The sequence below is a fragment of the Paraburkholderia susongensis genome (assembly GCF_900177725.1).
GTDB lineage: Bacteria > Pseudomonadota > Gammaproteobacteria > Burkholderiales > Burkholderiaceae > Paraburkholderia > Paraburkholderia susongensis.
This window is the reverse complement of sequence record NZ_FXAT01000010.1, coordinates 166038-223708: the sequence shown is the minus strand read 5'-3', so window position 1 is coordinate 223708 and position 57671 is coordinate 166038. Positions and strand designations below refer to the sequence as shown.

Annotated in this window: 52 protein-coding genes (1 of these 52 only partly in view); 33 read left to right on the top strand and 19 right to left on the bottom strand. The window is 64.8% G+C overall.

The genetic code is table 11. The features are described 5' to 3' along the window. Positions 1-173: 173 nt before the first annotated feature. Complete coding sequence (locus B9Z01_RS25955) at positions 174-494, bottom strand: hypothetical protein (protein ID WP_085488364.1); 321 nt, start codon at positions 492-494, stop codon at positions 174-176. A 232-nt stretch (positions 495-726) separates the two neighbouring features. On the opposite strand from B9Z01_RS25955, the gene B9Z01_RS25950 reads away from it, so the two are divergent. The 3 genes from B9Z01_RS25950 (at position 727) to ltaE (ending at position 3247) form a co-directional block, all read left to right on the top strand. Then, entirely contained in the window at positions 727-1038 is a 312-nt protein-coding gene (locus B9Z01_RS25950; RefSeq protein ID WP_085488362.1) for a cupin domain-containing protein, read from the top strand. A gap of 157 nt (positions 1039-1195) precedes the next feature. Further along, a complete protein-coding gene (locus tag B9Z01_RS25945) occupies positions 1196-1957 on the top strand; it encodes a peptidoglycan DD-metalloendopeptidase family protein (RefSeq protein ID WP_085488360.1) in 762 nt (253 codons plus the stop codon). Between the two features lie 282 nt (positions 1958-2239). Then, the gene (ltaE, locus tag B9Z01_RS25940; RefSeq protein ID WP_085488358.1) at positions 2240-3247 is read left to right on the top strand and encodes a low-specificity L-threonine aldolase; all 1008 of its coding nucleotides are present in this window, start codon (positions 2240-2242) and stop codon (positions 3245-3247) included. Positions 3248-3368: 121 nt separating this feature from the next. Here ltaE and B9Z01_RS25935 read toward each other — a convergent pair whose 3' ends face one another. Continuing rightward, complete coding sequence (locus B9Z01_RS25935) at positions 3369-4739, bottom strand: MFS transporter (protein ID WP_208626216.1); 1371 nt, start codon at positions 4737-4739, stop codon at positions 3369-3371. Positions 4740-5528: 789 nt separating this feature from the next. Here B9Z01_RS25935 and B9Z01_RS25930 point away from each other — a divergent pair. After that, the gene (locus tag B9Z01_RS25930; RefSeq protein WP_085488354.1) at positions 5529-7982 is read left to right on the top strand and encodes a glycogen/starch/alpha-glucan phosphorylase; all 2454 of its coding nucleotides are present in this window, start codon (positions 5529-5531) and stop codon (positions 7980-7982) included. 162 nt (positions 7983-8144) lie between these two features. Here the strand turns inward: B9Z01_RS25930 and B9Z01_RS25925 are convergent, their stop codons facing one another. Continuing rightward, positions 8145-8537, bottom strand: coding sequence for a DUF6232 family protein (locus B9Z01_RS25925; RefSeq protein WP_085488352.1), 393 nt, complete (start codon positions 8535-8537; stop codon positions 8145-8147). Positions 8538-8821: 284 nt separating this feature from the next. Between B9Z01_RS25925 and gltS the strand changes: the two genes are divergently transcribed. From gltS to B9Z01_RS25865, 12 genes are all read left to right on the top strand, one after another. Then, a complete protein-coding gene (gene gltS / locus B9Z01_RS25920; protein ID WP_085488350.1) occupies positions 8822-10024 on the top strand; it encodes a sodium/glutamate symporter in 1203 nt (400 codons plus the stop codon). 100 nt (positions 10025-10124) lie between these two features. Further along, positions 10125-11105 (top strand): LysR family transcriptional regulator, encoded by a 981-nt coding sequence (locus B9Z01_RS25915; RefSeq protein WP_085488428.1) that lies wholly within the window; start codon positions 10125-10127, stop codon positions 11103-11105. 94 nt (positions 11106-11199) lie between these two features. Continuing rightward, on the top strand, positions 11200-12810 hold the full coding sequence (locus B9Z01_RS25910) for an ABC transporter substrate-binding protein (protein ID WP_085488348.1): 1611 nt from the start codon (positions 11200-11202) through the stop codon (positions 12808-12810). Beyond that, positions 12807-13859 (top strand): ABC transporter permease, encoded by a 1053-nt coding sequence (locus B9Z01_RS25905; RefSeq protein ID WP_085488346.1) that lies wholly within the window; start codon positions 12807-12809, stop codon positions 13857-13859. Before B9Z01_RS25910 ends, B9Z01_RS25905 begins: the two co-directional genes overlap by 4 nt. Then, complete coding sequence (locus B9Z01_RS25900) at positions 13856-14704, top strand: ABC transporter permease (RefSeq protein WP_085488344.1); 849 nt, start codon at positions 13856-13858, stop codon at positions 14702-14704. Before B9Z01_RS25905 ends, B9Z01_RS25900 begins: the two co-directional genes overlap by 4 nt. 14 nt (positions 14705-14718) lie before the next feature. Beyond that, positions 14719-15777, top strand: coding sequence for an ABC transporter ATP-binding protein (locus tag B9Z01_RS25895; RefSeq protein ID WP_085488343.1), 1059 nt, complete (start codon positions 14719-14721; stop codon positions 15775-15777). Continuing rightward, the gene (locus B9Z01_RS25890; protein ID WP_085488341.1) at positions 15767-16618 is read left to right on the top strand and encodes an ATP-binding cassette domain-containing protein; all 852 of its coding nucleotides are present in this window, start codon (positions 15767-15769) and stop codon (positions 16616-16618) included. Before B9Z01_RS25895 ends, B9Z01_RS25890 begins: the two co-directional genes overlap by 11 nt. Before the next feature lie 50 nt (positions 16619-16668). Then, positions 16669-17733: a sugar phosphate isomerase/epimerase family protein gene (locus B9Z01_RS25885; protein WP_244196160.1), complete on the top strand. Its 1065-nt coding sequence runs from the start codon at positions 16669-16671 to the stop codon at positions 17731-17733. After that, entirely contained in the window at positions 17723-18922 is a 1200-nt protein-coding gene (locus tag B9Z01_RS25880) for an amidohydrolase family protein (RefSeq protein ID WP_085488337.1), read from the top strand. The genes B9Z01_RS25885 and B9Z01_RS25880 overlap by 11 nt, the downstream gene beginning before the upstream one ends. 72 nt (positions 18923-18994) lie before the next feature. Further along, positions 18995-19276, top strand: a complete 282-nt coding sequence (locus tag B9Z01_RS25875) for a YciI family protein (RefSeq protein WP_085488335.1) — start codon at positions 18995-18997, stop codon at positions 19274-19276. Between the two features lie 323 nt (positions 19277-19599). Then, positions 19600-20670 (top strand): porin, encoded by a 1071-nt coding sequence (locus B9Z01_RS25870; protein ID WP_143809064.1) that lies wholly within the window; start codon positions 19600-19602, stop codon positions 20668-20670. A gap of 80 nt (positions 20671-20750) precedes the next feature. Then, positions 20751-21503, top strand: coding sequence for an aspartate/glutamate racemase family protein (locus B9Z01_RS25865; RefSeq protein WP_085488331.1), 753 nt, complete (start codon positions 20751-20753; stop codon positions 21501-21503). A gap of 80 nt (positions 21504-21583) precedes the next feature. Here the strand turns inward: B9Z01_RS25865 and B9Z01_RS25860 are convergent, their stop codons facing one another. Next, positions 21584-21826, bottom strand: coding sequence for a hypothetical protein (locus B9Z01_RS25860; RefSeq protein WP_085488329.1), 243 nt, complete (start codon positions 21824-21826; stop codon positions 21584-21586). Positions 21827-22110: 284 nt separating this feature from the next. Here B9Z01_RS25860 and B9Z01_RS25855 point away from each other — a divergent pair, with 284 nt between their 5' ends. Further along, positions 22111-22971: a class I SAM-dependent methyltransferase gene (locus B9Z01_RS25855; RefSeq protein ID WP_085488327.1), complete on the top strand. Its 861-nt coding sequence runs from the start codon at positions 22111-22113 to the stop codon at positions 22969-22971. Between the two features lie 24 nt (positions 22972-22995). Here B9Z01_RS25855 and B9Z01_RS25850 read toward each other — a convergent pair whose 3' ends face one another. Then, on the bottom strand, positions 22996-23496 hold the full coding sequence (locus B9Z01_RS25850; RefSeq protein ID WP_143809063.1) for a hypothetical protein: 501 nt from the start codon (positions 23494-23496) through the stop codon (positions 22996-22998). A gap of 195 nt (positions 23497-23691) precedes the next feature. Here B9Z01_RS25850 and B9Z01_RS25845 point away from each other — a divergent pair, with 195 nt between their 5' ends. From B9Z01_RS25845 to B9Z01_RS25820, 6 genes are all read left to right on the top strand, one after another. Next, positions 23692-24153, top strand: a complete 462-nt coding sequence (locus B9Z01_RS25845; RefSeq protein WP_085488323.1) for a hypothetical protein — start codon at positions 23692-23694, stop codon at positions 24151-24153. Positions 24154-24747: 594 nt separating this feature from the next. Beyond that, on the top strand, positions 24748-25518 hold the full coding sequence (locus B9Z01_RS25840; protein ID WP_085488321.1) for a response regulator transcription factor: 771 nt from the start codon (positions 24748-24750) through the stop codon (positions 25516-25518). A 740-nt stretch (positions 25519-26258) separates the two neighbouring features. Further along, positions 26259-29039: a winged helix-turn-helix domain-containing protein gene (locus B9Z01_RS25835; RefSeq protein WP_085488319.1), complete on the top strand. Its 2781-nt coding sequence runs from the start codon at positions 26259-26261 to the stop codon at positions 29037-29039. 167 nt (positions 29040-29206) lie between these two features. After that, a complete protein-coding gene (locus B9Z01_RS25830; RefSeq protein WP_085488317.1) occupies positions 29207-29656 on the top strand; it encodes an ester cyclase in 450 nt (149 codons plus the stop codon). A gap of 101 nt (positions 29657-29757) precedes the next feature. After that, positions 29758-29967 (top strand): hypothetical protein, encoded by a 210-nt coding sequence (locus tag B9Z01_RS25825; RefSeq protein WP_085488315.1) that lies wholly within the window; start codon positions 29758-29760, stop codon positions 29965-29967. A 312-nt stretch (positions 29968-30279) separates the two neighbouring features. Further along, positions 30280-32013 (top strand): IlvD/Edd family dehydratase, encoded by a 1734-nt coding sequence (locus B9Z01_RS25820; RefSeq protein ID WP_085488313.1) that lies wholly within the window; start codon positions 30280-30282, stop codon positions 32011-32013. 142 nt (positions 32014-32155) lie between these two features. On the opposite strand, the gene B9Z01_RS25815 is transcribed toward B9Z01_RS25820, so the two are convergent. Further along, a complete protein-coding gene (locus tag B9Z01_RS25815; protein ID WP_085488311.1) occupies positions 32156-33211 on the bottom strand; it encodes a serine hydrolase domain-containing protein in 1056 nt (351 codons plus the stop codon). A gap of 36 nt (positions 33212-33247) precedes the next feature. Next, on the bottom strand, positions 33248-34540 hold the full coding sequence (locus B9Z01_RS25810) for an MFS transporter (protein ID WP_085488309.1): 1293 nt from the start codon (positions 34538-34540) through the stop codon (positions 33248-33250). A gap of 167 nt (positions 34541-34707) precedes the next feature. Between B9Z01_RS25810 and B9Z01_RS25805 the strand changes: the two genes are divergently transcribed. Then, positions 34708-35613: a LysR substrate-binding domain-containing protein gene (locus tag B9Z01_RS25805; protein WP_085488426.1), complete on the top strand. Its 906-nt coding sequence runs from the start codon at positions 34708-34710 to the stop codon at positions 35611-35613. A 118-nt stretch (positions 35614-35731) separates the two neighbouring features. Here the strand turns inward: B9Z01_RS25805 and B9Z01_RS25800 are convergent, their stop codons facing one another. The 3 genes from B9Z01_RS25800 to B9Z01_RS25790 form a co-directional block, all read right to left on the bottom strand. Then, complete coding sequence (locus tag B9Z01_RS25800) at positions 35732-36910, bottom strand: porin (RefSeq protein WP_085488307.1); 1179 nt, start codon at positions 36908-36910, stop codon at positions 35732-35734. Positions 36911-37382: 472 nt separating this feature from the next. Beyond that, positions 37383-38498, bottom strand: a complete 1116-nt coding sequence (locus B9Z01_RS25795) for a succinylglutamate desuccinylase/aspartoacylase family protein (RefSeq protein WP_085488305.1) — start codon at positions 38496-38498, stop codon at positions 37383-37385. Between the two features lie 343 nt (positions 38499-38841). Continuing rightward, entirely contained in the window at positions 38842-39624 is a 783-nt protein-coding gene (locus tag B9Z01_RS25790) for an ABC transporter substrate-binding protein (protein ID WP_085488303.1), read from the bottom strand. Between the two features lie 602 nt (positions 39625-40226). Between B9Z01_RS25790 and B9Z01_RS25785 the strand changes: the two genes are divergently transcribed. Both B9Z01_RS25785 and B9Z01_RS25780 read left to right on the top strand, forming a co-directional pair. Further along, entirely contained in the window at positions 40227-41420 is a 1194-nt protein-coding gene (locus B9Z01_RS25785; RefSeq protein WP_244196159.1) for an extracellular solute-binding protein, read from the top strand. Next, positions 41417-43282 (top strand): diguanylate cyclase domain-containing protein, encoded by a 1866-nt coding sequence (locus B9Z01_RS25780; protein ID WP_085488424.1) that lies wholly within the window; start codon positions 41417-41419, stop codon positions 43280-43282. Before B9Z01_RS25785 ends, B9Z01_RS25780 begins: the two co-directional genes overlap by 4 nt. A gap of 57 nt (positions 43283-43339) precedes the next feature. Here B9Z01_RS25780 and B9Z01_RS25775 read toward each other — a convergent pair whose 3' ends face one another. The 7 genes from B9Z01_RS25775 to phnG all read right to left on the bottom strand — a co-directional run bounded on the left by B9Z01_RS25775 (position 43340) and on the right by phnG (position 49412). After that, complete coding sequence (locus tag B9Z01_RS25775) at positions 43340-44473, bottom strand: alpha-D-ribose 1-methylphosphonate 5-triphosphate diphosphatase (RefSeq protein WP_085488301.1); 1134 nt, start codon at positions 44471-44473, stop codon at positions 43340-43342. 114 nt (positions 44474-44587) lie between these two features. Then, positions 44588-45307: a phosphonate C-P lyase system protein PhnL gene (phnL, locus tag B9Z01_RS25770; RefSeq protein ID WP_244196163.1), complete on the bottom strand. Its 720-nt coding sequence runs from the start codon at positions 45305-45307 to the stop codon at positions 44588-44590. Between the two features lie 125 nt (positions 45308-45432). Further along, positions 45433-46203, bottom strand: a complete 771-nt coding sequence (gene phnK / locus B9Z01_RS25765) for a phosphonate C-P lyase system protein PhnK (protein ID WP_085488297.1) — start codon at positions 46201-46203, stop codon at positions 45433-45435. Continuing rightward, positions 46200-47132, bottom strand: coding sequence for an alpha-D-ribose 1-methylphosphonate 5-phosphate C-P-lyase PhnJ (locus tag B9Z01_RS25760; RefSeq protein WP_085488295.1), 933 nt, complete (start codon positions 47130-47132; stop codon positions 46200-46202). Before B9Z01_RS25760 ends, phnK begins: the two co-directional genes overlap by 4 nt. Continuing rightward, positions 47129-48313 carry a carbon-phosphorus lyase complex subunit gene (locus B9Z01_RS25755; RefSeq protein ID WP_085488293.1) on the bottom strand — a complete coding sequence of 395 codons (1185 nt, stop codon included), beginning with the start codon at positions 48311-48313 and terminating at the stop codon, positions 47129-47131. The genes B9Z01_RS25760 and B9Z01_RS25755 overlap by 4 nt, the downstream gene beginning before the upstream one ends. Beyond that, positions 48313-48924, bottom strand: a complete 612-nt coding sequence (phnH, locus tag B9Z01_RS25750) for a phosphonate C-P lyase system protein PhnH (protein ID WP_085488291.1) — start codon at positions 48922-48924, stop codon at positions 48313-48315. The genes B9Z01_RS25755 and phnH overlap by 1 nt, the downstream gene beginning before the upstream one ends. Continuing rightward, entirely contained in the window at positions 48924-49412 is a 489-nt protein-coding gene (gene phnG, locus B9Z01_RS25745; RefSeq protein WP_208626210.1) for a phosphonate C-P lyase system protein PhnG, read from the bottom strand. Before phnG ends, phnH begins: the two co-directional genes overlap by 1 nt. Before the next feature lie 222 nt (positions 49413-49634). Here phnG and phnF point away from each other — a divergent pair, with 222 nt between their 5' ends. Genes phnF through phnN form a run of 3 tightly spaced genes read left to right on the top strand, consistent with a single transcriptional unit; the run spans position 49635 to position 51702 of the window. Continuing rightward, entirely contained in the window at positions 49635-50393 is a 759-nt protein-coding gene (phnF, locus tag B9Z01_RS25740) for a phosphonate metabolism transcriptional regulator PhnF (protein WP_085488287.1), read from the top strand. Then, a complete protein-coding gene (locus tag B9Z01_RS25735) occupies positions 50390-51154 on the top strand; it encodes a DUF1045 domain-containing protein (RefSeq protein ID WP_085488285.1) in 765 nt (254 codons plus the stop codon). The genes phnF and B9Z01_RS25735 overlap by 4 nt, the downstream gene beginning before the upstream one ends. After that, positions 51151-51702, top strand: coding sequence for a phosphonate metabolism protein/1,5-bisphosphokinase (PRPP-forming) PhnN (gene phnN / locus B9Z01_RS25730; protein WP_085488283.1), 552 nt, complete (start codon positions 51151-51153; stop codon positions 51700-51702). The genes B9Z01_RS25735 and phnN overlap by 4 nt, the downstream gene beginning before the upstream one ends. Before the next feature lie 14 nt (positions 51703-51716). On the opposite strand, the gene B9Z01_RS25725 is transcribed toward phnN, so the two are convergent. Next, positions 51717-52625, bottom strand: coding sequence for a LysR family transcriptional regulator (locus tag B9Z01_RS25725; protein WP_143809062.1), 909 nt, complete (start codon positions 52623-52625; stop codon positions 51717-51719). 155 nt (positions 52626-52780) lie between these two features. On the opposite strand from B9Z01_RS25725, the gene B9Z01_RS25720 reads away from it, so the two are divergent. Further along, the gene (locus tag B9Z01_RS25720; protein WP_085488279.1) at positions 52781-53971 is read left to right on the top strand and encodes a M20 aminoacylase family protein; all 1191 of its coding nucleotides are present in this window, start codon (positions 52781-52783) and stop codon (positions 53969-53971) included. A gap of 14 nt (positions 53972-53985) precedes the next feature. After that, complete coding sequence (locus B9Z01_RS25715) at positions 53986-55287, top strand: MFS transporter (RefSeq protein ID WP_085488277.1); 1302 nt, start codon at positions 53986-53988, stop codon at positions 55285-55287. Between the two features lie 37 nt (positions 55288-55324). Here the strand turns inward: B9Z01_RS25715 and B9Z01_RS25710 are convergent, their stop codons facing one another. Then, a complete protein-coding gene (locus B9Z01_RS25710; RefSeq protein ID WP_085488275.1) occupies positions 55325-56149 on the bottom strand; it encodes an IclR family transcriptional regulator in 825 nt (274 codons plus the stop codon). 228 nt (positions 56150-56377) lie between these two features. On the opposite strand from B9Z01_RS25710, the gene B9Z01_RS25705 reads away from it, so the two are divergent. Continuing rightward, a complete protein-coding gene (locus tag B9Z01_RS25705; RefSeq protein WP_085488273.1) occupies positions 56378-57091 on the top strand; it encodes a FadR/GntR family transcriptional regulator in 714 nt (237 codons plus the stop codon). A 21-nt stretch (positions 57092-57112) separates the two neighbouring features. Further along, positions 57113-57671, top strand: the 5' portion of a protein-coding gene (ltnD, locus tag B9Z01_RS25700; protein WP_085488271.1) for an L-threonate dehydrogenase. The gene runs 341 nt beyond the window's last position; 559 of the gene's 900 nt are visible here — the first part of the coding sequence; it begins with the start codon at positions 57113-57115; its stop codon lies off the right edge, out of view.

The following is a 57671-nucleotide window of genomic DNA, read 5'->3' as shown; positions in this document are numbered from 1 at the left end:
CTGGCTGAACATCGCGAGGCGGGGCGCAAGAAAAAACGCCATCCGGTTTCATCGGATGGCGTTTTGTCGTTTACGGCGTTTTGTTGTCTATGGTGTTTGTCACGTATGGCGCTTTGCCGTTTCACGGCGCCTGCTGCGCCGAGCGGGCAACCCGCGTTGCCGGGACCGCACCCCTAATGCAGCGAGCGATGGCGGCGGCCGATCGCGTCGAAGAGCGCGCTGCTCGGTTCGAGCGCGAGCAGCCAGGATTCGTCGTAGCCGCTCAGATTGTCGAGCGCTTCGCGCAGCCGCTCGAGCGCGAGCGCGGGAATCTCGACGCTCGCCTCGATGCCGCTCGACAGCTTCGCGATGCTCGCCAGTTGCACGAGCGCGTCGGCGGCTTCCGCGACGTCGGCGGAGAAGACGAGATGCGTGTTCAGCAACTCGACGAGGCCGGGCGATGCCGCTACATCGTCGACCTTGAGTTGCACGGCCAGAAAGGTGGCTTTGTTCATCCTGGACTCCTCCCGGAAACCTGACACTGTCATATAGGGTGCTGCGCGCGGCTTGACTGAGTATAGGCGACGTCGGGATGGTTTCAATAATCGTACGAATTGCTCGCCGCGCCTCGCCGAAGCAGGCACGCGAGCCGCCAGACCTATAATAGGGCCAGCCGTGCGAGTGCCGCCGCCAGAGAACCGGCGTGAATAGCCGCGATTTTTTGCGCATCCCAACTGCTTACCGACCATGAAGATCATCCGCAGCAGGAACTTTACCGCGACGCGTCCGTGGGGCGCGCTCGACATCGCCAACATGAACGGCATCACCACGCGTCTGCACTGGACCGACCAGCCGTACAAGTGGCACGTCAACGACGGCGAGGAAGTGTTCGCCGTGCTCGACGGCCGCGTGGAGATGCGCTACCGCGAAGAGGGCGTCGAACGCTCGGCCGTGCTCGAGACGGGCGACGTGTTCTACGCGTCGGCGGGAACCGAGCACGTCGCGCATCCGCTCGGCGTGGCGCGCATTCTCGTGGTCGAAACGCAGGGCAGCGTCTGAAGAGCACGGCAGTTTGACGGCGTGCCCACAGCGGCGCTCGCATGCCGGTCGCGCATAATAGATGGATCGGCCGGCCGCGGCGCATGCGCGAATGTAGGGCCTGGCAAATGCTTGGGCATCGATTGAATCTGATTGAGAACATGTCGAGGAAAATCACATGACAGAACAATGGCAACTGACGGGGATCCGCCTGCTGACGGCGGCTGCGCTCGGCGCGATGGTCGCGGGCTGCACGACGATGCCGTGGGAGAGCACGCCGTTCTACGGCAACGCGCCGGCGGGCACGACCAGCCTCTCCACCGTCTCCGTTCCCGCCGGCTTCTACCGGGTCAACCCGGGCGACACGCTCGCCGGCATTGCCTCGGCATACGGGCGCAAGCCGCAGGAGATCGCGGCGTGGAACGGCCTCGCGGTCAACGCGCCGGTGGTGCCGGGGCAGGTGCTGCGCGTGTCCCAGCCGATGGCTTCGGGCAGCGTGGTGACGCCGCCGGTCGGCGTGGCGCCGGGTGCGCCGAATGCGGTGCCGGGCATGGCGGCCGCGCCGCAGCAGGGCGTGCTGCAATGGCCGTTGCGCGGTCCGATCCTGAAGACGTTCGCGCCGGGCAAGTCCAACGGCATCGTGATCGGCGGGCGTCCCGGCGACCCGGTCAAGGCCGCTGCGACCGGCCGCGTGGTCTACGCGGGCACCGGCATCGAGGCGTATGGCCCGCTCATCATCATCAAGCACGACGATTCGCTGATTACCGCGTACGGCCAGAACAGCCAGTTGCTCGTCAAGGAAGGCGACGCGGTCGCGCAAGGGCAGACCATCGGCGAGGTTGGCGTGGATAGCCGCGGTGTCGCGTCGATCCAGTTCGAGGTGCGCCAGAACGGCCAGCCGGTCGATCCGCTCGCATGGCTGCCGAAGCCGGGGGGCTGAGTTTTCGCCTTCCGGGTTTTCGCCGTTATTGCGCCGTTACTGCGCCGCTATTGCTCCTCATCGCGCCTTCGTTGCGTCCGGGTTGCGCCTGAGCCTTCCCTGACGCTCGCCTGAGCCTCATGCATGGCCGCGCAGGCGAGCCCCGGTAGACGCGCCGATTTTCAGCGCCGCGTTAATTGAATACACTGTACGGCTCGATTGCCGGTGCGCGCTCCGCCTTCTCGAAAGGGCGCGCTCCCGGTTGCCGTAGGCTGTCATTCAATGGACGCACAGGGACACACAATGATCGATTTGCGAAGCGATACCGTAACCCGTCCGACTCCGCCGATGCTCGCGGCGATGTCGGCGGCCGAAGTCGGCGACGACGTCTGGGGCGACGACCCCACCGTGCTGCGCCTGCAAGCGTCGTTGGCCGAGCGCGCCGGCAAGGAAGCGGGCCTGTTCTTCCCGAGCGGCACGCAAAGCAATCTCGCCGCGTTGATGGCGCATTGCGCGCGCGGCGACGAATACATCGTCGGCCAGCTTGCGCACACCTACAAATACGAGGGCGGTGGCGCGGCCGTGCTCGGCAGCATCCAGCCGCAGCCGCTCGAAAATGCCGCCGACGGCTCGATCCCGCTCGAGAAGATCGCCGCCGCGATCAAGCCGATTGACGATCACTTCGCGCGCACGCGCCTGCTCGCGCTCGAAAACACGATCGGCGGCAAGGTATTGCCTGCGGGGTATGTCACCGAAGCGACGCAGCTTGCGCGCCAGCATGGCCTGTCGGCTCACCTCGACGGCGCGCGCGTGTTCAATGCGGCCGTTGCGTCGGGCAAGCCGCTCGCGGCGCTCGCCGAGCCGTTCGATACCGTGTCAATCTGCTTTTCGAAGGGGCTCGGTGCGCCGGTCGGTTCGGTGCTGGTCGGCAGCCGCGCGCTGATCGACGTTGCGCACCGCTGGCGCAAGGTGCTCGGCGGCGGCATGCGCCAGGCCGGCGTGCTCGCGGCGGCTTGCCTGTACGCGCTCGATCACAACGTCGAGCGTCTCGCCGACGACCACGCGAACGCCGCGCATCTGGCCGCGGGTCTCGAAGCGATCGAGCAGGTGAAGGTGCAGTCGGTCGCGACGAACATGGTGTTCGCGCAGTTCCCGCAGCAGCACTGCGCGCCGCTCGAAGCGTGGCTCAAGGAACGCGGCATCCTCACGCAGATGCTGTATGCGTCGCGGTTCGTCACGCACAAGGATGTGTCGCGCGACGATATCGATACGTTTATCGCGGCGGTGAAGGGATATTTCGCGGCGCGGTGATTGCGCCGTATTGAGCGCGTGACGTCAAGCGCGTTGCGTCGATCATGCAGGAGGCGGCGCGTTGAGCGTGCTGCGCTTCATCGCGCCGCATTGATCGACTCATTCGGCGCTACCCACCGCCTCATTTCACGGCCGCTTTCGCATGCGTGCCCGCGCGATGCGACGGCGCGAACAGCCGCAGTCCGCTCGCGAGGCTCGCCGCGCCGGCAAAGAATGCGCCGGCGCCGAGCGCGAGCGTCGGCCCATGCTGGCGGCCGGCAATCCCGAAGCACAACGCCACGAGCGCCGCGCCCGTCGCTTGCCCGAGCAGCCGCGCGGTCGCGACGATGCCGCTCGCGCCGCCGCTGCGCTCCGGCGGCGCGCTCGCCATCAGCGCCTTCAGATTCGGCGACTGGAAGAAGCCGAAGCCCGCACCGCAAATCGCCATGCGAATGCCGATGTCGAGCACGTGCGGATGCGCGGGCAACAGCGCGAGCGACGCCATTCCCGCCGACAGCACCGCGAGCCCGATCGCGCCGAGCAGCCCCGGCGGATAGCGGTCGGACAAACCGCCCGCGAGCGGCGCGGCGAGCGCGACCACCACGGGCCACGGCGTCATCAGGAAGCCGGTTTCGACCTGGCTGCGCAGCAGCACGTCCTCGAAATAGAACGGTAGCGACACGAAGGCGAGGCCTTGCGCGGCGAACGAGCACACGGCCGTCACCGCCGAGAGCGCGAACACCGGCCGTTTGAACAGATCGACCGGCAGCATCGGCGCGGGATGGCCCGCTTCGCGGCGAATCAGCAGCAGCCCGAACACGACCGCGACCGCGGCGGCGGCGAGCACGACCTGCATCGACGCGCGCTGTGCCGCCTCGCCGAGCGCGAAGATCAGCGCGGCGAACGTGATCACGTTGAGCAGCGCCGCCACCGGATCGAACTGATGCCTGCCCTGCGCGGTGTGCGGCAGCGCGGGCCACGCGAAGCTCAGCGCGAGCACGCCGAGCGGCACGTTGACCGCGAACAGCCACGGCCACGTTGCGACGGAGAGAATCAGCGAGGCCACCGTCGGCCCGACCGCGAACGACACGCCGACGATCAGCGCATTGGTGCCGAGCCCGCGCCCGAGCCGGTGCGGCGGGTACAGATAGCGGATCAGCGCGGTGTTCACGCTCATGATCGCGCTCGCGCCGAGGCCCTGCACGATGCGCGCGGCGGCGAGCAGCGGCAGCGTCGGCGCCATTGCGCAGCCGAGTGAGCTCAACGTGAACAGCGCGATGCCGCCGATATAAATGCGCCGATGCCCGACGATGTCGCCGAGCGCCGCGAGCGGCAGCAGCGTCGCGACCATCGCGAGCTGGTAGGCGTTGATGATCCATACCGACGCCGCGGGCGCCGCATGCAGGTCGGCGGCGATCGCGGGCAACGCGGTGTTGGCGATCGCGGTATCGAGCGTGGCGAGCGCGACGGCGAGCATGATCGCGGCCATCGCGCGGCGATTGGCGGCGGACATCGGGCCGTCCGCCGCAAGGGTGGGCTCGGGGGCGCTGACGGGGGTGCTGAGCTTATCGGACAAGGCGTCGCCGGGTTATGCATGCCGCTGCGGCGGCCGGTCGAACGACACGGTGCGCGGGCGGCGGGGTTGCGTGGGGATGATGCGATGCGCCCGCTGTCCGGCCCGCGATCCGCGGCGAGGCGGCTGACGAGGCGCAATGCTGCGATTGTTGCAGAGACGCGGAAATCGTGCAGGCACGCGGGCAGGGAGTGGCGGGGCTTGGTGGTTTCCGTCACCTCCATCTAAACGCAACTAACGGTCAATCAGCCGCAGCATCTTCAAACTGGCGGCGCACGGCGGCCACCTGGATATGCCTTCCGCTCCACTCGCTTCGCATGCTCCCATACGGCCCGCCGATTCGACCACACATCGAGCCAATCCGCCTGTTCATCCAGGTGTCACATTGCGGTCACGCGCCGAAAAAATAATCAAACAGGGCGCTCCACGAACGCTCCAGCCTTTCGTATCGATCGACCCATCCGGCTCGTTGATGCACGCAAGCGGTGCCGCGTCCGCGCCGTTTGCACCGCACCCGGGCACAAGGCGCGCAGTGGGCACACGGCGGGCACGCGGTATCGGCCCGCACCATCGGGCACGGCGCGTGCGTCGGAGTCCGCTCGCGCGACCCAGTGTGCGCGACCCGTAAAATGTCCTACTCTGTTTCTTAATCCGCCCGACAGGCACGCGCCTCCCGTCCGTCAACTGTGCGGTTCGCGTATGCCACATCGACTTTCCCCGGAGGCCTCGATGACAGCCGTCGATCTGGAATTCGACCAGCTGAACAGTACCGTCGACGCGCTACGGCGCTCAATTTCGAATCGCATGATGTACGGTGTCGGCAAGGACGCCGTCACTGCACATCCGCATGACTGGCTGCACGCAGCCGCGCTCACCGTGCGCGACCGGCTCGTCGCGCGCTGGATGAAAACCACCCGCCTGCAATACGAGCAGGACGTGAAGCGGGTCTACTACCTGTCGATGGAGTTCCTGATCGGCAGAACCTTTACGAACGCGCTGCTTGCCCTCGGCATTCACGACCAGATGAAGGAGGCGCTCGCGAGCCTCGGCGTCGACATGGATTCGCTGATCGAGATCGAGCCCGACGCCGCGCTCGGCAATGGCGGCCTCGGCCGGCTCGCGGCCTGCTTTCTCGACTCGATGGCGACGCTCGGCATTCCCGGCTTCGGCTACGGCATCCGCTACGAATACGGCATGTTTCGCCAGGAGATCGTCAACGGCGAGCAGGTCGAGGCGCCCGATTACTGGCTGCGCGCGGGCAATCCGTGGGAGTTTCCGCGGCCCGAGATCAAGTACATGGTGCACTTCGGCGGGCGCACGGTGCAGCGCGACGACAGGGTCGAATGGATCGACACCGAGCATGTGAACGCGACCGCGCACGACACCGTGATTCCCGGCTATGCGACCGACGCGACCAACACGCTGCGCCTGTGGTCCGCGCGCGCGACCGAAGAGCTCGACCTCGGCGCGTTCAATCGCGGCGACTACCGCAACGCGGTCGACACGAAGAACATGTCGGAGAACGTCTCGCGCCTGCTCTATCCGGACGACTCGACGCCGGCCGGCCGCGAATTGCGGCTGCGCCAGGAGTACTTTTTCGTTTCGGCGACGATGCAGGACCTGATTCGCCGCTATCAGCGCACGCACAGCACGTTCGGGCGCTTCTCCGAGAAAGTCGCGGTGCATCTGAACGACACGCACCCGGTGCTCGCGATTCCCGAGCTGATGCGCCTGCTCGTCGACGTGCATCATCTGCCGTGGGACAAGGCGTGGAAACACGTCACGCAGATCTTCTCGTACACGAATCACACGCTGATGCCCGAGGCGCTCGAAACCTGGGACGTCGAAATGTTGGCGCGCCTGTTGCCGCGGCACCTCGAGATCATCTTCGAGATCAACGCGCAGTTTCTCAAGCACGTGAGCGAGCAGCGAGGTCACGACGGCGAGATGATCCGCCGCATCTCGCTCGTCGACGAATACGGGCAGCGGCGCGTGCGCATGGCGTATCTGGCGATCGTCGCGAGCCACAAGGTGAACGGCGTGTCGAAGCTGCATTCGCAACTGATGACGCGCGACATCTTCGCCGACTTCGCGAGCGTCTATCCCGAGCGCTTCACCAACGTGACCAACGGCATCACGCCGCGCCGCTGGCTCGCGCAGGCGAGTCCGTCGTTGTCGTCGCTGATCGATTCGCGCATCGGCACGCACTGGCGCAGCAATCTGTTCGAGCTCGAGCAGTTGCGCAATCTGCGCAAGGACGGCGAGTTCATCGACGCGTTTCGCGAAGCGAAGCGGCAAAGCAAGCTGCGGCTCGTGCAGCGGCTCGCGCATCACACGAAGCTGCAGTTCAATCCGGATGCGCTATTCGATCTGCAGGTCAAGCGCATTCACGAATACAAGCGGCAACTGCTGAACGTGCTGCACGTGATCGTGCGCTACAACCAGATTCGCGAGAATCCCGAACGCGACTGGGCGCCGCGCGTCGTGCTGTTCGCGGGCAAGGCCGCGTCCGCGTACCGGATGGCGAAGACGATCATCAAGCTGATCGGCGACGTGAGCGAGAAAGTCAATCACGATCCGCTGATCGGCGATCGCCTGAAGGTCGTGTTCGTGCCGAACTACGGCGTGAGCGTCGCCGAACTCATCATTCCGGCCGCGGATCTGTCGGAGCAGATTTCGATGGCCGGCACCGAGGCGTCGGGCACCGGCAACATGAAGCTCGCGCTCAACGGCGCGTTGACGATCGGCACGATGGACGGCGCGAACATCGAGATCTGCGACGCGGTGGGGCGCGAGAACATCTTCATCTTCGGCCATACCGCGGATGAAGTGGACAGCCTGCGCGCGAGCGGCTACCGGCCGCGGCAGATCTACGAGGAGAATGCGCAGGTGCGCACCGCACTCGATCAGATCCGCTCGGGCTTCTTTTCGCCGGACGATCCGTTGCGCTTCTCGGATATCTTCCACACGCTCGTCGATTGGGGCGATCACTACATGGTGCTGGCCGATTACGCCGCGTTTGCGAAGGCGCAAGACGAGGTGGATGCGCGTTTCCTGAACACGCGCGCATGGGCCGAAAGCGCAATCGAGAACGTCGCGGGAATGGGGCAGTTTTCGTCGGACCGCACGATCGGCGAATACGCGCGCAACATCTGGCGTGTGAGTCCGCTCGATATCGAGTGAGTGGCGTTGCGGTCGTTGCGCTGGTTTTCCGGCGGAGCGACCGTATGCACCGTGCACGTCGTGCGCTCCGTGCGCCTCGTGCGGAGAATGCGCGTGCCTCGACGGCACGCGCAAGCCGCGGCGGCGCTCATCAAATTCGTGTTGAGGCGGGCAAGCCCGGCTTCACACCTTCGCCGCCGTCGCGGCCGCTGCCTTTGCCTGCTGCACGGCCGCGCCGACACGCTCGACGAATTCGCGATCGGTGCTCATGAGCGCCTCGCGTTCGCCATCGGCCGTCTGCACCATGAGCCGATGCGTCACGTCCTGGGTCGCCCAGGTCAGCCAGCCGACCACCACGAGCATGATCCCGCACACGAGGCCCGCAGGCGAGTGCAGGATGGCGCCGGCAATCGCGCCGATCACGCCGGCAAACGAGATCACGAGCGGCACGACCTTGTTCTTGTGCACGGTGACGACCTGCACGCCGACGATATCGCGCAGCGGAAAAACCTGGCCGGCGGACGAGAGTGCATTGCGCGTGACGGACACGCCTCGATCGTTGAAAGGGGTTTCCATCGGTTGAGTGCAAGGGTGGTGAAGGGCGCAGCGTAGCAGACTTCAAAGCCTGGCAGCGCCGCGATGTCATGTGCGGATTGTGTCGAGCCGAGGAAATTCATCCTGTGCGCGGGAGGATTGGCTAAGATGGCGGATGACTGCGCGCGCTTCCTTGCCCGGCAGGAACCATGCAGCCGTTGAAGCCCGCGACGGTTTTCTGGCGCGCGACCGGGTGCCAGTCCAGTTTGCCGCGACGTCGCGCCTGGAAATAGAACCGTTGTCATGCTCCCGCCCGGAGGCCTTTCATGAATATCAGCGTATTCGGAACGCTGGTTGCGACATCGCTCGTGCTGCTGCTCGGCGAAAAGCTCATTCAGTGGGTCGGCGTGCTGCGCACCTATTCGATTCCGGCGCCGGTCGCGGGTGGTCTTATCGTCGCCATATGCGTACTGTTGATACGCGTCACGGCGCACACCGAAGTCAAGTTCGATTCCACGTTGCAGACACCGCTCATGCTCGCGTTCTTTTCGACGATCGGCCTGAACGCGCACATCTCGAGCCTCAAGGCGGGCGGCCCGGTACTGATTCGTTTTCTCGCGCTGGTGAGCGGGCTGCTGATTCTGCAAAACGTGGTCGGGATTCTGATCGCCTTCGCGCTTGGCGTCGATCCGCTCCTCGGTATTCTCGGCGGCTCGGTCACGATGTCGGGCGGTCACGGCACGGGCGCCGCATGGAGCCAGGTCTTCACCGAGCATCATGGGGTGCAGTCGGCGGCCGAGATCGCGATCGGCTGCGCGACGTTCGGGCTCGTCATGGGCGGTGTGCTCGGCGGTCCGATCGCACGTCTGCTGATGCGCAGAATCGGTGACGACGAGATGCGACGCATCAAGGATCGCGTAGAAGAAACGCTGGTCTTCGAAGAACCCAAGGCTCAGCAACCCACCACGCCCGCCGCGATCATCACGACGCTCACGCTGATTTCCATTTGCCTCGCCGGCGGTGAGGTGCTCGCCGACCGGCTCGCCGGAACCGTGTTCGAGTTGCCGACGTTCGTGTGCGTGCTGTTCATCGGCGTGATCCTGAACAACGTGCTCGCACTCGTGCGCGTGCAGCTCGACCAGCATGCGGTCGCGCTCGTCGGCAACGTGAGTCTCGCGCTCTTTCTCGCGATGGCGCTGATGCGGCTCGACCTGTGGGAGCTGGCCGCGCTCGCGGTGCCGATCATCACGATCCTTGCGGCGCAGACGCTGCTCATGGCGCTCTACGCCGTGTTCGTGACGTTCCCGATGATGGGCCGCAACTACGACGCGGTCGTGCTGAGCGCGGCGCAATGCGGACTCGGGCTCGGCGCGACGCCCACCGCGATCGCGAACATGCAGGCCATTACGAACCGGTTCGGCCATTCCCATATCGCGTTCCTGATCGTCCCGATGACGGGCGCGTTCTTCATGGATATTGTCAATGCTGTCGTCATCAAGCTGTTTCTCGCGCTGCCGTTTCTTCATTGAGGCGGGCTGGCGCGGCGTCCGGAACTATGCCTAGGGCATACCCGGATCGTTTACAGCGCGGCATCCACTTATGATCCAAGGCTTTTACGTCGGCGCCGCAATGTCCCACGTGCGTTGGTCTCAGCTCTCCCTTAGCCGTAAGCTGCGGTTCTATCAGTTCATGGTATTCGAGCGCGCGCTCGCAACCGGTTCGCTACAACGCGCGGCCAATGAACTGGCGCTCACGCAGCCCGCCATCTCGAAGATCATCCATGAACTGGAGCAATACTTCGGCGGCGCGCTTTTCGAGCGCTCCAGCCGCGGTGTGCAGCCCACCGAGCTTGGCGCGTTGCTCGGCCGCCGCGTGAAGTCGATGATGGCCGATTTCCAGGATATGACCGACGAGGTCAATGCCTACAAGGAAGGCACCAGCGGGCACGTGGTGGTCGGGACTTCGGTGTCGGCCTCGGCCAAGCTGCTGCCGTTCGCACTGATCGAGCTGAAATCCCGCGTGCCGGACGTGCTCGTGACGATCCGGGAAGACCAGATCGAGCGGCTTTTCTCCGGGCTTGCATCCGGCGAGATCGACGTGGCAATGGGGCGGCTGCCGCCGCAGCCGCACTCGCACGCGTATTCGCTGCGGCACGAAGTGCTGTTCGACGAGGGGCTCTGTCTCGTGGGAGGCACGCGCCATTGGGCGGCGCGGGTTTCGGCGAACACCCGGATCGATCCGGCCGAGCTGGGCGATGTTCCGTGGGTCCTGCCCGTGCCCGAGTCACCTTCCCGGCCCGCCGTGGACAACTACCTGCGGCGTCACGGCTATCCGATCCCGCGCGACGCCATCGAGTCATCGTCGATCCTCGCAAATATCACGCTACTGATGGAGACCTCGCGCGTTTGCCTGATGTCGCGCTCGACGGTGCGCGAGTTCGTCGACGCAGGGCTGCTCTGCGTGCTGGACGACGAACCGGCCGGCAGTCTCGGCGCCGTGGGATTTTCCGTGCGCGCCGACAAGGAGCTGAAGCCGGCCTGCCGCATGTTCATCGAATGCCTGCGCGAAGTGGCCGCGCTTTCCGGCAGCGGCGCTCGTGCGGAAGGCTAGACGGTTTTCGCCATTCCAGTCGGTTATCGCGTCCCCCGATATTTTCAGTTTCCCCGCGCTTTGAGCGCCCATACACTGCTCTGCACGAGTGGCGATGTCCATGTCGCTCACGGCCAGAGAGGAATGGATGAAAATCAGGAGACAGGCAGTAACGGGACGATGGGGGCGGCCGTTTGCCGTGCTCGGCGCGGCGGCGGCATTGGTGTTGTCCGCGCAGGCAATAGCCCAGACGAAGTTCGATCGAAGCAGGACGGTGATTTTCGCCAACGGCGGCGTGGTCGCCACGCTCGATCCGATGCGCACCGACTATGCGCAGACGAGCTTCATCGCCAGCACCTTGTACGATACGCTCGTGACCTACGACTCGAGCGGCAAGCTCGTCGGTCAACTGGCCGAGACCTTCGAGCTTGCGAAAGACGCGAAGTCGATCGACGTGCGGCTGCGCCCGGGCGCCGTATTTCACGACGGCACCCCGGTCACTGTGAACGATGTCGCCTATACGCTCGACAGACTCAAGCGCCTCGGGCTCGGCATCGCATCGCAGATCGACGGCTACGACAAGACCACGGTTGCCGACGCGCGCACGCTGACGATCCACCTTTCCAGACCTGACTCGCTGTTTCCCGGCGCGCTCTCCAAGGTCTACATCCTCGAGGCGAAACTCGCGGCCGCGAACGCGGGCACCGACGATGCCCAGGGATGGCTGCAATCGCATGACGCCGGCAGCGGCCCGTATGTTTTCAGCGGCCGCCGCAATGCCGACATCGTGGTATCGCAGTTTCCCGGCTACTGGAACAAGGTCGCCGGCCGGCCGGAGCAGATCGTGTTCCGCCGGATCGACGAAGGCGGCACCCAGCGCGACGAGCTGCTCGCCGGCAACATCGACCTTGCCGTGCTCGGCATGGGCTACCGCGATGCGGCGTTGCTCGACAAGGGCGGGCGGGTCAAGGACGCGCATCTGAAGCCCGAACTGCAGACCAACATCATTTTCAACACGCGCACGGGCCCGACGGCCGACGCGCGCGTGCGCCGCGCGATCCGGCTCGCCTACGACTACCAGGGTGGCCTCGACGCGATCCGCCAGGGTGCCGGCGTGATCGCCAACGGCCCGCTGCCCTCGACGATGATCTGCCGCCCCGATCTGCCCGCGGCCCATCGCGACGTCGCCGAGGCGAAGCGGCTGCTGGCCGAGGCCGGCGTGAAGAATCTGCAGCTCACGATGCGTTTTCAGCCGACCGTCGAGGTGCAGCGCCTGGAAGCGACGCTGCTGCAATCGAACCTGGCCGAGATCGGCGTTCAGCTCAAGCTCGAGCCGATCTCGTTCGCCGCCTATCTCGCCAGCGTCGCGCGTTTCGACACCATCCCGCAGATGATGCTGCTCGACGACTTCGCGCAGTTCCCCGACCCGGGCGCGATCCTGCTGCGCGGCTACCGCTCCGATGCGGTGGGCACTAACCGCGGTGGATACTCCAACCCGAAGGTGGACGCGCTGCTCGATGCCGCGAAGGCTTCGTCCGACGCGGCGAAGCGCTGCGATCTGTACAAGCAGGTCCAGGTGATCCTCGACCGGGATTCGGTCATCATGCCGCTTTACACCGTCGGCCGTCCCGCCATGTACCGGCCGCAGCAGATTCAGACGCCGCAGGTCAACAAGGTGGTGTTCCCGCTCGCGCCCGCCGACCTGCGTTTGGCGACCAAGCCATGAGCGCGCAATCGAAAGGGCTGCCGGGCGTATTCTTCGCCGCGCGCCGGCTGGTCTCGACCGTGCTCACGCTGCTCGGCCTCGTCACGCTGGTGTTCGCGATGACCAAGGCGATTCCGGGCGACGAGGCGCAGGTGGCGGCGGGGCCGGAGGCGTCGCCGGCACAGGTGGAGGCGGTGCGCCAGCGCATGGGGCTCGACGCGCCGCTCGCCGTCCAGTATGGGCGCTTCGTCGGGCACGTGCTGCAGGGCGACCTCGGCACGTCGATCAGCACGCAGCAGCCGGTGCTGGACGATGTCTTGAAGGTGTTCCCGAGCACGCTGGAACTGGTGATCGTCACGCTGCTGCTGAGCCTGCTGCTGGCGGTGCCGGTGGCGGTGGCCGCCGCCACCTGGCGCGACAGCGCGTTCGATCGCGCCTGCCGGGTGGTCGCCGTTGCGGCAGGGGGCATGCCGGCGTTCTGGCTGGCACTGCTCGCGCAATACGTGCTCGCGAGCCGCTGGGGCCTGTTGCCGATCTCGGGTCAGCAGAGTCTCGACTTCTCCGTGCCGGTCCGCACGCAGATGCCCGTTGTCGATACGCTGCTCGCCGGTGATCTCGCGGCGTTCGCCGACGCCGTGCGCCACCTCGTGCTGCCGGCCATCTCATTGGCGGCGTTCTTCGCCGCGCAGTTCTTCCGGACCCTGCGCGCCTCGCTCATCGCGATTCTCGAAAGCGACTTCATCGTTCCGGTGCGGGCCAAGGGCGCGTCGTTCGCCCGGATCATGCTGCGGCATGCGCTGCCCAATGCGATCGGTCCTACGGTCACGCTCGCGGGTGTGCTGCTCGGCATGATGATCGGCTCGTCGGTACTGGTGGAAAGCGTGTTCGGCCGGCAGGGCGTGGGCGCGTATCTGTCCAACGCGGTCGAGCAGAAGGACACCTATGCCGTGCTGGGCGCCGTGCTCTTCGTCGGCGCCGTGGTCTGCGTCAGCAACGTGCTGGTCGATCTGTTGCTGCTGGCGGTCGATCCACGCATCCGCGCCGCTCAACTTCACGGGAGCAAACGATGAACCTGTCCATTGCGCGTGGCGCGCTGCGCACGACGCCATCCTTTTTCGACACCGGCGTGTACATGCTCGTCGCGCTGCTCGTCGTCATGGCCGTGTTCGGGCCGATGGTGGCGCCGGATTCCGTCTATGTGTCCGACATCCGCAATGCGCTGATGCCGCCGAGCGCGGCGCACTGGTTCGGTACCGACGACCAGGGGCGGGACGTCATGTGGCGCGTGATTGCCGGCGCGCGGGCGACGCTGCTGTCGGCGATGCTGATCGTGACTGCGTACTCGCTGATCGGCGTGCTGATCGCCACGCTCGCCGCCGTGGGGCCACGTTGGCTCGACGAGACGCTGATGCGTATCACCGACATCGGGTTGGCGCTGCCCGGGCTCGTGGTGGCCTTGGGTTTCGCCGCGGCGCTCGGGCCGAGCCTGCAATCGGCGATCATCGCCAAGGCCATCACGGGCTGGCCGGTGACGGCGCGGCTGTTGCGCGCGATCCTGCGCCAGACGATGACCGCGCAGTTCGTGGTCGGCGCGCAGGCGATGGGCGTTTCGCGCTGGCGGCTGATGACGCGCCACGTGCTGCCCAATTCGCTCGACATCCTGGTCGTCAAATGGGCCGGCGATATCGGCGGCGCGGTGCTGGTGCTGGCGGGGATGTCGTTCATCGGCGTCGGCGCGCAGCCGCCGAGCGCCGAATGGGGGGCGATGATCGCCAATGCGAAGGGGTACGTCGCGAATGCATGGTGGGTGGTGGCCGCGCCGGGCGTCGCGATCGTGCTGGCCGCGGTGGGCTTCGGCCTGCTGGGCGACATCCTGCAGGTGCGCCGCGATCCGGGTCTGCGAGGCCGCGAATGATGCCGGGAACTGACATGATCGAATCGAATACCGAGAACGCTTCGCCGCGCGCGGGCACCTTGCCCGCAACGGATGCCCGCTGTGCGTCGGACGTCGACAGCGACACGCTGGTGAAGGTCGAGGGGCTGAGCGTCGATCTGCCTCGGCGGCGCGAGGCGACGCGTCTCGTGGACGGCGTGAGCTTCACGATCAAACGGAACGAAAAGGTCGCGCTGGTCGGCGAATCGGGCTCGGGCAAGTCAGTCACCGCGCGCGCGCTGATGCGGCTCAACCCGAAGCTGCGCCTTGCGGGGCGGGTGCTCGTCGACGGCATCGAGGTGCTTGGCCTGCCCGAGCGCAAGCTCGGCAGCGTGCGGGGCAAACGGATCGGCATGGCGTTCCAGGATGCCTTTACGTCGCTCGATCCGATCATGCCGGTCGGCGAGCAACTGATCGAGGCGCTGGTGGTGCAAGGGGTGTCGCGTGGGGAGGCGCGCGTGCGCGCCGTCAGATTGCTTGCGGAACTCGGCGTGAGTCACGCAGAGGGGCGCATGAAGGCCTATGTCCACGAGTTTTCCGGCGGCATGCGTCAGCGCGTGGTGCTGGCGATGGCGCTGATTTGCGAGCCGCGTCTCCTGATCGCCGACGAGCCGACCACGGCGCTCGATGTGCGCATCGCGCAGCAGGTGCTCGACGTGCTGGACGACGTCGCCGCGCGGCGGGAGCTGGCCGTGCTGCTGATTACGCACGACATGGGCGTGGTGGCGTCTTTCGCCGAGCGGGTACTGGTGATGTACTCGGGTCGCATCGTCGAGGACGCGCAGGTGGATGCGCTGTTCGAGCGGCCGATCCATCCGTACACCGAAGGTTTGCTCGCCGCGGTGCCGCGCGTGGACCGCACCGTCGAGCGGCTGGCGGCGGTGCAAGGCTCGCCGGTCGCACCCGGCGAGCGGCCGGCGGGATGCGCGTTTCACCCGCGCTGCGCGGCGGCCACCGACGTCTGCCGCGGCGTCGTGCCGCCGTTGCGCACCTTCGGGGCGCGCAGGATTGCCTGTCACCACGCTGAGGAACGGGGAGCATCGGATGCTGTTTGAACTGAATCATCTGTCGAAGTCGTTTGCGGACGGGCGTCGCGCGCGTGCGATCGCGCTTGACGACGTGTCGCTGTCTGTCGATGCGGGCGAGGCGATCGGCCTCGTCGGCGAGTCGGGTTCCGGCAAGACCACGCTGATCCGCTGCGCGCTGCGCCTGCTCATGCCCGATTCCGGTTCGGTGGTCTATGACGGCATGAACGTCGTGGACGCCGGCCGCGCCGAACTCAGGCGGTTTCGCCGCGAGGTCCAGCCGGTCTTCCAGGATCCGTTCGCGAGCCTCAATCCGCGCATGAATGTCGAGCAACTGGTCGGCGAAGGGCTGATCGTTCACGGCATCGAAAAGCGCGCGGCGAAGCGGCGCGACATCGTTGTCGAGACGCTGGAGATGGTGGGGCTCGGCGCGCGCGATCTTCCGCGCTACACCCAGTCGTTCTCGGGCGGACAGCGTCAGCGGATCGCCATTGCCCGGGCGCTGGCGATCCGCCCGCGCCTATTGATCTGCGACGAACCCGTGTCCGCGCTGGACGTGTCGGTGCAGGCGCAGGTGATCAATCTGCTGCAGGACATGCAGCGCGCGCTCGGCCTGACGATCCTCTTCATCGCGCACGACCTCGCGGTGGTGCGGCATTTCTGCGAACGCATCTACGTGCTGCACCACGGCCGCGTGGTGGAGTCGGGTGATCGCGCGAGCGTGTTCGACAGTCCGCGCCATCCCTACACGCAGGCGTTGCTCGGCGCGATGCCGATTCCCGATCCCGTGGCGGCGCGGGAGCGGCGCGCGCTACGAAAACTGAACCGGCTGGCACTGAACGGTGCCGCCTTCGCTATGGAGTCAAAATGAGACTAGGAATCGACGGCAAGAAGATGCCGGAGGCGAGGAAGTGGGGCGCGGTGGGCATACTCGAACGCGCGCGGGAACTGGGCATGGCGGGCGTGTTCTTCAGAACCGTGCTCGACATGTCGCCGAGTCTCGACCTCGGCTATCTCCGCGAGGTGCGGGCGCGGGCCGACGCCCTCGGCATGTATCTCGAGACCGGCGTGGGCAAGGTCAACCCCTACGCGCTGCCGGAAACCCCGGAGGTTCGCGAGGTCGGCAACGGCGACGTCCTGCACGGCTTTCGCCGCATGATGGAGGTGTGCGCCGCGATCGAATGCCGCGAGTTGTGGGTGGCGATGGCGAACTACAAGACTGCCTTCGTCGGCAAGTACTCGACCGACCGGTTCCGCACCGATGTCGCTTGGCATGAGCAGCTCGCGGCCACCGAGAAACTCCTGAAGAAGCTCGCGCCGATCGCGCGCGACCTCGGCGTGCACCTGAACATCGAAACCCATGAGGAAGCGACGACGTTCGAAATCGTGCGGCTCGTCGAAGCGGTCGGGCCGGATGCGATCGGCATCGTGTTCGATTCGGCGAACGTGCTGCAGCGTACCGAGCATCCGGTGTTCGCCGCGCGGCGCGTGGCGCCCTATGTGCGCCAGACGCACATCAAGGATGCGCTGGTCGCGAGCGGCCCGGAGGGCGTGCGCTACCAGACGCGCCCGTGCGGCGGCGGTTCCGTCGACTTCGCCGCGATCCTGCCGCTCCTGACGGCGCATAACCCCGATCTGAACCTGTCGATCGAGAACGACATGTCGCACGACGACCGGCCGCGCACGCCGGTGAAGATGCGCATCGACATCCACGACAGCGAATGGAGCGCGGCCCATCCCGACCTGAGCCCGGAGGAGTTCGACGCCTTCCTCGCGCTCGTGAAGGAGGGCGACCGGCGGGTGGCGACGGGCGAGGTGCCGGACTTCGAGACCTTCGCCGAGCGGCGGCCCGGCTACGCCGAGACCATCGAGGACATTCTCGACACGGCACGCCATATCCGCCGGATCTGCAAGGACTTCTCTCTGCCCCTCAAGGATGCGCCCAGCGCCGGGTGCGAGCTGACGACGGCATCCCATGACCGCTGATCTACTGATTCGTGGCGGCCGGCCCGGCGCCGGTCCAATCCAGGATGTCATCGTGCGCGACGGACGGATCGCGGCCATCGGGACGAACCTCGAAGCGCCGAGCGGCACGCCCGTCGAGTCGCTGCGGGGCGAACTGGTTCTGCCGGGTCTCGTCGATGCGCACACGCATCTGGACAAGACGCTGCTCGGCATGCCGTGGCACGAGAACACGGCGGGGCCGGCGCTCGTCGACAAGATCCGCTACGAGCGCCGCATGCGCCGCGAGTGGGAGATCGACGCGGCGCGGCAGTCGGCGCGGCAGATCGAGTTGTCGCTCGCGCAGGGTACCACGCACATCCTGACCCACGTCGACATCGACACCGAGAATGGACTGACCTGTCTGGAAGGTGTGCTGAGCGCGCGCGACGAATGGAAAGATCTGATCGATATTCAGCTCGCCGCGTTTCCGCAGTCGGGCCTGATGTCGCGTCCCGGCACGCTGGAGCTGATGCGCGAGGCGATGGCGATGGGGTGCGACTGGGTCGGCGGTCTCGACCCCTATGCGATCGACCGCGATCCCAAAGGGCATCTCGATGCCATCTTCGGACTCGCGCAGACCTTCGGGCGACCGGTCGACATCCACCTGCACGAGCCGGAGGAGATGGGGGCGCTCACGCTGTCGCTGATTTTCGAGCGCGTGCGGGCGCTGGGCATGAACGGGAAAGTGACGATCAGCCACGCGTTCTGCCTCGGCTCCGAGCGCAGTCATATCGTGGGCCCGCTGCTCGACCAGCTCGCGGAGCTCGACATTGCCGTCATCACGACGGGACCGAGCGGCTGGGCGGCGCCGTCGGTCAGTCAGTTGACGCAGGCCGGCATCCGCGTCGGCTCCGGCAACGACGGCGTGCGCGATACGTGGAAGCACTACGGCGACGCCGACATGCTCAGCCGCGCGATGTTCATCGGCCTGCGCAACCGCCTTTGCCGGGACGATGAAGTTGCGCTCGCCTTCGATATCTGCACCCTCGGCGGCGCGCGGATCATGCGCAGCGCCGATTACGGCATGAGTGTCGGCTGTGCGGCTGACCTGTTCGTCGTCGCCGCGTCCGGCATTGCCGAAACGGTTGCGCGCCAGCCGGTGCGCAAGCTGGTCGTGAAGCGCGGGCAGGTCGTGGCCCGGGACGGCGAGTGCATCAGGCACGCGCGCTGACGCACGAGTCATGACGCAAGAGTTCAGACGAAACATCGCGGAAATCGTGGAAATTATCTTAAGGAGAACAAAATGCTGTACGTACGCTTGTGCCTCGACGCACCCGGCTCTCTCGATCTTCGCCGCAAGCATCGCGAGGAGCGCCAGGCCTATCTCGACAGTGGAGCGATCAGGATCATAGAGGGCGGTCCCGTCTGCGCCAGCGACAGCGGGGACGCCTACGTGGGAACCTTCATGCTGATCGAAGCGGACTCGCGCGAAGAAGTGGTCGCTTATCACCAGAATGATCCGTTCACCAAGGCTGGCATCTACGAGCGATCTTTCATCATGCGTTTCAAGAAGAATATTGGCTAAAGGATTCGCTCGTATCGATGCGCTCGCGCCTTGCGGTACGAGCGCATTTTTTTCGGCTGTCTCGAAGAGAACGATGGCATGAGTTTGTCTGCGCTATCCGGTGAGCGTTCGATTGATCGGCACACCTGCGGCATGAATCCGCTCGCGAAAGGGCAAACGTGCGCCGAGCGGAGATGCTGTTTCTACCAATATTCCAGATGGCTATGTAACGCACCGGTCTTTTCAATTGTGTGCGCTTCTTTGGCGGACAAGAATCACCTCTCCAGTTTGATAAACATGCATCGGAGGAGACCGTGGTGAGGAGAGTGATTGGAAACGCAGTCGTGGGAGCAGCCTGCGTCTGTCTGCCGTTCGGGACAGCGCGCGCCGATACGGCGCTGACGTTATTCGGTGTGCTGGACATGTCGCTGAGTTCGTATTGGGTCAATGGGGGCAAGCGGCAGATCACGATGGCGAACTCAGCGCTGAATTCGAGCCGGTTCGGTTTCACCGGGACCGAAGATCTGGGTGACGGAAAGGCCGTTTCGTTCTGGCTCGAAGCTCCCATCAGTCCCAACACGGGCGGTGGCCCCGCGCCCGGCACGCTGTTCACGCGACGCTCGACGATCAGCTATATCGATCGGGATCTCGGCGAAATCCGTGTCGGCCGCGATTTCACGCCGACCTTCTGGAACGATGCGCTGTTCGATCCGTTCGGCGCGGCGGGGGTCGGCACCAACCTGTTGCAACAGGTGCGCAGCACGGGCGTCTCCGCGCCCAATGCGCCGTTCGTGCCGGGCTGGGGTGCATCGAACCTAGGCTTTATCCGTTCGAGCAATTCCATTTCGTATTTCCTGCCGCGCAATCTCGGCGGATTCTATGGACAGTTCCAATACGCGTTTCACGACTCGTCCGGCTCGACTCCGCAGCCGCGTTTTATCTCCGGGCGCGCGGGGTATTCGAACAAGCAGCTCAACGCTTCGTTTGCCTATTCGCACACGAATGCCGTGCTGTATGGTTCGAGCGTTACGCCAGTCGTCACGACGTACAGCGTCGGACTTTCCTGGGACTTCGGCTTCGCGCGGCTGATGGGCGAGGGCTTGAGCGAAAACTACGAGCAAGCCGTCACCACCTACCGCAGCCACGGATTTCTCGCCGGCGTGGCGGTGCCGATCCAGTTCCTGACGCTGAATGCCAGCTACGCCAATGTGGTCACCGATCTGCCCGGCTCTCCCGCGGTGTCGAAGCTTGCGCTAGGCGGCGTCTACGCGCTGTCGAAGCGGACCCTGGTGTATTTCACCTATGCGCGGATCGACAATCGGCATGGCGCGATGCTGACGACAGGCGGTACGGTTCCGGGTATTCCGGGCGCGGCGTCGACAGGCGTCGACATCGGTCTGCGCACGGCGTTTTAGCCGTTCATTCGAGGCCGCCACACAATTCGAGTGCTGAATTTTTCAAAATCCGATCGGAAGTCCGGTCAAAATATATAGTCATGCTAATCAAGATCATCAATCCCAATACCACCGTCACGATGACCGAAGCCATGGCCGAATGCGCGCGGCGCGTCGCGGCGGCCAACACGCGGATCCTCGCTGCAAGTCCGGAATCGGGGCCGGTTTCCATCGAGAGCCACTATGACGAGATGCTGTCCACCCCAGGCCTGCTCGATGAAATCAGGCTGGGCGAAGAAGACGGATGTGACGGCTACGTCGTCGCGTGCTTTGGCGATCCGGGACTGCAGGCGGCCCGGGAACTGGCGCGCGGTCCCGTGATCGGCATTGCGGAGGCGGCCATGCACGCGGCCAGCATGCTGGGCACGGGCTTCTCCGTCGTGACCACGCTCGCGCGAACTCGCGGCATGGCCTGGCATCTGGCGGAACGGTATGGAATGCGGCGCTTCTGCCGCAATGTACGGGCAGTCGAGATTCCCGTGCTCGCGCTCGAGGAGGAACGGTCAAAGGTTTTCGACGCCATCCTCGGCGAGTGCGCGAAGGCTCTCGCCGAAGACGACGCCGACGTGCTGGTACTCGGCTGCGCGGGCATGGCCGGCCTTGCGCACGATATTGGCGAAGCGCTGGGCGTGCCGGTCATCGACGGCGTGACGGTCGCCGTCAAGCTAGTCGAGGCGCTCGTCTCGAACGGCCTGCGCACGAGTAAGCGCGGCGAGTACGCGCAACCACTCCCGAAGCGCTATTCGGGCATGCTCGCTTCGTACGGGGCGGCTGAGTCGAGCGATCCGGCCTGAGCGGCGAGTAAACGCCGCCACCGCCCTTTACCGATTGTTCGCAAAAGGCGGCGCTCTCCGTCAGCGTGATTCCGCGGCGTTCAGCATCTTGGGCGCAATCGGTCGATGCCGCCCGGTTGCGCCTGATGCACGGAATTGGCGTCCTGGAAGTTAAGCGGGTAAGACTGCCAGTCGTTCGGATCATAGGTGATGCATGTCGACGACACGACCTTCTGCCGCCATTGCTGCGCCGTTTGGGGGGTATTGTCGAGCGGCTGACATAGCGCCGATGTTGCGGAGCCAATCAGCAAGACCGCGGTGACAGTGGGAAGATAAATCTTCATGGCGAGCTCCATCATGGATGGACAAACGGTAGGAGCAAGGGACCACGGCAATGATCCCGGTTAGGCCCTCACATGGAGGCAAATATACAACGCAGGCACGGACAACGCCAATGCGCCGCGCGGTGAGCGGTCGCGGGCATCGGCAAGGCCGTGCGAGCACGCCATTGCACCGGTATTCTTTCAGCCTGCGAAGGCTGCGATTTCCAGTTCATCGAGAAAGGTGATAGGTTTTCGCCTGCGGCTTCGGCTGCGAATTGCAACGATTGAACAGGATTGAGTGAGCCATGAACGATCAACCACGGATAGCACCCGATAGCACCGCCGCGCGCGTCGCATTGTGGCGCGCGCTGCATGTGCACGCCGATGCGCTGCCGCACGTGCTCGAAGATGAAATCGGCCTGCAACTGCTGGCGCCCGCCGAGGACTGGCGCGATCGCGGCGACATGGACCCGCAATTCACGCGGCCGTTTCGCGCGTCGATCGTTGCGCGTGCGCGCTTTATCGAGGATCTGGTCGTCGAGCAGGCCGCTCGTGGCGTCAGCCAGTATGTGATCCTCGGCGCCGGTCTCGACAGCTTCGCGCAGCGCAGGCCAGAGCTTGCTTCGCGGCTGACGGTGTTCGAGGTCGATCCGCCGGGGCCGCAGGCATGGAAGCGCCAGCGCCTGATCGAGCTGGGCTTCGGCGTGCCGGACTGGCTGCGTTTCGTACCGGTCGACTTCGAAGCGGGCGATAGCTGGCGGCAGCGGCTCGCCGTTGCGGGATTCGATGAGAGCAAGCCGGCCATCGTCGTGTCGACCGGCGTCAGCATGTATCTGACGAAAGAGGCGAACGCGGCCACACTGCGCGAAGTGGCTGCGCTCGCGCGCGGATCGACGTTCGCGATGACGTTCCTGTTGCCGCTCGACATGGCGGACCCCGACGTGCGCCCCGGGCTCGAGATGGCGGAAAAAGGCGCGCGCGAGAGCGGTACGCCTTTCATCAGCTTCTTTACGCCACAGCAAATCAAGGCGATGGCGCATGAAGCCGGATTTACCGAGGCACGGCATGTGTCGGCGGCCGATCTGACGCAGCGTTACTTCGAGGGCAGGGCGGATGGGCTGCGGCCGCCCAATAATGCTGAGGAGTTGCTGGTGGCGAATACGTAGCCGCTCTTTTAGTTTTGGCGTTTTTCAGCTCGTGTGCGGTGAGCTTGCGAGGCGGAAGGGATCGACCGCCCACATCTCGCCTGCACGCCGATACGGCTCTACGCGAGCGAGCCATTCGACAAGCGGAGTGAGGCTGATTCCGGGTGCCACCGAGCCGCCATAGGACTCCGAAACGAATGGTTCGTTATCCGCCGGCCGGCGGACCATCTGAACGATGTGCGTGATGCCGCGTGGACGCGGGTGATTATTCGCCCACGCTGGCGTGCTCATTTTCAGCCCGATGGTCGCGCAGCGCGGCAGGTTGTGTGCGGTTATGTCCGTCCCGGCGAGAATGAACGCGGTGCGCGTCTCGATCTCTTCGATGATGCGCTCCGACCAGGCATGCAAGGCGCGCATGTCGTCGGCTCGAAACAGTGGGCGGCGCGCTGCGTCGTTTTCCGCTTGCATGGCTTCGGTCAGAAGCCATGCGACCCAACCTGAGCAGTCGATCACCGCGGGCGTTCGCGCTAGTCCTTCCGCCTTCACGCCCCGTTGATAGCCGACCGCGCCTGTATGGCGTTGCACGAGTTGCCACATGGTGGTTTCGGCGGTCTTGAAGAACATGGCGGAATTTTACGCGAATGAATGCCACAAGAGGAGTGAGGAATATACCGGCAAATCTGCGAGGACCTTCCCCGCACGGCTATAATCGCGCTCGAACATGGTCAGGGAAATTTAATCGTGAAAAAGATCGCTGCCTTTGCACTCGTTGCGTTTGCGCTCGCCGCCTGCTCGTCTCCGGAAAAGCAGGCACAGCATGCCCAGCAGGAAATCCTTCATAGCGAACCCAACCTCGCCGCCGCGCAACGCAACGCGGTGGTCGACTGCGCGCCGGAGAATTGCGATGCCGCCTGGGCGCTGACGAAGCGCTATATCGAGCAGCATTCCGACATGCGCGTGACGCACGCCGATGCGGTCGCGATCGACACCGACGTACCCGACGATTCAGGCAAGGCGGCTTTCTCGGCAACCCGCGCCGCAAAGAGCACGGGCGGCGCGACGCTCACGCTCTTCGCACAGTGTCGCGGCATGTATGGTCAAGATAGCGAGAAAGGCTCGGACTACGACGAATGTGCCGACAAGATCATCAAGACGCAGAACGGGTACGTGGCGTTTCTCAGGGCGCATGCCAGCGGGCAATAGGTGTGCTGAGTAACGTGCCGCTGCGGGCAGCGAAAACACAATCCGGCTGGGTTGCCGTGCTGCTGCTCATGTGAATCGCACACGCATCGCGTTGACTGCCCGCGGCGGCAAGCGGCGCGATCTCCTGAATTGCGCTCGCGGGCCCTTTGCCGCAGATTTCACGCGCCTTCGAATAACACGTCTTCTGGCTCCAGAAGAGCCCCTCGCAATCTACCTGATACACCCGTTCCTTATTCGGCAGACCGACTCGGTATGCGCTGAACGTATGCCCTGATGGCGCGAGGGCTGATGTAACGGATCGCAGTGAGGGACGGCGATCAACCCCAATGACGCATCGCACCCCCCCATATGGGGGGCTATGTTGCCGAGTGACACTCGTCTATCTTAATTTTCCGCAGTTCACAAATCGACGCAGACGACGGCGGCTGGTGAGGGCGCAAGCCTGGTCACTCGCCGTGTAAGCGTTCCACAAGGATTGTTCGCACCTGTCTGACCTGGCAATTCGCATCACTGCGGTTGAGATCGCGTACTTCATCCGTTCCGTTTCGGGTGCCGAATTCGCCGGTCGGTTGGTTCGAAAGGAAGAGGTGATAGATGAATATCCTGTTGGTGGAAGACGATCCTGCGCAAGCTGCGGCTGTCGAAAAGACCATGCAGCAGTCAGGGTACAGAATAAACAAGGCCGGTTCCGGTGAGAGTGCAATACGCTTTCTCAAGACCAATGAAGTGGATCTCGTGGTGCTCGACTGGCAATTATCGGGAATAACAGGATTCGAAGTTCTGCACTGGATACGCAGCAATCTGGGCCGTGAACCCGCGGTGCTGTTCCTCACGAGCAAGGTGCTGGAAGTGGACATCGTGCGGGCGCTCGAAGCCGGCGCGGACGAGTACATCGTCAAGCCGTTTCGCGCGATCGAGCTGGCTGTCCGGGTCAGTGCGTTAATGCGCCGTACCAGCCGCAATGAAAAGATCGAAAATGCGATCGCCGTTGGGCCTTATGCTTTCGATACGGCTCGGCGCAACGTCACGCTGCATGGCAAGACGATAGAGTTGACCGCGAAGGAATTCGACGTTGCTGCGTTCCTCTTTGCCAATGCCGGTCAAGCGGTTTCCAGAGATCTGCTGGCGAAACTCGCGTGGGGGAGAGAACTGGATAGCACCTCTCGCACAGTCGATACTCATATCTACCGGCTTCGGCGAAAGCTCGCCTTGAACCCTGAGAACGGCGTGCGTCTGAGTACCGTCTATACGCACGGGTACAGGCTCGACGAGGTTGCCGTGATCGGCGCGCAAGGGGAGGCAACGGCGTGTGCTGCGCAGGAAGACGATGTCGAGCAGAACGCCCGGCTCATACCTGTGGCCTAGAGCAGTTCCAGTCTCGGCTCAGGATTCGGACGAGGAGGTGTTTTCCGCGCGTCCGCTCCGGAGCTGGGCCTGTTATGGCCAGGTCGTTGAGCACTATGTGCGCGGCTGTCGCTATCTCGATCTGGACAATCGCCAGGTGCCTTCGATTCGCGTATGGCGAACAATCATCAGCATCGGCTGCTTTTAATCTCTGACACTGACGTCATATGCACACCAAAACAATGTGCCATATTCGAAATGCGCGCCGGCGGATGCCGTTCAATCGGGTTAAACGCTAGTGGGTAATGAATGTAGGCGTTGATACTGATTCGGATTCGAATTCGGATTCGAAGATACCAGCAGGTCATCGGCCACGATGTGAATATCGGAACAATCTTCCGCAACTCGCGATTTTTCTCGATTCAATTCCCTGATCCGTTCATGTTCCCGCTTCGTTTGCGTTGGCGCGCAGATCCGCCGCTATATAGGCGGAATACGTGCGTTAGCGCCGCCTCCATTCCTTTCATGAGTAAATTCATCCCTGGTGTTGGGGACGTCATGCGATAAAAGCTCGCCGAATGGTTGACGCGACTGAGTCATAGCGGTCATCCGTGGCGGTTAAGATAACCGGCGATTCGTGTTGAGAATCGAATAAATTTAACGTATACATAAAAACACGCCCATGGAGACAATGAGAGCCGCCTGCGAGGGGTGGTTCGGTGGGATGGAGAGTTATTTCGGCAGGCAGGGTAAAGAATCATATGGAAGCATCTTCAGGCAGTACGGGTCGTGAATGGAGCGTGTCGCTGATCCAGACCAAAATGATCGCACCACGTCTTCCGCCTGGCTGCGTGCAGCGGCTTGCGTTGCTGAAACGAATCGATGCGCAGCGGCCGCACAGCATCGTCGTCGTGACCGCGCCCGCGGGTTTTGGCAAGACGACGCTGCTTGCCGGATGGAGTGAGGCGCTGTCGGCGAAAAATCAGCCGGTTGCGTGGCTCAGTCTCGACGCAGAAGACGATGATCCGCAACAGGTCGGCGCGTATCTGGTGGCGGCATTTTCTCGCGCATCGGAAGACATCGCGGGGCAAGCCCAGCAACTTCTGAACAACGATTCGCTGACTCCTATCCGAACGGTCATTTCCGTACTATTAAATGGGATCGCCGGGTGTGGCCGCAACGTTTTCCTTGTCCTGGACGACGTCGATCGCCTGAGCGCGAAGCCGGTTCTCGCCGTGGTGTCTCGTCTGCTGCGCTACGCGCCCGAGAACATGCACGTCCTGCTGGGCGCGCGGGCCGAACCTGCGTTGGCGCTTGCGCAGCTTCGGGCGCCGGAGAAGCTCATGCGCATCAATGCCGACGATCTGCGCTTTTCGATCGACGACGCACAGTCGTTTTTCGACCGGGCCGGCACTGCGCCGCTCGACCGGGACAGCGTCGAGTTGCTGAACGAGGCGACCGAAGGATGGGTGGCGGGTTTGCAGCTCGCTTCGCTTGCATTGGACCGGGTGGGCGATGCGGCGCGGCTCGCCAGTAATCTCGCGGGTCCCAGTTCGGGGATCGACCGCTATCTGAACGACACGGTGCTCGCGCATTTGCCGCCCGTCATGCTGAAGTTCCTGCTGCACACGTCGATTCTCGAACGGCTCGGCCCCGGCGTATGCGATGCGATCATGGGCAGGGGCGGGGAAAGCGGAGAGAAGCTCGACTGGCTCGAACAGCATAACGTGTTCATCCAGGCGCTCGACGAAAGGCAGGACTGGTATCGCTATCATGCACTGTTGTCCGATGCGCTTCGGCGGCGTCTCGTGCGCCAGAAGCCGCAGGAGGTTCCGGTACTGCATCGCCGCGCATGCCGGTGGTTTGCGGCAGAGCGTTTGTGGCCCGAGGCGGTCCGGCATGCTCTGGCCGCCGGCGATCTCGACCTGGCCACGCAGTGGGTCGAGAACTGCGCGATCGACATGCTCGAGCGCGGCGACCCGTACACCCTGCTGGGCTGGATCGGGAAGCTGCCGCCCGATGCCGTTCAGGGACGGCTGCGGTTGCGCATCGCGAAAGCATGGGCGCTTGCGTTCTCGCTTCAAACGGCCCGGGCGTCGAGAGAGATTGGCGCCGTCGTCGACGAATTCGAGCGGGTGTGCCGCGAAGCGGGCGGTGTGATCGACGAGGCGGTATTGGCGGAGATCAACGCGGTCGGTGCGCTGATCGCCAGTGTCTCGGACGACAGCGAACGTGCGCTCGAACTCGGCCGGGCCGCGGACGTGTCGGGCGTTTCGGTCGCGCCGTGGGCCAGGCGTTACGCGCAATCGGCCCAATTCTTCGGGCTGATGCACCGGGGCAGATTCGATCAGATACTTGAGCTCTGGAATCGCGTTGGAAACTGCGCGGAAGCCAGCATCAAGTCGGAGTACTCGAACATGCTGCGTGACGGGGTATACGGTCTGAGCGCAATGGTACGCGGCGAGTTGCCTGAGGCGAGACGATTGTTCGAAGCGATCATGCTGCGCGCCGAAAACGCATTGGGTGCATCGTCGCTCGGCAAGGCGGACCTGACGAGTTGCCTTGCCTCCATTTACTACGAATGCAACGAACTGGACAAGGCGCGTAACATGATCGCGGGCCGCACGACCGCTGCGCTGGAGACCACTCCGTCGGGAGCGCTCGTGCGGCATGTGCTCTCCGCGGCACGCCTGCTGTCGCGTGACGGTGAGATGGGCTCGGCGCTGGCCGTGCTCGAAGATGGCCGCCAGGTCGCCATCAGGCGGCAGTGGTTGCGTCTGAAGCTGGCGTGCGATACCGAAACGGTGCGCTTGCTGATCGACGACGGCAACGTGGCGCGGGCAAGGCAGATCGCCGACGAACTGAGCGCAAACGTGCCGGCGCTATGCGAAGGACGGCAGGGATCCGCGGTGGAGACGTGGACAAGCTATTGCGTGCTGCAGGCGCGGGTTCTGATGGCCGAGAACCGCGCAGGCGAGGCCGTCGCGATTCTCGAGCGCCTGCTCGGCACTGTGGCCGCGCTGGGTTGGCGTACTTCCGAGGCGCTCGTTTCGTTGCTGCTTGCCCGTGCGTTCGAGCAATGTGAGGACGCCGGCAATGCACTCTCCGCACTCCGTCGCGCGCTGCGCATCGGCGGGACGATAGGCATGGTGAATAGCTTTGTCGACGAGGGGCGGCCGGTACGCGAGCTATTGCATCGTTTTTGCCGGGTCCCGAGCGACGCCGCTAACGCGGAGTCGGCCTATGCCCGCAGATTGCTCGCAGCGTTCCATGAACTCGATGGTTCCCGATCCGTCTCCACGAGATCGATCAGGGTGATGACGACATCGTCGAATATCCTGAGCGTGCGGGAACTGGAGATCGTCAACTGCGTCGCGCTCGGGCTTTCGAACAAGGAAATCGGGCGGTCGTTGAAGCTGGCGCCCGAAACCGTCAAATGGCACTTGAGGAATATCTTCGAGAAGCTCAACGTGAGTTCGCGAATCGAAGCAGTGCAGAGCGTCCTCGGCCTTGGGGTGGGAGAGGGCCGCGCGGCGATGTAGGTTGGCGGCCGTCGCTCGCGATCACGCGACGGCACGGCACGGCCGAACACGCCGCCACGAATTTCATCGCAAGAAGCGGATGGCGGGCACATCTGCAGACTCATATCGTTCACTCCAGGCGCGGCAATTCCACTGCGCTGCTAACCGAACTTAGCAAGGAGTCGAACATGTCGATTGAGGATGACAACAAGGCGATCGTAGGTCGCTGGTTCACGAGCTTCTGGGGCGAGAAGTGCGATCTCGGCATCGTCGACGAGATCGCCGCGTCGGACATGCTGCTCAAGTACTCGCTGCACGAACCGCGGCGCGGCCATGCGGACATCAAGGCGTTTATGAGCGATTTCCGCGCGGCCTTTCCGGACCTCAACTTCTGGGGCGTTGCCGATCTCATCGCGCAAGGCGACTACGTCGTCGGTCAATGGGAAGGCGGCGGAACGCATTCGGGGCCGGCCTTCAGCGACTTTCTCGCCGGATCGCTGCCCGAGGCGAGCGGCCGCAAGATGCATTTCGGCGGCACCACGGTCCTGCGTTTGAAGAACGGCAGGATCGTCGAAGAAATCGGCCTCGACGATGGCGTCACCGCGCTCTCTCAACTGGGGCTCATCAGGACGGTGTGAGTCCGGCTGCCCGCGCGTCGCCGATGCGAACGGGTGGCCGTGCCGCCACCCATTCGACTGTCATTGCGCGCGCGCTGGCCTTCATCGAGTGGAGTCGAATCATGCTGCCTTTTTTGTCGCTTCATGCTCTCGCGGCGCAACGCGGTGATGGTTTGCGTCCGGAGCTACTTGCCTTGTTCGAGCGTTATGCGAACCCGGGCTTCGGCCTTCAGGCTGCGATCGAACCAGAGCAAATCGAGGTCTTTGCAAGCGAAGCGCCGTGCGACGAGTCGCCGGCATCCGGCTCATGCGCACCTTCAAAAGGACGATAGCGATGCAATCCGGGCCGACATCGCCAGGTTGGAGCCGCGCACGCCACGCCAACATACCGACGGCCCGCAGCCCGCCCGTGCCTCGGGCGATCAACGAAGCGCACGGGCCCGCCGTCACGCTCGCCACCCACTGAATACCAAAACTGATATCAATATCGCCTAAAATATAATTGGAAAGATATCAAGTCGCTCCGTACACTTCACCATCCTCAGAGCCTGAGCGACAGCCTTCCGTCGTAGTGCCGGTCGCGCCGCGCCGGTTCGGTCAAACTGGCCGGTGTGGTGTCCCGGCACATGCATCAAGGACATAGCATGTCGGAAAAAAAACGGAAATTGCGCTCAGCTGAATGGTTCGGCACGGCTGACAAGAACGGCTTCATGTATCGAAGCTGGATGAAGAATCAGGGCATTCCCGACCACGAATTCGATGGCCGCCCGGTGATCGGCATCTGCAACACGTGGTCGGAATTGACGCCGTGCAATGCGCACTTTCGCAAGCTCGCCGAGCACGTCAAACGCGGCGTCTACGAAGCGGGCGGCTTCCCGGTCGAGTTTCCGGTGTTTTCGAACGGCGAATCGAATCTGCGTCCGACCGCGATGCTCACGCGCAATCTCGCGGCGATGGACGTCGAGGAGGCGATCCGCGGCAACCCGATCGACGCGGTCGTGCTGCTCACCGGCTGCGACAAGACGACTCCCGCATTGCTGATGGGCGCGGCAAGCTGCGACGTGCCGGCGATCGTCGTCACCGGCGGACCCATGCTCAACGGCAAGCTCGACGGCAGGAACATCGGCTCGGGCACGGCAGTATGGCAGTTGCACGAATCGTTGAAGGCGGGCGAGATCGATCTGCACCAGTTCCTCTCGGCCGAAGCGGGCATGTCGCGCTCGGCGGGCACCTGCAACACGATGGGCACCGCGTCGACGATGGCCTGCATGGCCGAAGCGCTCGGCACGTCGCTGCCGCACAACGCGGCGATTCCGGCCGTCGACTCGCGCCGTTACGTGCTCGCGCATATGTCAGGAATCCGTATCGTCGAGATGGCGCGGGAAGACCTCAAGCTGTCGAAGATCCTGACGCGCGAAGCGTTCATGAACGCGATTCGCGTCAACGCCGCGATCGGCGGTTCGACCAATGCGGTGATTCATCTGAAGGCGATCGCGGGGCGCATCGGCGTCGAACTCGAACTCGACGACTGGGTGCGCATCGGCCGTGATACGCCGACCATCGTCGACCTGATGCCGTCGGGCCGCTTCCTGATGGAGGAGTTCTATTACGCGGGCGGCTTGCCCGCGGTGCTGCGCCGGCTCGGCGAAGCGGATCTGCTGCCCCACCCTGGCGCGTTGACGGTCAACGGCAAATCGCTGTGGGACAACGTGAAGGATGCCCCCAACACTAACGACGAAGTGATCCGTCCGCTCGACAAACCGCTCGTTGCCGATGGCGGCATTCGCGTACTGCGCGGCAATCTCGCGCCGCGCGGAGCGGTACTCAAGCCGTCGGCGGCGACGCCCGGATTGCTCAAGCATCGCGGGCGCGCGGTCGTGTTCGAGAACCTCGAACACTACAAGGTGCGCATCGTCGACGAAACGCTCGACGTCGATGCGAACTCGGTGCTCGTCATGAAGAACTGCGGCCCCAAGGGTTATCCGGGCATGGCCGAAGTGGGCAACATGGGCTTGCCGCCGAAACTGCTGAGGCAGGGCGTGAAGGACATGGTGCGCATTTCCGATGCGCGGATGAGCGGCACCGCGTACGGCACGGTGGTGTTGCACGTGACGCCGGAAGCGGCGGCGGGTGGCCCGCTCGCCGCCGTGCAGGACGGCGACTGGATCGAACTCGATTGCGATGCGGGCACGCTGCACCTCGACATCAGCGACGCGGAGCTCGCGCGCCGTCTCGCGCGGCACGTGCCGCCGCAGCCGCCGGAGGGCGGCGGCTACCGGCGCCTCTATATCGATCACGTGTTGCAGGCCGATCAAGGCTGCGACCTCGACTTCCTCGTCGGTTGCCGCGGCGCGGCGGTGCCGCGGCACTCGCACTGACGCGCTGTAACGATCCGACCGCGCGGGCGACACGATGCAACGCGTCGTCGGCCTCGGGTGATTTGCGCGAGCAGGCGCGTACGTTGCCGGTGGCGATGCCGGCGTTTATCGTCGAGCCCTGACCGGGTGGCGGGCTCGAGCGCTACCGGATCGTGCTGTCCACCGCATCGAGCACGAGCCCGAAGAACTCGTTGGCGGCGGCGGGATTGAGCCAGCGCACCACCACCGTCATGCGCCGCTCGGGCTCGATCCACGTAAACGAGCTGCCCGCGCCGACACCGAAATAGCTCGACTCGGGCACGCTCGGAAACACCTTGCGGTCCGTGTTGAGCCAGACGAGATAGCCATAGAACGGCGCGATGCCGCACGGCGTGCGCATGCGCGCGATCCACTCCGACGACAGCACGCGCCGCCCATTCACCACGCCGTCGTTGAGCAGCATCTGCGCGACCTTCAGTTGATCGTTCGCGCTCACCGACATGCCGCCGCCCCAATGCGTGCCACCCGGCACCGACTGCATGCGCCGCCCGTCGATCTCGACCCACGCGTTGTCGTAGCCGACCCATTGCCAGTTTTCGCCGGCGCCGGCAGGGCGCATGATCGCTTCGCGAAACACCTCGGGCAGCGGTTGCCGGAACAGATGGAGCAGCGCGAGCGAGAACTGGTTGATGCGTACGTCGTTGTATTCCCAGTATGTGCCGGGACGTTGCAGCGGCCGCGGGTCGCCCTTCCTGCCATCGGGCGGCGCGGCGAAGTTGACCGCGCGATAGTGGTCGGCCTGATCCGACAAACCGAAATACGTGCCGCGCCATTCGCTCGTCTGTTGCAGCAGATGTGCCCACGTGATCGGCGCATTGTGTTCGTCGTCGAAACCGATGCCGGGCACGCGCACGCGCACCGGTTCGTCGACGTCGGGCAGCAGGCCGCGATCGTGCGCGACGCCGGCGAGCAACGCGAGATACATCTTCGCGACGCTGAAGGTCAGGTCGGCGCGATCGGGTTCGCCCCATGTGGTCAGCACGCGGCCATCGAGCGCAATCGCACCGGACACCGGGCCGCGATCGTGCACGGGACCGAGCAGCCGGTTCCACGGCGGCGGGTCGTTCACGTGCACGCCCCACGCGCCACCCACGTGGCGGTCCCAAAGCGATTCATGTTCCACCGCGAATTGCACGGCTTGTTGCAAACGGTCTTGCATGGATAAGGTCCTGTCGGTTCGACGCGCCGCGCGGGTCTAGCGTGCGTGCAGGCGCACGCGAGCCCACGTCACGGCGAAAAGGCTGAGGACGGCCGCGAACATCAGATAAAGGCCGGGCGCGAGATTATTGCCGGTCGCCGCGATCAGCGCGGCGACGGCGAGCGGCGTGAAGCCGCCGAACACGGTGGTGCCGATGTTGTAGCCGAGCGCCATGCCGGTCGTGCGCGTGCGGGTCGGGAACAGCTCGGACATCAGCGCAGGAATCGGCGCGAAGTAGGTGGCCTTCAGCAGCGCGACCCACACGACCGCGATCAGAAGCGACGCGAGCGAAGGATGCGCGTTCATCAGCATGAACGCCGGATAGACCGTCGCGAAGAACAGCACACCGGCGCAGAGCATGATGCGCACGCGGCCTATCTTGTCGGACAGATGACCGACGACCGGCGTGACGACCATCATGATGAGACCCGCGAGCAGCGTCGCGATGAAGCCGGACGACGGCGAGAGCCCGAGTTGCCGCGCCGCGTACGTCGGCATGTAGAGCAGCATGTAATTGGCCGTCGTGGTGAGCACGAGCGCGCCGATCGAGACGAGCACGGACTCCTTCTGCGTGGCGAGCAATTCGCGCACCGGCGCCGGAGATTTCTCCGCGCGCTCGAATTCCGGCGTTTCGTCGATACGGCGGCGAATGTAGAGTCCGACCGGGCCGATCAGCATGCCGAACAGGAACGGAATGCGCCAGCCCCACTCTTCGAGTTGCGATTGCGTGAGCATGCTGGTGAGCACCGCGCCGAACAACGAGGCGAGCAGCGTGCTCGCGCCCTGGCTCGAGAACTGCCAGCTTGCCATGAAGCCTTTGCGCTGCGGCGCATGCTCGATCAGAAACGCGGTCGAGCTGCCGAATTCGCCGCCGGCCGAAAAGCCTTGCAGGAGCCGCGAAGCGAACACGCCGATCGGTGCGAGCACGCCGATCGCGGCATAGGACGGCATCAGCGCGATCATGGTGGTGCCGAGCGTCATCATCGCGATGGAGAGCGTGAGCGAGGCCTTGCGGCCCTTGCGGTCGCTGAACGAGCCGAGCGCGAGCGCGCCGACCGGCCGCGCGAGATACGAGAGCGCGAAGGTGCCGAGCGTGAGCAGCAGCGACACGGTGCGGTCGTGTGCCGGAAAGAAGGTGCGCGACAGCACGGACGCGAAGTAGCCGTACACGACGAGGTCGTAGAACTCGAGCGCATTGCCGATCGAAGTCGCGAGGATCAGGCGCGACAGATGCGCGCGCGATGCGGGCGGGTCGATCGCGTCGGCCGTGGTGGCGGAGTCAAAGCTCATGACGAAGTCCTCTGGCGGCGTGGGGGGCGCAGGCTGTGTCGCATCGGCGGCGCGGGCACTGGAGTCGACGCCTTGCCGTGATCCTGGCGTGGACGATATTTATGGACAATTACAATATTTGGCAGATATCGTTGCCGAAACGGCAAAGCGGAATGGTCATGGCCCAGATGGATAACACCGCACTGCGCTATTTTCTCGAAGTGGCGCGCAGCGGTTCGCTCAGCAAGGCGTCGGGGAATCTGTATGTCGCGGTGTCCGCACTGAGCAGGCAGATCGCAAAACTGGAAGAGGAGGTCGGCACCGCGCTCTTCGAGCGGCGTCCGCGCGGCATGGTCCTGAGCGACGCGGGGCGGTTGCTCGCCGACTACGCGCGGCGCAGCCTGCTGGACGCGGAGCGCGTAACCGAGGAGATTCGCGGCTTGAGCAACGGCGGCCGCGCGACGATTCGCGTCGCAAGTTCGGAAGGCGTCGCGCCGCATTTTCTGCCGCAGGTTTTCGCGCGTTTTCTGAAGACGCATCCGGCCACGCACTTTCAGCTCGACGTGTCCGCGCCGTCGGTCGCGACACAGCGCGTGCGCGACGGCACCGCCGATATCGCCGTGTGCTTCAGCATGGCGCCCGAGCAGGACATCAACGTGGTGCATTCGCAGCGCGCGCCGATTTTCGCGCTGGTGCGGCGCGGTCATCCGCTCGGCACGCGCGATTGCGTCGCGCTCGCGGACCTGCTGCCGTGGCCGCTCGCGATCAACGGGCAGGGCGTGACGATCCGTCAGCTATTCGACATCGCGTGCAGTCTCGAAGGTCTCGTGTTCGATCCGGTGTTCGTCAGCAACTATCATGCGGCGCTGCACAGCTTCGTGCAGCGGACCGATGCGGTCACGATCACCGGCTTGCTGACCGTGCGCGGGCGGCTCGAAGCGGATGGACTCGCCGCGATACCGATCAGTAATCCCGAGCTTCATCAACGCACGTTGCAGGTGCAGACGATGGCGGGCCGCACGCTGCCGCGTGTGATGCAGGCGTTCGTCGAACTGCTGATCGGTGCGATCGATAATCCCGCATTGCTCGATTGAACGCGGAGCCCATATCGCACGGCAAAAGAAAAACGCCCCACGCAGGGGCGTTTGCCATCAAAGCATCCCGGCAGGAAACACGCGCGATCGCGCGTATTCCCCTCGAGCACCGATCCGCTTAGAACTTGTGACGCATACCGATGCGGAACGCGAGCTGGTTGTCCGCTCCGACGCCCGACGTGCTGAAGTAGCTCGTGCTCGAACCGATCTGTGCCTGCAGGTCTTGCGTGCCATTGTGGCCCGACGCGATCTGGTAGATGCCGAGCACGTACACGTCGGTGCGCTTGGAGAGCGCATAGTCGCCGCTCAGGTTCACCTGGTTCCAGTGACCCGTGTTCGCGCCGCTCAGGTGCATGTACGTGTAGCCTGCGCCCGCCGTGATGGCCGGCGTGACCGCGTACTTCGCGCCTGCTTCATAGGCGGCGAACGTCGTCGACTCGCCCGAGACCGGTGCGAGGCGCGTGTTCGTGTAGAGCGCCCACAGCGTCGCCGGGCCGACCGTGTAACGGCCGCCAACGCCGACCGTGCGCAGATCCTGGATCTGACCGGTGCCGATCGTCGGGAAGGTCACGTTAGCCAGCGAAGTCGAGAACGACGGCGACGCCTGACCCGGATAGCGGATGTCCGTGTACGCCACGCCGAGGCCGAACGGGCCGTTGGCGTAGTTCGCGCCGAAGCTGTAAGCGCGCGACGAACCTGCGACCGGTGCGGCGGTCGTGCCCGTGCCCGGCGTGCCGGCAAAGCCGCCCGCCGTGTTCGAGAAGCCGTACATCGCGCCGAAGGTCAGGCCCGCGAAGTTCGCGCTGCTGAACTTGACCGAGTTGTTGATGCGGCTCGACGTGAGCTGGTCGACGTCGTTGATGTGGTAAGCGTAGTTACCCGCGACGGTGTTGCCGCCGGTCGAGTAGTTGGAGCCGATGTAGTCGGTCGAGAACGAGTACTGGCGGCCGAACGTCAGCGAGCCGACGTTGTTCTGCGAGAGACCGACGAATGCCTGGCGGCCGAACATCGCGCCGCCCTGGCCGGCCGTGCCGTTTGCGCTGCTGAAGCCGTTCTCCAATACGAACAGCGCTTTCAGGCCGTTACCGAGATCTTCGGTGCCACGCAGGCCCCAACGGCTGCCTTGCGAGACGCCGTCGTCGAACTTGGTGAGGCTGCTGTGGCCGGTGGACGTCTTCGAGTTGTTGACGTAGCTGATACCCGCATCGATCAAGCCATACAGCGTGACGCTGCTTTGCGCGTGAGCGGCGTTGGCGAAGACGGCAAACGTAGCGGCGGTCAAAATCTTTTTGTTCAAAACCTTCTCCGGTTAGAAATTGGGCGATCGCGGCGCGCTGCTCTGCGGCAAAGTCGCGCGATGGGCGGCAATTTAAGGGAACGCTGAGTAAGCCATATGACAGCAAAGATTTTTTTACGCTGTGTCGCATCGGCGCGACAACGACTGGCGCGGTGAGCCGGGTTTGCGCAAGGCAACGGCTTCATCGGTTTTCGCGCGAATGTGGATGAAGCGTGTGAGTAACGAGGGGAGTTCGCGAGGCGGGGGCGCATGCAACGATGCGCGTTCATCGATTCGTTGCTCGCGTGACGGTGAGGAGGCTGGGCTTAGCGCCTCGCGCTCAGGTGCGCGGAAGCAAAAAAGCGGATCGCCCGCCGGGTTGGCGGGCGATCCGCTTTTTTCAGTCAATGGCTGCGGTTATGGCGTGTCTGCGCGGCTGGCTTCAAACAAGGCGTTGAAACCGCGTGAATCGACCGCGCGCACGCCGCACGCGTCAGTTGCTCAACAGCGAGCCGCTTCTGAACGCCTTCGCGCCGGCAATGCGCGCGAACTCGAGCCCGGCCGTCGCGAAGCGCGCGAGATGCCGCGCGTACAGCACGCCGGCCACACTGTTCTTGACCGTGACGACGCGGTCCGTCAACGGATCGATGATATCGGCGATTTCGTGGCCCACGTCGACCCAGGTGCCGACTTCGCAGCGGTACACGAGCACGCCGCTGATCGGCGCGACGAGCGGCTCGGCGCCCGCGAGCGGCGTCGCGGCGAATTCGAGCGGCGGCAGCGGGGCGGGCTCGCCATCGATCACGCCGCGCGAGGTCAGGTACTCGACGATCGCCTGCGCGTCGTGCTCCGCGTACTCATACGACACTTCGCGCTGGCCGCGCAGCTCGATCGTGACCGAGATCGAACCGTTCGGAATCGGGAAGCGCTCGCCGAAACGGCCGCGCAGATCCGACCAGCAGAAGCTGTGGATTTCATCGAACGGATTGCCGACCGAGTTGAGCGCGAGCAGCGACGCCTTCGCGTCGAGATAGCGCGCGAGCGGCTCGACATCGGGCCACAGATCGGGGTTCGTGTACAGATGCATCGCGGCTTCCCAGTCGCAGTGCAGATCGAGCACGACGTCGGCGTCGTACGAGAGCTTTTGCAGCGCGAGGCGTTGCGACGCGAGTTCGGTGGTGGGCTGTTGCGCGTCGAGCGCGTCGCGCATTGCCTCGCGGATGGCCGTGCGGTTCGCGTCGATGTCGTCGGTCAGACGCGACTCGATGTCCGGTTGCACGAGCGCCGCGAGGTCGTGGAAATTGCGGTTGAAGTTATCCGCCGTGCCGGTTTCGAAGCGCCCCATCAGATGACCGAGCAGGTGCTGGTTCAGGCCGATCGGATTGGGCACCGGCACGATCACGACTTCGCCGCGCAGCTTGCCCGCGGCTTCGAGCGCGGCCAGCTTGCGGCGCAGCGCCCACGACACGAGCATGCCGGGCAGTTCGTCCGCGTGCAGCGACGACTGGATGTAGATTTTCTGTCCGCCGCCGGGACCGTAGTGGAAACTCGTAATGTTGCGGACGGTGCCGAGCGTCGGGGCAATCAGCGGATGGGTTTGCGTTTGCATGATTTTCGAAAGCCGCGGCTCACTGGGGCGGGCCGCGTTATGTAGTTGATTGCAATGGAGAAAGCATGCTGCTGCGGGGGCGGCCCGAGCGCGCGGGCCAAGGCGGCGGCACCTGAGGTGGTACCTCAGGCGGCGCCACGTTTCCGCACGATCTTAGCCGATATGCCACATGATGTGGCTCGAAGCGGGCTGTTGCGGGCCTGTCCGTGTCAAACGAGTGCCAACCGCGAGCCAAACGTGCGCCGAACGCGCATCAATGCGGCGGCACAAAACAGAACGGGCTCCACATCGCGGAGCCCGTTCGAGTCAGCCGGCGAGCGCGCCCTGAGGCGCGCGTCGTGGATCAGCTGCCGTACACGTTGAAGTCGAAGTACTTCTGCTCGATCTTCTTGTAGGTGCCGTCCTTGATCATGTCGGCGATCGCCTTGTCGACCTTCGCCTTCAGATCGGTGTCTTCCTTGCGCATGCCGATGCCCGCGCCGTTGCCGAGGATCTTCGGATCGTCGAGGTCCTTGCCGACGAACGCGAAGCCCGCGCCGCGCGGCGTCTTCAGGAAGCCCTGTTCAGCCTGCACCGCGTCTTGCAGCGCGCCGTCCAGACGGCCCGAGATCAGGTCGGCATAGACCTGGTCCTGGTTCTGATACGGCACGACCTTCGTGCCCTTCGGCTCCCAGTAGGTCTTCGCGTAGGTTTCCTGGATCGTGCCCTGTTCGACGCCGACCGTCTTGCCCTTCAGCGATTCAGCGGTCGGCAGCAAGCCCGAGCCCTGCTTCGCGACGAGGCGCGTCGGCGTGTTGAACAGCTTCGACGAGAAGGCGATCTGTTCGGCGCGTTGCGGCGTCATCGACATCGACGACAGCACGCCGTCGAACTTCTTCGCCTTGAGCGCCGGAATCATGCCGTCGAAGTCGTTCTCGATCCACACGCACTTCGCACCCACGCGCTTGCAGATTTCGTTGCCGAGGTCGATATCGAAGCCAACGAGCTTGCCGTCCGCGCCCTTGGATTCGAACGGGGGATAGCTGGCGTCAACGCCAAAACGGATCGTCGACCAATCTTTAGCGTGTGCGCCAATCGAGACGGTGGCAAGCAGAGCAACCGTCAAAGCCGCTAGCAGTTTTTTCACTGTTTTTACTCCTCGGTGTAGTTCAATTACGCCGCCTGCGGTTGTGCCGCTGCGGTGTGCCCGGCGCGACTCGCGGCCGGGCTGGGTTCAGGCTGCAAGCCGGGCTGGCCTGCAACGCGCGCCAAGCTTATCAGTTCAAAAATATTGGGAAGCTAGTAGAACACCGGATGGCGCAGGAGAAGAGGGATCAGCGGCTAGCAGAGGTTTCGCTGCGTAATCGAGTTGTAATGAATGAGCGGTAATGAAACCGGCCCGCAAACGTTATCACCGTATATTAGAGTAGCTTACCTGGATATTACGTCTGCGGCCTGTTTAAAACAAAGGCGGCCTGTTAAAGATTGTGAATTAACGGCCGTTAATTTAACGGCGATGCATTAACCGTCGTCTCGCCGTTTATTGCCGGTATCAGATATTTCTGCGGTGCCCCCAGGGTAACGGATAAAAAGGGGACTTTTGGCGCTATCATCGGTGCTCCTTGCGTTCCCCGTTAATTGTCCCGGACCGGCGCATGAGCCTGAAAAAAATCGCCGGGTGCCACCTCGGCATCTGAATGCCGCGCGTTTGCGCCCGCTCGAAAGGCCTTCTGCTAAACGGTGTTATCCATGCACACGATGTTGATGGCTGATGAAACAGGCCGTTCCAAACAGACCTTTCAGCAGCAACAAATCGCGCTCGCTTGCGTGTCGGCACGCACGCCTTTAGTGCGCGGCGGCATTTTTCGCCGGTTTTTGTCAGCGTCATTGCCCGCTTTTAGGTCCATCGTTTTGTGGTTTCTGAGCGGCGTATTTTTTTGCGCGGGTTTGGGCGCGGCAACACCCACCCTCGCCGCCGGGAAAGTGCTGCACGTGCTTGCGTGGCCAGGCTACGCGGATCCGGATGTCGTGCAGACGTTCGAGACGCGTTATCAGGCGAAAGTCGAAGTCACGCTGGTCGATTCCGACGAGGCGTTGTGGACGCAGATGCATCGTACGGACGGCACGCATTTCGACGTGCTCGCCGCCAACACCGCCGAAATCCACCGCTACACCCAGGCGAATCTGCTCGCGCCGCTCGATCTCGCGAGTCTGCCGAACACACGCAGACAGTTGCCGCGCTTTCAGGCGCTCGGCTCGATCGAGGGGCTCACGTCGGCGGGCAAGGTGTACGCGATTCCGTTTACGTATTCGTCGATGGGGCTCATCTACGATCGCAAGCAGATTCCCGTCGCGCCGCGCTCGATGCGCGAGCTGTGGAACCCGCGCTATCGCGGCAAGGTGCTCGACTTCAATAGCGCGCAGCACAACTTCTCGTTTACCGCGCTCGCGCTCGGCTACCCGAATCCGTTTCAGCTCGACCGCACGCAGATGCGCACGATCGCGCACAAGCTCGTCGAACTGCGCCGCAATCTGCTCACGTATTACACGTTGCCTGAGGAGGCGACCGCGTTCTTCATCGAGCACAAGGTCGCGCTGATGTTCGGCAATTACGGCACCCAGCAGCTCAAGATGCTGCGCCACGCGGGCGCCGATGTCGGCTACGTGATTCCCGACGAAGGCGCGCTCGCGTGGCTCGACTGCTGGTCGATGACGCGTTCGGCGAGCGATCGGGCGCTCGCGCTCGCGTGGATCAACTACATGCTCGAGCCGGACGTGAGCGCGTTGCTGACCCAGCGGCAAGGGCTCGCGAACACGCTGACCGAACCCGCGGAAACGAGCGCCAACGCGCACATTGTCTGGATCGGCCCGGTCGAGGACATTCAACGGCGCGAGGATCTGTGGGCGCGGATCCAGTCGGGCGACCGCTCGGAGCGCTTCTGATGCGCGGCGGACTCACCTTCAAGCTGTCCGTGCTGCTCGCCTGCATCGGTGTGCTCGCGTCGGGCGCGACCGGCTATTACGCGTATCACGCGAACCGCGCGATGCTCGTGAACGAAGCGCAGCGCAGCCTGCTGACCTCGACGGAGCTGCTCGGCCAGCGCATCGCGTTCTCGATCGACGACGCCGCGTCGGACGTGCTCGTGCTCGCGACGATGCCCTCCGCGGTGAGCGTCGCGCAGACCGACGACGGTTTAGTCGCGAGCGCGGGGCGCGAGCGTCTTGCGCAGGTGTATTCGAGCTTCATGCTGCATCACCCGGAATACCTGCAGATACGGCTGATTGCACGTCATCATCACGGGCTCGAAGTGATCCGCTTCGATCGCGACAAGGACGGCATCGTGCGTGTCGAAGGCAACGACCTGCAGGAAAAAGGCCAGTTCCCGTATGTGTTCGAGACGCTCGCGTTTTCGCCGGGCCGCATCTACACATCGTCGATTATGGTCAATCACGAATACGGCACGCACGCCGCCCAGGGCAAGCCGACGCTGCGCCTCGGCACGCCGGTCGCGGACGCGAACGGGACGGTGGTCGGCGTCGTCGTGATCGACATCGACCTGGACGACATGCTCAAGCGTTTGCAAAGCGATCTGCCGAGCGACTACCGGGTCTATCTCGCGAACGAGTGGGGCGATTTCCTGGTTCATCCGGATGCGTCGAAAACCTTCGGCTTCGACCGTGGCCGGCGCGTGCTGATGCAGGACAGTTTCCCCGTCACGAAGCCGCTCTTCGAGCATACGCAAAGCGAAGTGCTCGCGAACGGTCTTGCGCGGCCGCGCCAGGCGGCCGGTCAGGTGCTCGCTTTCGTGCGCCGGCCGTTCGGCGGCGCGGAAGGCAACCGCTTCATCGTGCTCGGCCTCGCCAAGCCGCTCGAGGACGTGCTGGCCGGCGCGAATCAGCTCGGCACGCGGATCATCCGCATGGTGCTGGTGTTCAGCGCATTGTCGGTACTACTGGCGATTCTGTTCGCGCGCGCGGTGACCAAGCCGCTGCATCTTCTCGCGTATGCGGCGACGCACCTGTTCGCCGAACACGCGATGAACACGCTGCCGCTCAAACGCACCGATGAAATCGGCGTGCTCGCGCGCTGCTTCGACCGTTTGCGCCGCGAGATCCGCGAGCAGATGGATGTGTTGCACAGCAAGCAGAGCGAGCTGACGCATCTCGCGACTCACGACATGCTGACCGGCTTGCCGAACCGCATGCTGTTCATGCAGAAGCTCGAAAGCTCGATCGACGAAGCGAAGCGCCGCCGCGAAGGGCTCGCGGTGCTGTTCGTCGACCTCGACCGCTTCAAGCAGATCAACGACCAGTTCGGCCATTCGGTTGGCGACAAGGTGCTCGTCACGATCGCGGGACGGCTCAGGGACGTGCTGTATTCCGCCGATGTCGTCGCGCGGCTCGGCGGCGACGAATTCGTCGTGCTGATCGAGGGGCCGCGCGCCGCGCAGGTCACGCCCGCGACCGCCGCACGCATCTTGGAGGCGCTGAACGAAACGCTCGTGATCGACGGACACAGCATGACGGTCGGCGCGAGCATCGGCATCAGCGAATTCCCGCACGACAGCGGCAATGCCGAGGAACTGCTGCTCAATGCCGATGCGGCGATGTACGCGGCGAAATCGGGCGGACGTTGTGCGTATTTGCGCTATCGGGACCTGCTCGAAGCGCGGCTCGACGAGCAGGCCGACGGGGCGGAGAAGGCCGCGAAGAACGGGTTCGCGCGGGCACGGGCGGCGGAAAATGCAGCGGACGGTGCCTCGGAGAGCGCAGTCGAGGGGCGCGAGGCCGAGCCGACGGCCTGAGGCGTACTCAAAGCGTGCTTGAAGCGTGCTTGAGGCGTTTCCGTCTCGCGCATCTGCTCAAACGATCCGCATCCCACTGCGATAAGTCGCGCGCGGCACCGGCAGCGTGCCGAGCGTCGTCACGCGCACGAAGTCCGCGCGCAAGCCCGGCTCGATCGCGCCGCGATCGGTCAGGCCGGCGGTGCGCGCCGGTTCGGCGGAGACGGTCGCCATTGCGCGCGGCAGCGTCCAGCCGGCCTTTCCCACGAGGTCGAACACGGCGGTCAGCAAACTGGATGGCACGTAATCGGACGAGAGAATGTCGAGCAGATCCGCTCGCGCGAGTTCGAGCGCGGACACGTTGCCCGAATGCGAGCCGCCGCGCACGATGTTCGGCGCGCCCATGATCGTCGCGATGCCATGCTCGCGCGCGGCTTGCGCGGCAACGTGCGTGGTCGGGAATTCGGCGAGCACGATGCCCTCGGCCTTCGCCTGTTCGACGTGCTCGATCAGCGTGTCGTCGTGGCTCGCGACCGGAATGCCGAGCGTCTTGCAACGCGCGACGATCTCGCGGCGATGCGCGTCCGCATAACGCTCCTGTTCAACCGACAGTTCGGCGAGCGCACTCGCGACGTGCTCGTCGCTCATCTTGCCGTTGCGCTCCTGGAAGCGGCGCCATTGTTCGCGGTCGTGCCACTGCCGCTGGCCGGGCGTGTGGTCCATCACCGAGGCGAGCCGCAGCAGCGGGTGGGCGCACAGCGAATCGAACACTTCGACCACGTCGGCGGTCGCGATCTCGCAGCGCAGATGCAGAAAGTGTTCGGCGCGCAGCAACCGGCGCGCGGAGAGCCGCAGCAGCGACTCGGCGCATTGGGTTTGCAGAGCGCGGCCACGCAGCCCGACTTTCGAGCGCGAGCCGATTGCGAGCGCATCGAATACGGTGGTGATGCCGGCGGCCGCGACCTGCGCGTCGTGAATCACGAAGGCGGCGTCGGTGTTCCATTCCACGCCCGGCCGCGGCGCGAGATGCTTCTCCAGATTGTCCGTGTGCAGTTCGATCAGACCGGGCAGCAGATAATCGCCGTCCCAGTCTTCGGCATCGCGCACCGAACTCGCGCCGCGCTCGACGTCGCGAATCACGCCGTCTTCGATGCGTACCACGCCGGTGAATACTTCGTCTCGCGTCACGACGCGAGCGTTCCTGATCAACATCGACTTGCTCCGTAGTCAGTCGGGCTTGAGGTTGTGCTGCTTGCTTACCGCACGCTGCCTTGCAGTCTAATACTGGTTCGTGTCAATCCATCCCGGCCGCGCCTGGTGGCTTGCTTAGTGACCTGCCTGGTGACCCGCTTCGTGACGCCGCGGCGGCCGCAGTTCCAGGCGGCGCGTCGCCACCTTCGCGCGCGTTTGTTCATCATGAAAGATACCGACGATCGCCGCGCCGCGCTCGCGTGCCTCGACGATCAGATCGGCCACCACGTCGCGGTTTTCCGCGTCGAGCGAGGCGGTGGGTTCATCGAGCAGCAGCAGCGGGTGCTCCGCGATCAGGCCGCGCGCGATATTCACGCGCTGCTGTTCGCCGCCCGAGAACGTGGCGGGCGCAAGCGTCCACAGCCGCTCGGGAACATTCAGGCGCGCGAGCAGTGCGGCGGCGCGCGCGCGGGCTTCGGCTTCGGAGACGCCGCGCGAGAGCAGCGGCTCGGCGACGAGCGTCAACGTCGGCACGCGCGGAATCACGCGCAGAAACTGGCTCACGTAGCCGACCACGCTGCGGCGCAGGCGCAGCACGTCGTGCGGCTGCGCGCCGGTGATCGACACGGGGCGGCCCTGATCCGTCATATCGCGAATCTCGATCGAGCCGGTGCTCGCGAGATAGTTGCCATACAGACAGCGCAGCAGCGTGCTCTTGCCCGCGCCCGACGGCCCGACCAGCACCACGCATTCGCCGCGTTCGACTTCGAGCGACACGCCCGCGAGCGCTTCGATCCGCACGCCGCCCTGGCCGTGCAGCGTGAAAGTCTTGCCGATGCGGCTCGCGCGCAGCATCAGCGCCGCGTTGCCGGCGAACGCATGCTCGCCGCGACGGGCTTCGGTATCTGCGTCGGCATTTGCGTCGGCATGTGCGTGGATACCTGCTTCAATTCCTGCGTCAATGGATCGCATTGTGAGCCTCAAACCGGCAGAACCGAGGAAACCAGCGTTTGCGTATACGGGTGCTGCGGATCGTCGAGCACCTGATCGGTCAGGCCCGCCTCGACGACTTCGCCCGCCTGCATGACCATGAGCCGATGCGCGAGCAGACGCGCGACGCCGATATCGTGCGTGACGATCAGCACCGACAGATGCAGCGTGGACGTGAGCGTACGCAGCAGATCGAGCAGCCGCGCCTGCACGGACACGTCGAGGCCGGCGGTCGGTTCGTCCATGAAGACGAGCCGTGGACCGGTGACGAGATTGCGTGCGATCTGCAAGCGCTGCTGCATGCCGCCCGAAAATGCGGCGGGAAATTCGTCGATACGCGTGGAGTCGAGCTCGACGCGCTCCATCCACTGCGTAGCGGCGTGGCGAATCTCGCCGTAGTGGCGCGCGCCGACGGCCATCAGCGGCTCGCCGATATTCGCTCCGGCCGACACGCCGCTGCGCAAGCCGTCGCGCGGATTCTGCTGCACGAAGCCCCACTCGGTGCGCATCAGCAAACGCCGGCGCGGTTCGGAGAGCGTGCGCAGATCGAGCGTGCCGCCATGCGTCGCGGTGTAGTGGAGCGAGCCGCTGTCCGTTCCGGTTTTCAGCGCGAGCGTGTTGAGCAGCGTGGTCTTGCCCGAGCCCGACTCGCCGACGATGCACAGCACCTCGCCCGGATAGAGATCGAAGCTCACGTTGCGGCAACCGTTGCGGCCGCCATACTGTTTGGTGAGCGCGCGGGCGCTCATGAGCGGCGTCATGCGGATTCTCCTTCGCGCGCGCGGCGTGGCAGCGGCGCTTGCGGTGCGGTATCGCCGTCGCCGCGCCGCTCGTGGCAGTAGTCGCTATCCGAGCAGACGAACATGCGCGTGCCCGCGTCGTCAACGATCATTTCGTCGAGAAAGCTCTCCTTCGATCCGCACAGCGCGCAGGCGTGCTGCCACTTCTGCACTTCGAACGGGTGATCGTCGAAGTCGAGACTGCGCACCGATGTATAGGGGGGAATCGCATGAATGCGCCGCTCGCGTCCCGCGCCGAACAGTTGCAGCGCGGGGCTCATATGCATCTTCGGGTTGTCGAACTTCGGGATCGGCGAGGGCGATGTGAGATAGCGATGATTGACGATCACCGGATAGTCGTACGTGGTCGCGATGCTGCCGTGATGCACGATGTCCTCGTAGAGTTTCACGCTAATCAGGCCGTAATCGGCGAGCGCGTGCAGCTTCCTGCATTCGGCGACGCGCGGTTCGAGCCGGAACAGCGGCTCGGGCATCGGCACCTGGTAGACCAGAATCTGCCGCGCGGTGAGCGGCGTTTCGGGTATGCGGTGACGTGTCTGGATGATCGTCGCGTCCGCCGTGCGGCGCGTAGTCGCCACACCGGTGGTGCGTGCGAAGAAGCGGCGGATGTTGACCGCGTTGGTGGTTTCGTCGGAACCCTGGTCGATGACCTTCAGCGTGTCTTCCTTGCCGATGATCGCCGCCGTCACCTGAATGCCGCCCGTGCCCCAGCCGAACGGCAACGGCATTTCACGCGACGCGAACGGCACCTGGTAGCCCGGCACCGCGACCGCCTTGAGTAACGCGCGGCGCAGCATGCGCTTGGTCTGCTCGTCGAGATACGCGAAGTTGTAGCCGTGCGCGGCGCTGTCGTATGAGGCGCTCGAAAGAGCGGTGTCCGGCGCGTTCATGCTGCATGCTCCTTGTCGGTGGCGTTGCTTGTGCCGGCTGCGCTGATTGAGCCGGCCGCGTCGTTTGCGTCGTTTGTATCGCCGCTGTCCTGACCATCATGCTGCGCGCGCAGACGCCGCACCAGTTCCAGCTCCGCCTGGAAATCGACATAGTGCGGCAGCTTCAGATGCTGCACGAAGCCCGACGCCTCGACGTTATCGCTATGCGACAGCATGAACTCGATGTCCTGCGTCGGCGAAGCCAGTGTCTCGCCGAGTTCCCCGGCGCGCAACGCGCGATCCACGAGCGCCATCGCCATCGCCTTGCGCTCCGAGTGGCCGAACGCGAGGCCATAGCCCTGCGTGAAGGTGGGCGGCACCGCGCCGCTGCCCGCGAACTGGTTGATCATCTGGCATTCGGTGATGTCGATATCGCCGATGTCGACCGCCTCGCCCAGTTCGTCGAGTTCCATTTCGACCGCGATCGTGCCGAAGCGGATCTCGCCCGCGAACGGATGCGAATGCGCGTAGCCGCGCTGCGTTGCGTAACCCATCGCGAGCAGGAAGCCTTCGTCGCCGCGCGCGAGATTCTGCAGACGCGTGGCGCGGCTCGCGGGAAACGCGAGCGGCTCGCGCGACAGGTCGCCGGGCTCCGCGCACTCGGGCGACGGACGCTCCTGTTCGATCAGCCCTTCCTTGTCGAGCAGGGACACGACGCGCGGCATCGGCGCCGTGGCGGACGGCTCCTGCGCACCCGGTGCGCGATGCGGCGTCGCGGCCGCTTCGTTGTGACCTTCGGCGAGCAACGCGAAATCGAGCAGACGCTGCGTGTAGTCATAAGTCGCGCCGAGCAACTGCCCGCCAGGCACGTCCTTGAAGGTCGCCGAAATGCGGCGCTCCACCTGCATCGCTTCGGTATCGATTGCGCGTGTGTAGCCGAAACGCGGCAACGTGGTGCGATACGCGCGCAGCAGAAAGATCGCTTCGACCAGATCGCCGGCCGCCTGCTTGATCGCAAGCGCCGCGAGTTCTTCGTCGTAGACCGAGCCTTCGGTCATCACGCGCGCGACCGCGAGACGCAACTGCTCGCGAATCTGCGCGACGCTCAGCTCGGCGATTTGCGGGTCGCCGCGGCGCGCCTTGTCGAGCAGGCTCCAGGACGCTTCGATGGCGCGCTCTCCACCTTTGACGGCAACGTACATCAGCTCACCTTCGCTTCAGTTGTGCGCGGCAGGCCGATCAGGCGCATGCCGCAAACCAGATAACAGTCGATGCCGCACGGAAAAAGCGGTGCGAGCGCCGCGCGTTCGCGCCAGAAATACACGGGCAAGCCCGCTGGCGTAATCGTTGCGGTATCGAGAATGCCTGGGCCGCTCAGCTCGACCGGCGCGCCGCCCGTCAGCGCATCGACGCGGATCAGCAGCGTGGCCGATTGCTCGGGCGACTCGGCATTGCCGGGCGCGAAGCTGTCGAGCGGCGGCAATGCGCCAGCGTCGTGGAGATACGCGAAAGCGGCCTCCGCGGGCGCGTCGACGAGCGGCGCGCCGGTATGAAAGCGCAACGCCGACGCGAGCGCGTGATCGGGTTGCGCGAGCCAGACCGGCGTAGCGTAATCGCAGAGCGTGAGCAGCGCGGCGAACGCGGCCGGTTCGGCGCGCGCATCGCGTAGCTCGGGCAGCCGGTCGCCGATGACGCCGATCGTGCCCGGCCGCGACAGCGTATCGAGCAGCGTGCGAAACACCGCCTGGGTATCGTGGACCGGGTCGCTAAAACCCGGTGTCAGCGTGGACAACGCAATCTGTGAGTTTTCCATCAGTCGCCCCGGACCATCGTGAAGAATTCGACGCGCGTCGATGCGGCGTCCTGGTGCCGTTTCGCGCGTTGCGCGTTCTGCTGCGCGGCAAACGGCTCGATCAGCCGGCGATGCATCATGTCGTGATGCTCCGGCATTTGCAGCAGCGCGTCGGCGAGCGCGGCGAGTTCGGCGCGGCGGCGGTCGCGTCCCAGATGACAGGCGACGCCGACGATCGCGCCAGCCTTGCCATGCGCATCATTCGCATGCAGGCGCAGCGTGGCGCGCGTGACGGTCGCTTCGCCGAGGTTGAACGGATCGCCGCTGCCGCCGATGCGCCCGCGCACCATCGCGAGGCCGATTTCAGGCGGCCGCAGCCAGTCGTAGGCGGGTCTGGGCAGGGCTTCTAGCACGTGCTCCAGCGCGGCTTCGAGATCGGCGCGCGGCGTGCGGGCCAGCACGGCCATCCAGGCACGCCGGGCCGACGAGGGCGCGGCGCCGCACGGCATGGCGGACGAAGGCCCAGCGGACGAAACGGGGGTAGCGCTCATCGGATTTCCTGTCGATCCATCGAATGGACATTTGAGCATCTATTCATCTAAACGTCTAGACGTTTAAAGGCGTACTTGTCGCAACTGTTGCGCACTGGAGCCGTTTCATATTTCCATCACGGCTTGCGCACTACAATGCACGTCATGGCGATCATTTGAACTTAAGGGAATGACAGCACCATGACATCGAACGACAGCGCAACGCCCGCCACGATGCTCGAACGCGGCGCGGGCGTGGCCGTCTGGCGGCAGATCGAACAGATTCTGGCCGCCGAAATCGCGGCCAGCGGTTTCGGCGAGGAAGGGAGGCTGCCGAGCGAGGGTGAGCTGGCTAAACGCTTCGACGTGAACCGTCACACCGTGCGCCGCGCCATGCTCGGCCTTGCCGCGCTCGGTCTCGTGAGCGTCGAGCAGGGGCGGGGCACGTTCGTGCAGCCCGGCGCGATCGACTATACGATCGGGCGCCGCACGCGCTTCACCGAGAACCTGCGTCAGCAGCATCACTCGGCGGCGGGCACGATGCTGTCGGCCGCGCGCGTGAAGGCCGAACCGGGCGTTGCCAAGGCGCTGGGTCTGCGCGCCGGCGCGGCGGTCTACCGGATCGAATCGTTGCACGAGTCCGACGGCGTGCCGCTCACGTTCGCGCGCAACTGGTATCCGGCCGCGCGTTTCGCCGATCTGCCCGACGTGCTGCAACGCACGGGCGGCATCACGAAGGCGATGGCCGAATTCGGCGTGAACGACTATCTGCGCAAGTGGAGCCGCATCGGCAGCGTACTGCCCGAGCCGGAAGTGGCGCGGCGTTTGAACATCAACCGGCAGCAACCGGTGCTGTGGGTGGAAAACGTCGACGTCGATCTGCAAGGCACACCGGTCAAATACGGCTTTACGCATTTCGCGGCGGATCGCGTACAACTGTTCGTGGAGCATGACCTGTGAGCGGCGCGTCATGGAACCCGGCATGGAGCACACAGGCGCGCTTTGCCGTGTATTACGCACCGTCGCGTGAATCCGCGTGGTGGCAGGCCGGTTCGGCATGGCTCGGCCGCGATGCGCAAAGCGGCGAGCGCTGCGCGCCGCCGCAGCCCCCGGGCCTTGCGCGTGCGCTCGCCGAGCTGACGGATGCGCCGCGCCGCTATGGCTGGCATGGCACGCTGGTCGCGCCGTTCCGCCTTGCCGATGGGCTTACACATGACGACGTGCTCGCCAAGGCGAGTGCCTGGGCGCTCACGCAACGCGCGTTCGCTTTACCGGTGGAAGCCGCCACGCTCGGCGATTTCGTCGCCTTGCGTCCCGCAGGTTCGCACGGCGAAGCGCGCATGCGCGAGGTCGCGGCGAGCGCGCTGCAAGCGCTCGATGCATTGCGCGCGCAACCGTCGGCGGCCGATCTCGCGCGCCGGCTCGCCGCGCCGCTCAGCGAACGGCAGCGGAGCTTGCTGTTGCAATGGGGCTATCCCTACGTGTTCGACGAATTCCGTTTTCATATGACGCTGTCCAATTCCCTCGCCGATGCCGGAGAGCGCGCGACGCTGCTCGCATGGTGGCGGCAGCGCACGCCCGCGCTCGGGCCGTTGATGATCGATCACGCCGCGCTCTTCGTCGAACCGGCGCCCGGCGAGCCGTTCGTGTTGTGGCAGCGCTTGCCGTTTTGCAGCGACGCGCCGGAGAATGAATCGCACAACCAGGTAAGCCAGCCATGACAGGACGTTTGATCTACGTAATGGGACCGTCGGGCGCGGGCAAGGACTCGCTGCTCGGCTTCGCGCGCCAGCATCTGATGGGCGAGCCGATCCTGTTCGCGCACCGCTATATCACTCGGCCGAGCGGCAACGGTGAAGTGCATGTCGCGCTGAGTGTCGAGGAATTCGCCGCGCGTTCGGTGCTGGGCCTCTTCGCGCTCGAATGGTCGAGCCATTCGCTGCGCTACGGCATCGGTATCGAACTCGATGCGTGGCTCGCGCGCGGCTGCACGGTGGTCGTCAACGGTTCGCGGCAGCACGTGCAGCATGCGCTCGTGCGTTATCCGCACGCGGAAGTGGTTCACGTGGACGCCGCCGCGCATATTCTCGAAGCGCGGCTTGGCGCCCGGGCGCGCGAATCGGCGGAGCAGGTCGCGGCGCGCCTCGCGCGGCGTGCGCCGTTTGCGTTGCCCGACGGCGTGCGCTGCACGACGATCGATAATTCCGGCGCGCTCGAAGACGCCGGGCATGCGCTGATTGCCGTGCTGAGGGAGCACGCGAACGCGTAGCGGCGCGTGGTGCGCTACGGGGCGACCCTCATCCTTTCCTGCGTGGCCTGCTGCAAACACGACGCGAATTGCTGCACCGCCGGTGTCGGCAGCAGATCGCGCCGCGAGATGATGCTGAGGTCGTAGTTCGGCAGCGCGTCTTCGATCTGCGCGACGCGAATGCCGAGCGGCGCGACCATCTGCGCGAGCGGCCGCGTGAAGCAACTGATCACGTCGGTCTGCGAGACGAGCCCGAGCGTCACCGCAAACGACGAAGGCGCGCGCAGTTGCCGCTTCGGCACCGGCAGGCCGTGCGCGCTGAACATCGCCATCATCACGCTGTGCGGAAAGTGATCGGCCCCGACCGTCACGATCCATTCGGCGTCGAGCAGTTCATGCAGCCGTGTGACGTTCGCGAGCGGATGCCCGGCGCGCATCGTGACGGCGAACTGCGTCGAGTAGAGCGGCATCTGCACGAGATCGCTGTCCAATGCCTGCACGTGATGGATCGCCGCGAGATCGAGCGCGCCGTTGCGCAGGCGCGCGAGCGCATCGGGCACCGTCACTTCTTCCAGATGCAGATTCACGAGCGGCATCTTCTCGCGAAAGCTCGACACCGCATGCGGCAGCACCGTGAGCGCGAGCGAGGGCATGGTCCCAACGCTGACCTTGCCGGCCAGTTCCCCCTTCACCTGCTCGACGGCTTCGACCGTGCGGCGCATGTCGCCGAGCAACTGCTCCGCGCGTGGCAGCAGCGCGAGTCCGCACGCGGTCAGCTCGATGCCGCGCACGCTGCGCACCATCAACTCCGCATTCAGTGCGCTTTCGAGCTCGCGAATCGTATGCGTGACGGCCGGCTGCGTCACGCCGAGTTCGCGTGCGGCGGCGCGCAAGCTACGGTGGTGCGCGGCGGCGACGAAAGCCTGCAACTGCTGCAATTTCATAAGGGAAATCCCGGATATAAAACCTGTTAATCAGGGTGAAAAAAATAGCATCTTATTCCAACAAAACGGCGTGGCTATAGTGCGAGGCTGCCTACCGGCTTTTGCCATCTTGTTGCCGCCTCTCTGCCGGCCCGAATCCATGGAGCAATAAAGCAATGAACGAGACCCCGCGTTTGACCGAAGTGTCCGATCTGGAGCCTGCCTCCGCGAGCCTGCGTGAGATTCGCCATCACATTCATCACCATCCCGAACTCGCGTACGAGGAAGTGCAGACCGCCGCACTGGTCGCGGAGAAGCTCGAACAGTGGGGCTGGCAGGTTACGCGCGGAGTCGGCAAGACCGGCGTGGTGGGCACGCTCAAGGCGGGCGACGGCAAGCGCAGCATCGGCATTCGCGCGGACATGGACGCGCTGCCGATCCTCGAGCAGACCGGCCTGCCGTATGCGAGCGGCACGCACGGCAAGATGCACGCATGCGGCCACGACGGCCACACGACGATGCTGCTCGGCGCCGCGCAGCATCTCGCGGCCACGCGCAATTTTTCGGGCACCGTGCATCTGTATTTTCAGCCGGCGGAGGAAAGCGGCATCGACAGCGGCGCGCTGAAAATGATCAACGACGGCCTGTTCGAGCGCTTCCCGTGCGACGCCGTGTTCGGCCTGCACAACCATCCGGGCGCGGAGCCTGGCATGCTGCTGTTCCGCAAGGGGCCGTTCATGTCGGCGGGCGACAAGGCGATCATCACGATCGAAGGCGTCGGCGGCCATGCGGCGCGCCCGCATCTGACCGTCGATCCCGTGGTTGTAGCGGCAAGCATCGTGATGGCGCTGCAGACGGTCGTCGCGCGCAACGTCGATCCGTCGCAGCCGGCGGTCGTGACGGTCGGCTCGATGCACGCGGGCACCGCGAACAACGTGATTTCGAGTAGCGCGCGGCTCGAGCTGAGCGTGCGCTCGTTCAGCCCCGACGTGCGCGCGCTGCTGAAGAAGCGCATCACCGAACTCGCCGAAACCCAGGCCGCGAGCTACGGCGGCAAGGCGCACGTCGAATACATCGAGGGCTATCCGGTCGTCATCAATACGGACGCCGAAACGGATTTCGCGGTGCAGGTCGCGCGCGAACTCGTCGGCGACGACAAGGTGGTCGCGCAGACCGATATCCTGATGGGCAGCGAGGACTTCGCGTTCATGCTGCAGCAGCGGCCGGGCACGTTCCTGCGCATCGGCAACGGTGTCGGCGAGGACGGCTGCATGGTGCACAACCCGCACTACGACTTCAACGACCGTAGCTTGCCGGTCGGCGCGGCGTTCTGGGCGCGGCTCGTGGAGCGATATCTGGGGCAGTGAATGGAAGACACGCGATGAATACCACGACCGATGCCGGCCATGCCGTCGACGCCGGCCGGATTTCCAGCCGCGGCGCCGTTGCCGCAGCGGTAATCGGCAACTGGCTCGAATTCTTCGACTTCACCGTCTACGGTTTTTTTGCGGTGATCATCGGCAGGCTGTTTTTTCCGTCGGCGGACCCGACCACGTCGTTGCTGCTCTCTGTCGCAACGTTTGCGGCGGGCTTCATCACGCGGCCGCTCGGCAGCGTGCTGCTCGGCGTCTACGCCGACCGCAAGGGACGTAAGGCCGCGCTCAGCGTGACCATCATGTTGATGGCGGTGAGCACCGGGCTGATTGCGGTCACGCCCACCTACGCGCAGATCGGCCTGGCGGCTCCGCTTCTGATCGTGTTTGCGCGGCTCGTGCAGGGTTTCTCGCAAGGCGGCGAGTTCGGCGCGGCCACCTCGGCGCTGCTCGAGCAGGGCGGCGGTTCGCGGCGCGGTTTTCGCGCGAGCTGGCAGTTGGCGACGCAGGGCGGCGCGGCGCTGATGGGCGCGGGCGTTGCGGCCGCGCTGTCGGCTGCGCTCTCGAAGGAGGCGCTCGAAAGCTGGGGCTGGCGCGTGCCGTTCCTGATCGGCGTGCTGATCGCACCGGTCGGCATCTTCCTGCGCCGCCGTCTCGCCGACGATGCGTTGAGCGCGTACGCGCACGGCATCGAGCGTGGCGTGCTGCACGAGCTGTTCACCGGGCATCTGCGCACCCTCGTGCTGATCACGCTGGCGGTGATGGGCGGCACCGTCTCCACCTACATTCTCACGTTCTACATGCCGACGTACGCGATCCACACGCTCGGCATGCCGATGTCGCTGTCGATGCTGGTAGGTGTCGCCTCGGGCCTCGTGGTGCTGATCATGTGTCCGGTGTTCGGCGCGCTGTCCGACCGCATCGGCAGCCGCAAACTGCCGATGCTGTTCGGCCGCGGCGTACTGGTCCTGCTGCTGTTTCCGGCCTTCATGCTGATGGCGCGCTTTCCGCGGATCTCGGTCATCATGCCGCTGACCTCGCTGATGCTGGTGTTCTACTCGATGGGTTCGGCCTCGGAATTCGCGTTGATGTGCGAGTCGTTTCCGCGGCGCGTGCGCGCGACCGGCATTTCGATCGCGTATGCGCTCTCCGTGTGCGTGTTCGGCGGCACCGCGCAACTGGTGGCGACGTGGCTGGTGCGGCAGACCGGCAGCAAGCTCGCGCCGGCCGGCTACGTGGCGGCGTGTGTGGTGGTGTCGATGATCGCGGTGTCGCTGCTCAGGGAGACGGCGAACAAGCCGCTCGATTGAGCGAGGGGAGCGCTCGCAACGGGCGCTTCACATATCCTCACCCGCGCCGCGCCACCATCTCCGAGACCGTCTGCGCGGCCTCCTGCAGCGGTTCCAGAAACGCCTTCACCATCTGCTTAGCCGAATTGCGCTGCGCGTTGCCGCTGATGTTCATCGCGGCGATCACGCGCCCCTGGCGATTGCGGATCGGCGCGGACAGCGAAATCAGCCCGCCTTCGAGTTCCTGATCGACGATCGCCCAACCCTGGCGGCGCACCTGCGCGATCAGCTTCTTCAGCTCTTCCTTGTCGGTGACCGTGCGCGGCGTGTGCGCGTAGAGCGGCGCCGAGTTCAGCGTTGCGTCGAGCGTGTCGTCATCGAGCGCGGCGAGCAGCACGCGGCCCATCGACGTGCAATACGCGGGCAGGCGGCTGCCGATCGACAGATTGATCGTCATGATCTTGTGGGTCGGCACACGCAGCACATAGACGATCTCGGTGCGATCGAGCACGGCCGCCGAGCAGCTTTCGTGGACCTGCGCCGACAGATTTTCCATCACCGGCTCGGCGAGATTCCAGAACGGCATCGACGTGAGGTACGCGAAACCGAGGTCGAGAATCTTCGGTGTCAGGCGAAACAGGCGTCCCTCGGCTTCCACGTAGCCGAGCGTCTGCAGGGTCAGCAGGATACGCCGCGCGCCCGCGCGCGTGAGGCCGGTCGCGGCGGCGACGTCGGTGAGCGTCTGCTCGGGGCGCCTCGCGTCGAACGCGCGAATGACCGCGAGGCCGCGCGCGAACGACTGCACGTACGAGTCGCCCGGTTTCTCCGGAGCCGGCTCGGTGTTGGCGGGAACGACGGAAGACGACGGCAGGGCTTTGCTCATGGACCTTGGAAAATGCGTTCGGGAAAAGATGCGCACGAAGGCGCACGGCGAGCGCGCCGTTGCATGCAGCGCGTTGCAGCGCAAAGGCGTGACGATAGCTTAAGCCCTCTGTTTCGCCAAATGACGCGCATGCGCTCAAAAATCCCAGGGTTTGCGTGAATACGGTGAGGCTACCCGAATTTGTATGATGACCCGACAACCTGACTCAATCAGCTTATCCGACACCTGATGTTCGACAAGATTCCCGCGCGGGCCTTGAGCGACACCGTCGCACAGCAACTGCTCAAGCAGATCGACAAGGGCACGTTCGCGCGCGGCGGCAAGCTGCCCACCGAGGCCGCGCTCGCGCAGCAGTTCGGCGTGAGCCGCACGGTGATTCGCGAGGCGATCTCGCGGCTGAAGAACGAGGGCGTGGTCGAGCCGCGCCAGGGCAGCGGCGTGTTCGTCGCGGGGCACGGCGCGATCCGGCCGCTGCGCATCGATTACGCGGAAGCGGTCGAGCCGGGCTCGGTCGTGCAGATTCTCGCGCTGCGCCGCGCGATCGAAGCCGAGGTCGCCTCCGAAGCCGCGATGCGCCGCAGCGATGCCGACATCGCATCGATCGACGCCGCGCTCGCGCGCATCGACGAGGCGGTGGCCGACGGTGCGGACGGCGTCGAGGAAGACGTCGCGTTTCATCGCGCGATTGCGGCGGCCACCGGCAATCCGTATTTCCTGAAGACGCTCACGTTTCTCAATCAGTATCTCGAAGCGGGTACGGTCGTCACGCGCCGCAACGAGGCGCTGCGCGAGGATTTTTCGCGCCAGGTGCGCGAGGAGCACGCGGCGATTGCCGCGGCGATTCGCGCGGGCGATCCGATGGCGGCGCGCAACGCCGCGCAGACACATCTATATAACGCGGCGCGAAGGCTTGCCGGAAGCGAACGCAGTGCGAATCGTTGAAGGTCACACATAAGGTCACACATGTCGAGAAATGTCGGTGTCATCGGTCTGGGGGCAATGGGGCTGGGCGTGGCGCGCTCGTTGCTGCGAGCGGGCTTCAAGGTCCATGCGTGCGATCTGCGCCATGAGGTGCTGCAAGGCTTCGTCGCGCAAGGCGGCGTCGGTTGCGCGAGCCCCGCCGAACTCGGCGCGCAATGCGAGGTCGTCATCACGCTGGTCGTGAATGCCGCGCAAACCGAAACCGTGCTGTTCGGCAAAGACGGCGAAGAGGGTGCTCTGGCGGCGATGAAGCCCGGCAGCGTCGTGATCGCGAGCGCCACGGTCGCGCCGGATTTCGCGCGCGAACTCGGTGCACGCGTCGAGGCGGCCGGCCTGCAGATGCTCGACGCGCCGGTCTCGGGCGGCGCGGCGCGCGCCGCGTCCGGCGAGATGACGATGATGACGTCCGGTCCGGCGGCGGCCTACGCCGCGTGCGAGGACGTGCTCGCGGCGATCGCCGGCAAGGTTTATCGGCTCGGGGCTGCGCATGGCGCGGGCTCGAAGGTGAAGATCATCAACCAGTTGCTGGCGGGCGTGCATA

Excerpts from the sequence above, each read along its gene's own strand:
- B9Z01_RS25955 (WP_085488364.1), bottom strand. The coding sequence starts at position 494 with ATGAACAAAGCCACCTTTCTGGCCGTGCAACTCAAGGTCGACGATGTA.
- B9Z01_RS25950 (WP_085488362.1), top strand. The coding sequence starts at position 727 with ATGAAGATCATCCGCAGCAGGAACTTTACCGCGACGCGTCCGTGGGGC.
- B9Z01_RS25945 (WP_085488360.1), top strand. The coding sequence starts at position 1,196 with ATGACAGAACAATGGCAACTGACGGGGATCCGCCTGCTGACGGCGGCT.
- ltaE (WP_085488358.1), top strand. The coding sequence starts at position 2,240 with ATGATCGATTTGCGAAGCGATACCGTAACCCGTCCGACTCCGCCGATG.
- B9Z01_RS25935 (WP_208626216.1), bottom strand. The coding sequence starts at position 4,739 with ATGTCCGCCGCCAATCGCCGCGCGATGGCCGCGATCATGCTCGCCGTC.
- B9Z01_RS25930 (WP_085488354.1), top strand. The coding sequence starts at position 5,529 with ATGACAGCCGTCGATCTGGAATTCGACCAGCTGAACAGTACCGTCGAC.
- B9Z01_RS25925 (WP_085488352.1), bottom strand. The coding sequence starts at position 8,537 with ATGGAAACCCCTTTCAACGATCGAGGCGTGTCCGTCACGCGCAATGCA.
- gltS (WP_085488350.1), top strand. The coding sequence starts at position 8,822 with ATGAATATCAGCGTATTCGGAACGCTGGTTGCGACATCGCTCGTGCTG.
- B9Z01_RS25915 (WP_085488428.1), top strand. The coding sequence starts at position 10,125 with ATGTCCCACGTGCGTTGGTCTCAGCTCTCCCTTAGCCGTAAGCTGCGG.
- B9Z01_RS25910 (WP_085488348.1), top strand. The coding sequence starts at position 11,200 with ATGTCCATGTCGCTCACGGCCAGAGAGGAATGGATGAAAATCAGGAGA.
- B9Z01_RS25905 (WP_085488346.1), top strand. The coding sequence starts at position 12,807 with ATGAGCGCGCAATCGAAAGGGCTGCCGGGCGTATTCTTCGCCGCGCGC.
- B9Z01_RS25900 (WP_085488344.1), top strand. The coding sequence starts at position 13,856 with ATGAACCTGTCCATTGCGCGTGGCGCGCTGCGCACGACGCCATCCTTT.
- B9Z01_RS25895 (WP_085488343.1), top strand. The coding sequence starts at position 14,719 with ATGATCGAATCGAATACCGAGAACGCTTCGCCGCGCGCGGGCACCTTG.
- B9Z01_RS25890 (WP_085488341.1), top strand. The coding sequence starts at position 15,767 with ATGCTGTTTGAACTGAATCATCTGTCGAAGTCGTTTGCGGACGGGCGT.
- B9Z01_RS25880 (WP_085488337.1), top strand. The coding sequence starts at position 17,723 with ATGACCGCTGATCTACTGATTCGTGGCGGCCGGCCCGGCGCCGGTCCA.
- B9Z01_RS25875 (WP_085488335.1), top strand. The coding sequence starts at position 18,995 with ATGCTGTACGTACGCTTGTGCCTCGACGCACCCGGCTCTCTCGATCTT.
- B9Z01_RS25865 (WP_085488331.1), top strand. The coding sequence starts at position 20,751 with ATGCTAATCAAGATCATCAATCCCAATACCACCGTCACGATGACCGAA.
- B9Z01_RS25860 (WP_085488329.1), bottom strand. The coding sequence starts at position 21,826 with ATGAAGATTTATCTTCCCACTGTCACCGCGGTCTTGCTGATTGGCTCC.
- B9Z01_RS25855 (WP_085488327.1), top strand. The coding sequence starts at position 22,111 with ATGAACGATCAACCACGGATAGCACCCGATAGCACCGCCGCGCGCGTC.
- B9Z01_RS25840 (WP_085488321.1), top strand. The coding sequence starts at position 24,748 with ATGAATATCCTGTTGGTGGAAGACGATCCTGCGCAAGCTGCGGCTGTC.
- B9Z01_RS25835 (WP_085488319.1), top strand. The coding sequence starts at position 26,259 with ATGGAAGCATCTTCAGGCAGTACGGGTCGTGAATGGAGCGTGTCGCTG.
- B9Z01_RS25830 (WP_085488317.1), top strand. The coding sequence starts at position 29,207 with ATGTCGATTGAGGATGACAACAAGGCGATCGTAGGTCGCTGGTTCACG.
- B9Z01_RS25825 (WP_085488315.1), top strand. The coding sequence starts at position 29,758 with ATGCTGCCTTTTTTGTCGCTTCATGCTCTCGCGGCGCAACGCGGTGAT.
- B9Z01_RS25820 (WP_085488313.1), top strand. The coding sequence starts at position 30,280 with ATGTCGGAAAAAAAACGGAAATTGCGCTCAGCTGAATGGTTCGGCACG.
- B9Z01_RS25815 (WP_085488311.1), bottom strand. The coding sequence starts at position 33,211 with ATGCAAGACCGTTTGCAACAAGCCGTGCAATTCGCGGTGGAACATGAA.
- B9Z01_RS25810 (WP_085488309.1), bottom strand. The coding sequence starts at position 34,540 with ATGAGCTTTGACTCCGCCACCACGGCCGACGCGATCGACCCGCCCGCA.
- B9Z01_RS25805 (WP_085488426.1), top strand. The coding sequence starts at position 34,708 with ATGGATAACACCGCACTGCGCTATTTTCTCGAAGTGGCGCGCAGCGGT.
- B9Z01_RS25795 (WP_085488305.1), bottom strand. The coding sequence starts at position 38,498 with ATGCAAACGCAAACCCATCCGCTGATTGCCCCGACGCTCGGCACCGTC.
- B9Z01_RS25785 (WP_244196159.1), top strand. The coding sequence starts at position 40,227 with ATGCACACGATGTTGATGGCTGATGAAACAGGCCGTTCCAAACAGACC.
- B9Z01_RS25775 (WP_085488301.1), bottom strand. The coding sequence starts at position 44,473 with ATGTTGATCAGGAACGCTCGCGTCGTGACGCGAGACGAAGTATTCACC.
- phnL (WP_244196163.1), bottom strand. The coding sequence starts at position 45,307 with ATGCTGCGCGCGAGCCGCATCGGCAAGACTTTCACGCTGCACGGCCAG.
- phnK (WP_085488297.1), bottom strand. The coding sequence starts at position 46,203 with ATGACGCCGCTCATGAGCGCCCGCGCGCTCACCAAACAGTATGGCGGC.
- B9Z01_RS25760 (WP_085488295.1), bottom strand. The coding sequence starts at position 47,132 with ATGAACGCGCCGGACACCGCTCTTTCGAGCGCCTCATACGACAGCGCC.
- B9Z01_RS25755 (WP_085488293.1), bottom strand. The coding sequence starts at position 48,313 with ATGTACGTTGCCGTCAAAGGTGGAGAGCGCGCCATCGAAGCGTCCTGG.
- phnH (WP_085488291.1), bottom strand. The coding sequence starts at position 48,924 with ATGGAAAACTCACAGATTGCGTTGTCCACGCTGACACCGGGTTTTAGC.
- phnG (WP_208626210.1), bottom strand. The coding sequence starts at position 49,412 with ATGCCGTGCGGCGCCGCGCCCTCGTCGGCCCGGCGTGCCTGGATGGCC.
- phnF (WP_085488287.1), top strand. The coding sequence starts at position 49,635 with ATGACATCGAACGACAGCGCAACGCCCGCCACGATGCTCGAACGCGGC.
- phnN (WP_085488283.1), top strand. The coding sequence starts at position 51,151 with ATGACAGGACGTTTGATCTACGTAATGGGACCGTCGGGCGCGGGCAAG.
- B9Z01_RS25725 (WP_143809062.1), bottom strand. The coding sequence starts at position 52,625 with ATGAAATTGCAGCAGTTGCAGGCTTTCGTCGCCGCCGCGCACCACCGT.
- B9Z01_RS25720 (WP_085488279.1), top strand. The coding sequence starts at position 52,781 with ATGAACGAGACCCCGCGTTTGACCGAAGTGTCCGATCTGGAGCCTGCC.
- B9Z01_RS25715 (WP_085488277.1), top strand. The coding sequence starts at position 53,986 with ATGAATACCACGACCGATGCCGGCCATGCCGTCGACGCCGGCCGGATT.
- B9Z01_RS25710 (WP_085488275.1), bottom strand. The coding sequence starts at position 56,149 with ATGAGCAAAGCCCTGCCGTCGTCTTCCGTCGTTCCCGCCAACACCGAG.
- B9Z01_RS25705 (WP_085488273.1), top strand. The coding sequence starts at position 56,378 with ATGTTCGACAAGATTCCCGCGCGGGCCTTGAGCGACACCGTCGCACAG.